The 57311-nt window shown below is 64.1% G+C and carries 51 protein-coding genes and 1 pseudogene (1 of these 52 running past the window's edge); 35 read left to right on the top strand and 17 right to left on the bottom strand.

All coding sequences use genetic code 11. The annotated features are described in order from the left end of the window. Positions 1-321: 321 nt before the first annotated feature. Positions 322-660 carry a hypothetical protein gene (locus DCG74_RS31255; protein ID WP_210268281.1) on the top strand — a complete coding sequence of 113 codons (339 nt, stop codon included), beginning with the start codon at positions 322-324 and terminating at the stop codon, positions 658-660. A gap of 99 nt (positions 661-759) precedes the next feature. Here DCG74_RS31255 and DCG74_RS31250 read toward each other — a convergent pair whose 3' ends face one another. Next, on the bottom strand, positions 760-1620 hold the full coding sequence (locus DCG74_RS31250; RefSeq protein ID WP_172785447.1) for a hypothetical protein: 861 nt from the start codon (positions 1618-1620) through the stop codon (positions 760-762). Positions 1621-2202: 582 nt separating this feature from the next. Here DCG74_RS31250 and DCG74_RS38870 point away from each other — a divergent pair. From DCG74_RS38870 to DCG74_RS31225, 5 genes and pseudogenes are all read left to right on the top strand, one after another. Further along, positions 2203-2811, top strand: a pseudogene (locus DCG74_RS38870) (PBSX family phage terminase large subunit); the annotation flags it as partial. Positions 2812-3231: 420 nt separating this feature from the next. After that, positions 3232-3660, top strand: a complete 429-nt coding sequence (locus tag DCG74_RS31240; RefSeq protein WP_172785669.1) for a GNAT family N-acetyltransferase — start codon at positions 3232-3234, stop codon at positions 3658-3660. A gap of 214 nt (positions 3661-3874) precedes the next feature. After that, positions 3875-5143: a CaiB/BaiF CoA-transferase family protein gene (locus tag DCG74_RS31235; RefSeq protein WP_172785445.1), complete on the top strand. Its 1269-nt coding sequence runs from the start codon at positions 3875-3877 to the stop codon at positions 5141-5143. Positions 5144-5231: 88 nt separating this feature from the next. Continuing rightward, complete coding sequence (locus tag DCG74_RS31230) at positions 5232-6437, top strand: acyl-CoA dehydrogenase family protein (protein WP_172785444.1); 1206 nt, start codon at positions 5232-5234, stop codon at positions 6435-6437. A gap of 9 nt (positions 6438-6446) precedes the next feature. Beyond that, a complete protein-coding gene (locus DCG74_RS31225; protein ID WP_172785443.1) occupies positions 6447-7007 on the top strand; it encodes a flavin reductase family protein in 561 nt (186 codons plus the stop codon). A 6-nt stretch (positions 7008-7013) separates the two neighbouring features. Here the strand turns inward: DCG74_RS31225 and DCG74_RS31220 are convergent, their stop codons facing one another. Further along, complete coding sequence (locus DCG74_RS31220; RefSeq protein WP_172785442.1) at positions 7014-7931, bottom strand: NAD(P)-dependent oxidoreductase; 918 nt, start codon at positions 7929-7931, stop codon at positions 7014-7016. Positions 7932-8091: 160 nt separating this feature from the next. On the opposite strand from DCG74_RS31220, the gene DCG74_RS31215 reads away from it, so the two are divergent. The 6 genes from DCG74_RS31215 (at position 8092) to DCG74_RS31190 (ending at position 14410) form a co-directional block, all read left to right on the top strand. Next, the gene (locus DCG74_RS31215) at positions 8092-9075 is read left to right on the top strand and encodes an ABC transporter substrate-binding protein (protein WP_172785441.1); all 984 of its coding nucleotides are present in this window, start codon (positions 8092-8094) and stop codon (positions 9073-9075) included. A gap of 75 nt (positions 9076-9150) precedes the next feature. Continuing rightward, the gene (gene ilvD / locus DCG74_RS31210; protein WP_172785440.1) at positions 9151-10845 is read left to right on the top strand and encodes a dihydroxy-acid dehydratase; all 1695 of its coding nucleotides are present in this window, start codon (positions 9151-9153) and stop codon (positions 10843-10845) included. A gap of 94 nt (positions 10846-10939) precedes the next feature. Further along, positions 10940-11785 (top strand): ABC transporter ATP-binding protein, encoded by an 846-nt coding sequence (locus tag DCG74_RS31205; RefSeq protein ID WP_172785668.1) that lies wholly within the window; start codon positions 10940-10942, stop codon positions 11783-11785. Next, a complete protein-coding gene (locus DCG74_RS31200) occupies positions 11782-12567 on the top strand; it encodes an ABC transporter permease (RefSeq protein ID WP_172785439.1) in 786 nt (261 codons plus the stop codon). Before DCG74_RS31205 ends, DCG74_RS31200 begins: the two co-directional genes overlap by 4 nt. Continuing rightward, complete coding sequence (locus DCG74_RS31195; protein ID WP_172785438.1) at positions 12564-13331, top strand: ABC transporter permease; 768 nt, start codon at positions 12564-12566, stop codon at positions 13329-13331. Before DCG74_RS31200 ends, DCG74_RS31195 begins: the two co-directional genes overlap by 4 nt. Positions 13332-13363: 32 nt before the next feature. Then, the gene (locus DCG74_RS31190; RefSeq protein ID WP_172785437.1) at positions 13364-14410 is read left to right on the top strand and encodes a peptidase M29; all 1047 of its coding nucleotides are present in this window, start codon (positions 13364-13366) and stop codon (positions 14408-14410) included. On the opposite strand, the gene DCG74_RS31185 is transcribed toward DCG74_RS31190, so the two are convergent. Genes DCG74_RS31185 through DCG74_RS31165 form a run of 5 tightly spaced genes read right to left on the bottom strand, consistent with a single transcriptional unit; the run spans position 14407 to position 20143 of the window. Next, positions 14407-15399: a 3-hydroxybutyryl-CoA dehydrogenase gene (locus DCG74_RS31185; protein ID WP_172785436.1), complete on the bottom strand. Its 993-nt coding sequence runs from the start codon at positions 15397-15399 to the stop codon at positions 14407-14409. The genes DCG74_RS31190 and DCG74_RS31185 overlap by 4 nt on opposite strands. A 3-nt stretch (positions 15400-15402) precedes the next feature. Beyond that, entirely contained in the window at positions 15403-16491 is a 1089-nt protein-coding gene (locus DCG74_RS31180) for an NAD/NADP-dependent octopine/nopaline dehydrogenase family protein (RefSeq protein ID WP_172785435.1), read from the bottom strand. After that, positions 16488-18023, bottom strand: coding sequence for a class I adenylate-forming enzyme family protein (locus tag DCG74_RS31175; RefSeq protein WP_172785434.1), 1536 nt, complete (start codon positions 18021-18023; stop codon positions 16488-16490). Before DCG74_RS31175 ends, DCG74_RS31180 begins: the two co-directional genes overlap by 4 nt. 2 nt (positions 18024-18025) lie before the next feature. Further along, positions 18026-19315 (bottom strand): acyl-CoA dehydrogenase family protein, encoded by a 1290-nt coding sequence (locus DCG74_RS31170; RefSeq protein ID WP_172785433.1) that lies wholly within the window; start codon positions 19313-19315, stop codon positions 18026-18028. A gap of 12 nt (positions 19316-19327) precedes the next feature. Continuing rightward, the gene (locus tag DCG74_RS31165) at positions 19328-20143 is read right to left on the bottom strand and encodes an alpha/beta fold hydrolase (RefSeq protein ID WP_172785667.1); all 816 of its coding nucleotides are present in this window, start codon (positions 20141-20143) and stop codon (positions 19328-19330) included. 193 nt (positions 20144-20336) lie between these two features. Here DCG74_RS31165 and DCG74_RS31160 point away from each other — a divergent pair, with 193 nt between their 5' ends. From DCG74_RS31160 to DCG74_RS31145, 4 genes are all read left to right on the top strand, one after another. Next, positions 20337-21098: an SDR family NAD(P)-dependent oxidoreductase gene (locus DCG74_RS31160; protein WP_172785432.1), complete on the top strand. Its 762-nt coding sequence runs from the start codon at positions 20337-20339 to the stop codon at positions 21096-21098. A gap of 42 nt (positions 21099-21140) precedes the next feature. Beyond that, positions 21141-21977, top strand: a complete 837-nt coding sequence (locus DCG74_RS31155) for an enoyl-CoA hydratase family protein (protein WP_172785431.1) — start codon at positions 21141-21143, stop codon at positions 21975-21977. Positions 21978-22079: 102 nt separating this feature from the next. Then, the gene (locus DCG74_RS31150) at positions 22080-24431 is read left to right on the top strand and encodes a bifunctional salicylyl-CoA 5-hydroxylase/oxidoreductase (RefSeq protein ID WP_172785430.1); all 2352 of its coding nucleotides are present in this window, start codon (positions 22080-22082) and stop codon (positions 24429-24431) included. Between the two features lie 51 nt (positions 24432-24482). Further along, the gene (locus tag DCG74_RS31145) at positions 24483-25733 is read left to right on the top strand and encodes a flavin-dependent oxidoreductase (protein ID WP_172785429.1); all 1251 of its coding nucleotides are present in this window, start codon (positions 24483-24485) and stop codon (positions 25731-25733) included. Positions 25734-25742: 9 nt separating this feature from the next. On the opposite strand, the gene DCG74_RS31140 is transcribed toward DCG74_RS31145, so the two are convergent. Next, positions 25743-26198, bottom strand: a complete 456-nt coding sequence (locus DCG74_RS31140) for a cupin domain-containing protein (RefSeq protein ID WP_018643141.1) — start codon at positions 26196-26198, stop codon at positions 25743-25745. A gap of 105 nt (positions 26199-26303) precedes the next feature. Then, a complete protein-coding gene (locus tag DCG74_RS31135) occupies positions 26304-27479 on the bottom strand; it encodes an ABC transporter substrate-binding protein (RefSeq protein ID WP_172785428.1) in 1176 nt (391 codons plus the stop codon). Positions 27480-27730: 251 nt separating this feature from the next. On the opposite strand from DCG74_RS31135, the gene DCG74_RS31130 reads away from it, so the two are divergent. From DCG74_RS31130 to DCG74_RS31120, 3 genes are all read left to right on the top strand, one after another. Next, positions 27731-28249: a MarR family winged helix-turn-helix transcriptional regulator gene (locus tag DCG74_RS31130; RefSeq protein ID WP_172785427.1), complete on the top strand. Its 519-nt coding sequence runs from the start codon at positions 27731-27733 to the stop codon at positions 28247-28249. A 148-nt stretch (positions 28250-28397) separates the two neighbouring features. After that, the gene (locus DCG74_RS31125) at positions 28398-30089 is read left to right on the top strand and encodes a benzoate-CoA ligase family protein (RefSeq protein WP_172785426.1); all 1692 of its coding nucleotides are present in this window, start codon (positions 28398-28400) and stop codon (positions 30087-30089) included. A 21-nt stretch (positions 30090-30110) separates the two neighbouring features. Continuing rightward, positions 30111-30569, top strand: coding sequence for a RidA family protein (locus DCG74_RS31120; protein ID WP_373569536.1), 459 nt, complete (start codon positions 30111-30113; stop codon positions 30567-30569). A 26-nt stretch (positions 30570-30595) separates the two neighbouring features. On the opposite strand, the gene DCG74_RS31115 is transcribed toward DCG74_RS31120, so the two are convergent. Continuing rightward, positions 30596-31324: a CBS domain-containing protein gene (locus DCG74_RS31115; RefSeq protein WP_172785424.1), complete on the bottom strand. Its 729-nt coding sequence runs from the start codon at positions 31322-31324 to the stop codon at positions 30596-30598. A gap of 205 nt (positions 31325-31529) precedes the next feature. Between DCG74_RS31115 and DCG74_RS31110 the strand changes: the two genes are divergently transcribed. Beyond that, positions 31530-33356 carry an alpha/beta hydrolase gene (locus DCG74_RS31110; RefSeq protein WP_172785423.1) on the top strand — a complete coding sequence of 609 codons (1827 nt, stop codon included), beginning with the start codon at positions 31530-31532 and terminating at the stop codon, positions 33354-33356. Here the strand turns inward: DCG74_RS31110 and DCG74_RS31105 are convergent. The 3 genes from DCG74_RS31105 to DCG74_RS31095 are packed head-to-tail and all read right to left on the bottom strand — an operon-like array spanning position 33353 to position 36881. After that, a complete protein-coding gene (locus DCG74_RS31105) occupies positions 33353-34336 on the bottom strand; it encodes a CHAD domain-containing protein (protein ID WP_172785422.1) in 984 nt (327 codons plus the stop codon). The two genes, DCG74_RS31110 and DCG74_RS31105, sit on opposite strands and share 4 nt — an antisense overlap. Next, complete coding sequence (locus tag DCG74_RS31100) at positions 34336-35874, bottom strand: bifunctional aminoglycoside phosphotransferase/ATP-binding protein (RefSeq protein WP_172785666.1); 1539 nt, start codon at positions 35872-35874, stop codon at positions 34336-34338. The genes DCG74_RS31105 and DCG74_RS31100 overlap by 1 nt, the downstream gene beginning before the upstream one ends. 23 nt (positions 35875-35897) lie before the next feature. Then, positions 35898-36881, bottom strand: a complete 984-nt coding sequence (locus DCG74_RS31095) for a zinc-dependent alcohol dehydrogenase family protein (protein ID WP_172785421.1) — start codon at positions 36879-36881, stop codon at positions 35898-35900. 178 nt (positions 36882-37059) lie between these two features. Between DCG74_RS31095 and DCG74_RS31090 the strand changes: the two genes are divergently transcribed. Continuing rightward, positions 37060-37893 (top strand): universal stress protein, encoded by an 834-nt coding sequence (locus DCG74_RS31090; RefSeq protein WP_172785420.1) that lies wholly within the window; start codon positions 37060-37062, stop codon positions 37891-37893. Between the two features lie 63 nt (positions 37894-37956). Continuing rightward, positions 37957-40650 (top strand): bifunctional acetate--CoA ligase family protein/GNAT family N-acetyltransferase, encoded by a 2694-nt coding sequence (locus DCG74_RS31085; protein ID WP_172785419.1) that lies wholly within the window; start codon positions 37957-37959, stop codon positions 40648-40650. A 9-nt stretch (positions 40651-40659) separates the two neighbouring features. Here DCG74_RS31085 and DCG74_RS31080 read toward each other — a convergent pair whose 3' ends face one another. Further along, a complete protein-coding gene (locus tag DCG74_RS31080; protein WP_172785418.1) occupies positions 40660-41148 on the bottom strand; it encodes a phage holin family protein in 489 nt (162 codons plus the stop codon). Further along, positions 41149-41424, bottom strand: a complete 276-nt coding sequence (locus DCG74_RS31075) for a hypothetical protein (RefSeq protein WP_172785417.1) — start codon at positions 41422-41424, stop codon at positions 41149-41151. It abuts the gene before it with no gap. 176 nt (positions 41425-41600) lie between these two features. Here DCG74_RS31075 and DCG74_RS31070 point away from each other — a divergent pair, with 176 nt between their 5' ends. Genes DCG74_RS31070 through DCG74_RS31060 form a run of 3 tightly spaced genes read left to right on the top strand, consistent with a single transcriptional unit; the run spans position 41601 to position 44614 of the window. Next, the gene (locus DCG74_RS31070) at positions 41601-42737 is read left to right on the top strand and encodes an ABC transporter permease (protein ID WP_172785416.1); all 1137 of its coding nucleotides are present in this window, start codon (positions 41601-41603) and stop codon (positions 42735-42737) included. 2 nt (positions 42738-42739) lie between these two features. Next, positions 42740-43507 (top strand): ABC transporter ATP-binding protein, encoded by a 768-nt coding sequence (locus DCG74_RS31065; protein ID WP_172785415.1) that lies wholly within the window; start codon positions 42740-42742, stop codon positions 43505-43507. A gap of 3 nt (positions 43508-43510) precedes the next feature. Further along, positions 43511-44614 (top strand): ABC-type transport auxiliary lipoprotein family protein, encoded by a 1104-nt coding sequence (locus DCG74_RS31060; protein WP_172785414.1) that lies wholly within the window; start codon positions 43511-43513, stop codon positions 44612-44614. 6 nt (positions 44615-44620) lie between these two features. Here the strand turns inward: DCG74_RS31060 and DCG74_RS31055 are convergent, their stop codons facing one another. Beyond that, on the bottom strand, positions 44621-44938 hold the full coding sequence (locus DCG74_RS31055) for a cytochrome c (protein WP_172785413.1): 318 nt from the start codon (positions 44936-44938) through the stop codon (positions 44621-44623). Between the two features lie 155 nt (positions 44939-45093). Here DCG74_RS31055 and DCG74_RS31050 point away from each other — a divergent pair, with 155 nt between their 5' ends. From DCG74_RS31050 to DCG74_RS31015, 8 genes are all read left to right on the top strand, one after another. Beyond that, complete coding sequence (locus tag DCG74_RS31050; RefSeq protein WP_172785412.1) at positions 45094-45807, top strand: helix-turn-helix domain-containing protein; 714 nt, start codon at positions 45094-45096, stop codon at positions 45805-45807. A gap of 92 nt (positions 45808-45899) precedes the next feature. Further along, positions 45900-46028, top strand: a complete 129-nt coding sequence (locus DCG74_RS31045) for a hypothetical protein (RefSeq protein ID WP_257187611.1) — start codon at positions 45900-45902, stop codon at positions 46026-46028. Between the two features lie 278 nt (positions 46029-46306). Further along, positions 46307-47035: a Crp/Fnr family transcriptional regulator gene (locus tag DCG74_RS31040; protein WP_172785411.1), complete on the top strand. Its 729-nt coding sequence runs from the start codon at positions 46307-46309 to the stop codon at positions 47033-47035. 292 nt (positions 47036-47327) lie between these two features. Further along, positions 47328-48299 carry a TRAP transporter substrate-binding protein gene (locus DCG74_RS31035; RefSeq protein WP_172785410.1) on the top strand — a complete coding sequence of 324 codons (972 nt, stop codon included), beginning with the start codon at positions 47328-47330 and terminating at the stop codon, positions 48297-48299. 67 nt (positions 48300-48366) lie between these two features. Then, complete coding sequence (locus DCG74_RS31030; protein ID WP_172785409.1) at positions 48367-48918, top strand: TRAP transporter small permease; 552 nt, start codon at positions 48367-48369, stop codon at positions 48916-48918. Continuing rightward, positions 48909-50201 carry a TRAP transporter large permease gene (locus DCG74_RS31025; RefSeq protein ID WP_172785408.1) on the top strand — a complete coding sequence of 431 codons (1293 nt, stop codon included), beginning with the start codon at positions 48909-48911 and terminating at the stop codon, positions 50199-50201. Before DCG74_RS31030 ends, DCG74_RS31025 begins: the two co-directional genes overlap by 10 nt. 22 nt (positions 50202-50223) lie before the next feature. Further along, positions 50224-51030 (top strand): SDR family NAD(P)-dependent oxidoreductase, encoded by an 807-nt coding sequence (locus DCG74_RS31020; protein WP_172785407.1) that lies wholly within the window; start codon positions 50224-50226, stop codon positions 51028-51030. Positions 51031-51187: 157 nt separating this feature from the next. Next, positions 51188-53314, top strand: coding sequence for a molybdopterin oxidoreductase family protein (locus DCG74_RS31015; RefSeq protein ID WP_172785406.1), 2127 nt, complete (start codon positions 51188-51190; stop codon positions 53312-53314). On the opposite strand, the gene DCG74_RS31010 is transcribed toward DCG74_RS31015, so the two are convergent. Beyond that, on the bottom strand, positions 53287-54660 hold the full coding sequence (locus DCG74_RS31010; RefSeq protein WP_246708807.1) for a caspase family protein: 1374 nt from the start codon (positions 54658-54660) through the stop codon (positions 53287-53289). The two genes, DCG74_RS31015 and DCG74_RS31010, sit on opposite strands and share 28 nt — an antisense overlap. 178 nt (positions 54661-54838) lie before the next feature. Here DCG74_RS31010 and DCG74_RS31005 point away from each other — a divergent pair, with 178 nt between their 5' ends. Further along, complete coding sequence (locus tag DCG74_RS31005) at positions 54839-55621, top strand: enoyl-CoA hydratase/isomerase family protein (RefSeq protein ID WP_172785404.1); 783 nt, start codon at positions 54839-54841, stop codon at positions 55619-55621. Positions 55622-56819: 1198 nt separating this feature from the next. Beyond that, positions 56820-57311, top strand: the 5' portion of a protein-coding gene (locus DCG74_RS31000) for an outer membrane protein (RefSeq protein WP_172785403.1). 285 nt of this gene lie beyond the right edge of the window; the window shows 492 of its 777 coding nt (coding positions 1-492); the start codon lies at positions 56820-56822; its stop codon lies off the right edge, out of view.

The raw sequence follows: 57311 nt of genomic DNA, 5'->3' as shown, positions 1-57311 counted from the left end.
CGCTTGGATAACGCGTTAGGGAGCGCCGATCGGCGCGCCGTCGTCCGAACCATTGCTGGCCGTGCACGCGCGAACGTGCCGGCCCGCGGCGCCGGGCGCGGTTAGCCCCGCGCCGCTGCGGTCTCCGGGACCGGAGATAGGGTTCGCGCCCGAAACGATCGCGCCTCATCGCGCGATCTGCCGCGCATATTGTTTTCGAGGAGAGACGATGACCGCCTATCTGATATCGCTGGCCCTCGGGGGCCTCGTTGCCATCGTGCTGTGGGAGACGTTCTCGTGAGCGAAGAGATCGAATGCGAGCTTGAGCGTGTACCCGTCCGCTTGCCCACGCGAGGGAAGACGTCGAGGGCGCGCACGCTGACCGAGATCCGCTCGCTTGCGCGCAGCCACACCAGAACGGCCATCAGGGTACTCGTCGGCATCATGCGCAGCGAGGACGCATCTCCGGCCGCCCGCGTCTCGGCCGCCAATGCGATCCTCGATCGCGGCTGGGGCAAGGTTGCCCAGCCGGTGGAGAGCGGCGAAGACGGCATGCTGGAATTGATCCATCGGATCGAACGCATCATCGTGCATCCGCCGAGTTCGAGTGGCGGTGATGCCGTCACGACGCTCGAGATGACGGAGATCCCGATCTGCAATCGCGCCTCGATTGCCCGTTGACCCGTCGGGCAAAACACTGGCAGAATGGCATCATCGACAGAACTTGGTGTTGCCCGCGCGGATGCAATCCGGCGCGGGCTTTGCGTTTGATGCCTTCGACTAATTCCTGGTCTGCTTGCCAGCCCGGCGCTGCACGGCATAGGCGCGCTGCACTTGGTCGCTGCAATAGGACAGCTTTCGGCCGTCGCCGGTGAAGTGCCCGTTGTAGATGATCCAGAGGATGACGCTCTTGTCGTCGGTCTTCTTGAACATCAGATTCTCGCGATCCGGGGTGGTGGCCTTGTCTTGCACGCTGAAAGCCTCCGAGCCCGAAGCAGGCTGCATCGTGCACGTCGCTCCGATTCTAACGGTGTCGGGCAGCTGAATTCGTGTGTTCTCGATCTTGCAGATGTTGGAGGCCGTCGTAATCGATTTGCCGGCGAACGCAACGATGGTGTCGTTGAACTTCGCGCAGCGCTCCTCGAAATCGGCGCCTGCCGCTGCGTAGACGCCGTCCCGCGGATGGGCTTCCTTGAGGGCTCGCTCCTGGTCGGCCTTCTGTTTTGCTTCCACCTTGGCTCTCAGTGTGGCCTCGGCGAGCGCGCGCTGTGTCGCCAGAGGGCAGTAGGCCGCACGCCAGGGTGGATCCTTGAGCTTTCCATTCAAGCTCTCCTGAACGGAGATTGTCGCATCATCGATCCGCTTGACGAACATGACTTCGTTGAATTGCCTGTTCTCCCAATTGGGATCGCGAGGGTTGAGGTTCTGCGCCAGATTGTAGTCGTCACAGACCATTCCAACCTTCAGCGAGCCTGGCGCGAGATCGATGACTTTTTTGACTTTGCAGCCCCATTCGTAACCGCTGACCGATTTCTCGCCAAGATCGATGGTAAGATTGCCGCTTTCATCGCAAGACGACTGGAAATTCTTGCCGAGCTCCGCATAGACGCCGGACTTCGGGCGCCATTTGTCGGCGGTCATCGGAGATGCTTCTTGAGCAACAGCCGACAGATCGGTTGCCGACGTCAGAAGAACGATGATCGCCACGAACGACGCGCCACGTCTCATCTCATCAGGACCCGCGAATTGCTCCCGCGCTTGGGATGTCGAGCCGTTCGCCGACATGTTGCAGCTTTGCGTTCAGAATAGTGGAACAGCCACAAGTTGAGCAAGAGGGCTCGATCGTGCGGGGTATCGCGCTTCGGTCTTAAGACTTTGCTTCGAAACATTGGAGAGTGGAATGTCTTGGCATGATGCCTTGCGGCGAATGTTACCCCCAATTGCGGGTTTCGAGCCCCACACAACAAGTCCATATAATGCGATACGGGACCGTGGCACTTCACCCCATCAGGGCCCTACAGCGGCGTCAATTCTCCCCGTCCATCCGCTATCGAAGACCATTTCAGGAGGCTCCTTGGACTTTGGCCGCCTTTCTCGGAGCACGACGCCTCTCCCGACTTGACCAGAACCCAACAAGGCCAATCCGACACCTTCGACAACGAAGACTGGTCCGCGATGTGGCGCAGGCGCACTGGCCTGCCCTAGGGCGAGCGAGCGTATCGAGTGTCCATCCTGAAAATTCCGACCGCCAAGATCTTCGAGCCGCTGCTGAAGCCTGCGCGCTACAAGGGTGTCTATGGTGGACGCGGCTCGGGCAAATCGCATTTCTTCGGCGAGCTCCTGGTCGAGACCTGTCAGGCCGAGCGCGGCACGCTCGCGGTCTGCATTCGCGAGGCGCAGCGCACGTTGGCGCAATCGTCGAAGCGCTTGATCGAAGGCAAGATCGCGAGCCTTCGCCTCGGCCATGGCTTCAAGCTGTTCAGCGACAAGATCGAGACGCCCGGGGACGGGCTGATCATCTTCCGCGGACTCCAGGATCACACGGCCGACTCGATCAAATCCCTGGAAGGGTTTCGCATCGCCTGGATCGACGAGGCGCAATCCCTCAGCGCGCGCAGCCTCGCGCTGCTGCGGCCGACGATCCGCGCCAAGGATTCCGAGCTATGGGCGAGCTGGAATCCGCGACGCAAGAGCGATGCGATCGACGATTTTCTGCGTGGGCGACAACCGGATGGTGCCGTGGTGGTGAAAGCCAATTGGCGCGACAATCCCTGGTTCCCTGATGTGCTCGAGGAGGAGCGATTGCTCGACCAGAAGCTTTATCCGGAGCGCTACGATCACATCTGGGAGGGCGCGTATGCCGGCGCCTTCGCGGGCGCTTATTTTGCCTCGCTGCTCTCGGAAGCGCGCGGGCAGGGTCGGATCGGGAAGGTTGCCGCGGATCCGCTGCTGCCGCTCCGTGCCTTCATCGACATCGGCGGCGCCGGCGCCGCGGCGGATGCCTTCACGATCTGGATCGTGCAATGGGTCGGCAGCGAGCTGCGAGCCGATTTTCAGCACCTGCGGCGATGGCGAAAGAGCGTGGAGCAGGCCCAGACCTACACCTTTAAAGCGGTGATCACGGTCATTGCCACCGGTCTCATGGGTGCCGTCTGGCTTGGTGTCAAGGTCGTGCTGGGCAAATGAGCCTTCATGGCGGCGGTGACGTCGCTCCGCGCGCCCGATCATGATCTGCTGCCCAACGAGTCGCTCATGTACAGAATCCGTATCGTCGATGCGTTCGATGACGACGTTGCCGAGACCCTGGCCGATCTCCATCGGCTCACGTTCTTCGATGCTGCGGCGATGCCCACGTTCGACGTTGGCGCCTGGTGGCTGGCTTATCACCACGAGGACGCCGTTGCCTTCGCCGGGGTTGTTCCCTCGACGCACGTTCGAAACGGCGGCTATTTCTCCAGAGTTGGGGTGTTGCAACGGTATCGGGGACGCGGCCTTCAGCGCAGATTGATGGCTGTAGTCGAAGCCAGGGGGCGGCGTATCGGATGGGACAGCATCGTCTCTGACACGACGGACAACCCGGTATCGGCGAACAACTTCATCCAGGCGGGCTATCGGCTGTTCGAGCCCGAGACCCCTTGGGCCTGGACGCATTCGCTCTATTGGCGGAAGTTTCTGCACTGAGCATTTGCCACCGCACGGAACGCGCCGTTTATCGGTCGAACGGCGAGCGCGTGTCGGGAATGTCCGAGGACCCGGCAGCCTGGGGCTGCCGGGTCCTTTTTGCGTATTGAAGCGATGCCGGCGTGGCACTTGCGAAGTCGGTGGCGCCGGGCTTTAAGTTTGCTCTTGCAGGAAATTCGGCGATCATAAGCCGATGTAAGGGAGAGCGCGATCGATGCCCACCAAGCCTCAATTGCCGGTACGTGCCTCGCAAGAGACGGGAGGCCCGACCGCGCTCGATGGTCTATTGGTCGTCGATTTCACACGCGTGGTGGCCGGTCCGGCCTGCACCCAGACGCTCGCCGATTACGGTGCGCACGTCATCAAGATCGAGAATCCCGATGGCGGCGACGACACGCGTGCCTATGAGCACGCGGAGATTGGAGGCGAGAGCGCCGCCTTTCTCAGCCTGAACCGCAACAAGCGCGGCATCGCACTCGATCTTGCCGTGCCGGAGGCGCGCGAGATCGCGCTGGATCTGATCCGCAAGGCAGATGTGGTCGTGGAGAATTTTTCGAGCGGGGTCATGAAGAAATTCGGACTCGACTATGAGTCGGTTGCGCCGCTCAACCCGCGGCTGGTCTATTGCTCGATCTCCGCCTACGGGCGCAGCGGACGGTTTGCCTCGCGGCCAGGCTTCGATCCGATCACGCAGGCGGAAAGCGGCTTCATGTCGCTCAACGGATTTGCCGACGGCCCGGCGGTTCGCACCGGCCCGCCCATCGTCGACATGGCGACGGGGATGTCGGCCTGCAATGCCATCCTGCTGGCGCTGCTGGCGCGGGAGCGGCTCGGTCGTGGCCAACGTGTCGAAGTCGCGCTGTTCGATGTCGCGATGGGGATGACCGGATTTTATGGCATGGCCTACCTCATCAACGGCGAAAATCCCGGCCGGTTCGGCAATTCGCCGAGCGGGTCTCCCACCGTCGGCGTCTACGAGGCCTCAGACGGACCGCTCTACATGGCCTGCGCCAACGACCGGCTCTACCGCCGGCTCGTGGTCGAGGTGCTGAATCGGCCCGATCTTATCACCGATCCGCAGTTTGCGACGCGCAAAGCCCGTTCGGAGAACAAGGAGCGCCTGCGGACAGCCATTGCGGAAGTCTTCGCCAGCGATACGCTCGAAAACTGGATGGCGAAGATGAAGCTGGCCAATATCCCGGTCGGCTATCTCCGGACGGTCGAGGAGGGCTTCAACGCCCCCGAGGCTCGCGAGCGTCATCGCGTGAACCGGATCCCGCACCCGACAGCGGAATGGGTGCCCAACATCGAGCCGCCGATCACAATGAGTTTGACGGGCGCGGTCGATCCCGTCGCGGCACCTCTGTTGGGTCAACATACGATGCAGGTCCTGCAGGATGCGCTCGGCTACGACGAGCGTCGGATCGCGGATTTTGCCGAAAAGGGCGCCTTTGGCGCGGTCAAGCCTCCGAAGTCGACTTGAGGCACTGGTCGGCTTGATTTGGCAAAGGTACCGCCGCATAAATGTGTGAAAGCGAGGGACACGAATGGCGCCTGGCCAGGAGCCGAGCATGACGCAGCCCGCAGGCCTGCAAGCCGGCGGAGAGGTCTATGCGTCAATGATCGCGAAGGCTCGGGCGCTCCTGCCGCAATTGCGTGAGCGAGCGGCGCGGACCGAGGAGCTGCGGCATCTTCCTCCGGAAACCGAAAAGGATCTCCACGACGCCGGCCTGTTCCGGATGCTCCAGCCGGCCCGGATTGGCGGCGCTGAGCTCGACTATGTCGCTCTGGTCGATTGCGCCGAGCTGCTCGGGCAGGCGGATGCGTCGGTCGCCTGGAATCTCGCCAACCTGGCAAGCCATCACTGGATGCTCGGCATGTTCGAGCAAAGGGCGCAGGATCTGGTCTGGGGCCGCAATCCGGATACTTTGATCGCATCCTCGTTCATCTTTCCCGCCGGACGCGCGACGCGGGTCAAAGGCGGATACCAGTTGCACGGTAGCTGGCCATTCTCCTCGGGCGTTGCCTCCTGCGACTGGAATATGCTTGCGAGCGTGGTCTATTCCGACGACGATGCCGACGGCATCGAGTATCGAATCTTTCTGCTACCGAGCGGCGATTACAAGGTGCTGGACACCTGGAACGTCGCCGGACTGCGCGGGACAGGATCTTGCGACGTCGAGGTCAGGGATACCTTCGTGGCTGACCATATGACGGTCGCCGTAGGGGACCTCTCAGGTGGCCCGACGCCGGGAAGCGCGGTCAATCCGAATCCCTTGTATGCGCTGCCGGTCTTCTCACTTTTTCCTTACGTCCTCTCCGGTGTCGCGCTGGGGAATGCACAGGCGTGCCTCGACGATTACACGGAGGTCGCGCGTCATCGCGTTTCGACCTACAACCGCGCCAAGCTGAGCGATTTTCAAAGCACGCAGATCAAGATCGCGGAGGCCTCGGCCAAGATCGACGCTGCGCGCCTGATCATGCGATCGGCCTGTCTCGATGCCATGGAGGACGCACGAGGCGGCCGGATCCCTGACATGGCGACCAAGACCAGATATCGCCGCGACGGATCGTTTTCCGTCAACTTGTGTACGGACGCGGTCTCGATGCTGTTTGCCGCCAGCGGCGCGCGTGGTCTGTTCACGAGCGGCGTGTTACAGCGGCAGTTCCGCGATGCGCACGCGATCAACTCACATCTCGCATTCAACTTCGATGCGGCCGGGACCAACTACGGACGGGTGGCGCTCGGCCTGCCCTCCGAGAATCTCACGCTGTGAGGCCGGCCGATGAATGATCTGCCGAAGCATCCCCGCGCTCCAGATCCCGCCAACGAGTTCGCGAGCGACAGCTCGCAGATCGATCCTCGCGACTTTCGCAACGCGCTCGGAACTTATGCAACGGGCGTGACGATCATCACGGCGGCGGCGGCTGACGGCAAGCCGTACGGGTTGACCTGCAATTCGTTCGCCTCGGTCTCGCTGAATCCGCCGCTGGTTCTGTGGAGCCTCGTCGTCTATTCCTCCAGCCTGACCATCTTCCAGAACGCCAGCCATTTCAGCGTCAACGTTCTCGGCGCTTCGCAACAGGCGCTTGCGAACAAATTCGCAAAATCGTCGGACGACAAGTTCACCGGCGTCGACTGGACCCCCGGCCTCGGCAACGCGCCAGTGCTCGCCGAGAGCGTCGCCAACTTTCAATGCCGCTCCGTGAATCGCTATTATGGCGGTGACCACGTGATCTTTCTCGGCGCGGTCGAGGCATACACCTACAATGCGAAGGAGCCGCTGCTCTTTGCGCGAGGGGCATTCGGCCGCTTCATGGCCGACGATAAGAAGAACGTGCCGTAACGCCCCCTAGACAGCTTTGCGCTCTGCCGCCGAAAGCTTGTAGATCTCCAGCGCGTCCGCGTCGGCACCTCGCGCGGCCTTCGCCAGCCTGAAAAGCTGTCCGGCAAGCGCGGCCATCGGTACCGGCGTCGATGTCGCCTGTGCAACATCGGCCACCGTATCAAGGTCCTTGAGCATCGTGGCGATGTGGCCGAGCGGCGGGGTGTGAATGCCCTTGACCATCCGCGGCACGAACAGCTGGAGCGGGATGGAATCCGCAAAGCCGCCGGCGAGCGCCTCGGGCAATCGGTTGGCGTCAATTCCGGCGTTCACGGCAAGGCGTGTTGCTTCCGCGAGCACGGCCATTGCGCATCCGACGATCACCTGGTTGCACAGCTTTGTGGTCTGGCCGGCGCCGAGCGGGCCCATGTGCGTGAACCTGCGCGCCATGGCCATCATATAGGGGCGCACCCTCTCGATGTCGCCCGCTTCTCCGCCCGCCATGATGGCGAGCGTGCCTTCCTCGGCGCCCTTCGTGCCCCCGGACACCGGCGCATCGATCCAGCCCGCACCGTTCGCGTCCTTCAATCGCGTTGCGAGGTCGCGCGCCGCGTCCGGATGGATTGACGAGAAGTCGACCACAAGCTTGCCCGCGCCAGGGGCTGCTGCCAGACCTTCGGGCCCGAAGATCACCTCCTCGACCGCCGCCGCATCCGTCACGCACATGAAAACGATATCCGAGCTCGCCAGGAGATCTCGGGGCGTGACCATACGCTTGGCGCCGGACTCGACGAGCGGCGCCACCTTGCCCTCCGAGCGGTTCCAGACAGCGACCGGATAGCCGGCCTTGAGCAGGCGTCGGGTCATGGGCGTTCCCATGAGTCCCAGGCCGAGATAGCCGAGCTTCTCGATGCCTTGCGGGTTTGCCTTGCTCTCATCAGCCATAGGTTGCCTCCTTCTGTCCCAGACGCCGCTTTACCATATATCGCGCATCGGCCGGCAAGACCGTCCGCTTCGCATGGCTTGCCTGATTGTTTGAACCATGAAACATTTGAGGCGGTCGGGTTGGGGGCGCCAGCGGGCGCCGGAGCAGCGGAGTGGCACGATGCGAACCGTTTCGAAGTGGATCCTGGCTTTGGGGGCGGCAGCAGCCGTGAGCGTGGGCGCAAGCCCATCATGGGGGCAGCAGACGATCCGCGTCGGCTGGACCATCCCTGCGGAGGAGTCCAAGTACTGGATGATGCGCAGGCCGGCCGAATTTCCCAATCTCGGCAAGACCTACAACATCGAATGGACCCAATTCCAGGGCACCGCGCCGATGACGCAGGCTTTGGCAGCCGGTGCACTGGACTGCGCGACCCAGGCGCCGCTCTCGCTCTCCAACGGTGTCGTCGGCGGCAATCTCAAAGCCTACATCGTGGCGCAACACGTTTTCGAAATGCCCGGCGGTTTTTCGGTCTATTGGGCCGTCATGGATGACTCGCCCATCAAGACGATCGCGGATCTCAAGGGCAAGACGGTCGGCATTTCCGTGATCGGTGGCGGCACGCAAGGACCGTTCAACCTGCTCTTGAAGCAGAATGGCATCGATCCGGCCAAGGACATCAAGCTGGTCGAGGTCGGCTTTGCCGTCTCCGAGGACGCGCTGCGCCAAGGCCGCGTCGACGCGGTCAACATGAACCAGCCGTTTGCTGCGCGCGCGGAGGCAAAGGGCGGCACAAGGAAGCTGTTCTCGCTCTCCCAGGCCATGCCGAACATCGTGCACATCCTGGAAGCCTGCCGTGCCGATTTCGTCGACAAGAACCCCGAGCTGGTCAAGGCCTATGTTCGAGATATTACCTCGGGCATGAAGAAGGCACTGGCGAACCGCGAGGAGACTCTCAAGGTCGTCAATGAAGTGCTGAAAGCCCCCATCCCGGTGCTCGAGACCTACCTGCTCAAGGACAATGATTTCGGCCGTGATCCGGGCGCGGCGCCGAACTTCCCGGCGATCCAGAAGATGCTGGATATCTATGCAGAGACCGGAATGCTGCCGAAGCTGGACGTTGCACAGTTCAAGCATCCGTCGATCGTCGCGCCGCTGCAATAGAAGCCGGGCGCGTTACCGAACCTAACATCGTGGCGTTCCGGATCATCCGGGACGCTGCATGAAGAAGATGCATATATGAAGAAGTTGCGATCACGGGTCACTACGGACGGGCTCGACCGCGCGCCGCATCGTGCATTCATGCGCGCCATGGGGCTCGACGACGCCGCGATTGCGAAGCCAATGGTGGGCATCGTCAGCATGAAGGGCGAGCAGACGCCCTGCAACATGACTCACGACTTCCAGGTAGCTGCAGCCAAGACTGGAATCGAGGAGGCCGGCGGTACACCGCGTGAGTTCTCGACCGTTTCGGTGTCCGACGGCATCAGCATGAATCATGAGGGGATGAAGTTCTCCCTGTTCTCGCGGGAGCTGATCGCCGATTCGATCGAAGCCGTGGTCCATGGGCTGGCCTACGATGCGCTGATCGGATACGGTGGATGCGACAAGACGCTTCCTGGCGTGATGATGGGCATGGTCCGCTGCAACGTGCCCTCAATTTTCATCTATGGCGGCAGCTCGCTGCCGGGCCGCGTAGATGGACGTACGCTGACGGTGCTCGATTCCTATGAGGCGGTCGGCAGCTTCATGACTGGCGAGATCGACGGCGCCACCCTCGAACGGATCGAGCGCGCGTGTCTGCCCACGATCGGTGCGTGCGCCGGCCAATTCACCGCGAACACCATGGGCATGGTTTCGGAGGCGATGGGGCTGACCATTCCCAACGTCTCCATGGTGCCCGGCGTCTATGCCGAGCGAGCGCAGATTTCGCGACGCGCCGGCCGACTGATCATGGAGATGCTGGACCGCGGCGGGCCGCTTCCGCGCGACATCGTGACGCGCAAATCCCTGGAGAACGGAGCGGCGATCGTGGCAGCCACGGGCGGCTCGACCAATGCCGCGCTGCATCTGCCGGCGATCGCGAATGAGGCCGGGATTGCATTTGGCATCGATGATGTGGGTGAGGTCTTTGCCAGGACGCCGTTGATCGGCAATCTGCGCCCAGGAGGCAAGCATACCGCGAAGGATGTCTACGATATTGGCGGCGCTGCGGTCATCATTCGCGAGCTGATCCAGAGCGGTCATATCGATGGCGGCTGCTTGTCCATCACCGGCCGCACACTTGCCGAAGAGTACGGTGCGGCCAACGCGCCCGACGGAGAGGTGGTGTACGCATCTCGCGCACCGATCATGCCTGACGGCGGCGTCGCGGTGCTGAAGGGTAACCTCTGTCCCGATGGGGCGGTGATCAAGGTCGCGGGCTTGAAGAGCCAGTTCTTCGAAGGCGTGGCGCGTGTGTTCGAGGATGAAGAAGCCTGCGTCGCAGCTGTTCGCGACCGCAGCTACAAGGCCGGCGAGGTTCTCGTGATCCGCAATGAGGGGCCGGTCGGCGGACCCGGCATGCGTGAGATGCTCGGCGTCACCGCCCTGATCTATGGGCAGGGCATGGGTGAAAAAGTGGCGTTGATCACCGATGGCCGGTTCTCAGGCGCGACCCGCGGGATGTGCATCGGCTACGTATCCCCCGAGGCATTTGTTGGCGGTCCGCTGGCGCTCGTCCGGCATGGTGACCGGATCCGGATTGATGCTGCAAATCGGCGGATGGATGTCCTGCTCGAGGAACAGGAGCTCGCCGCGCGGCGACGCGATTGGAAGCCGCGCCCGCCACGCCACCGTGCAGGTGCGCTGGCAAAATATGCGCGGCTGGTCGGGCAGGCGCCGGGCGGAGCCGTGACGCATGAAGGCCCGGCAGAATGGGCGTGGTTCGAATGACGCACCGCACGGGTGTGAAAATGACAGCCTGTCTGGCAGGCTTCTTGCTAAGCTCGTGCCGCTGAATCCTCGTGCAAGTGGGACGGAAGGCGGGATGACGGTAGTATCTGCGAGATCGAGCGAATGGGTGAGACCGGTGACGCAACAAGACCCGGCTTCCGCAATCATCGAGATCGACCGCGTCTCGCAGGTCTTTCAGACCTCCGCGCGCAAGGATCATGTTGCGCTTTCGGAGATCTCGCTGACGATCGAGGAGGGAGCTTTCGTCTCCATCCTTGGCCCGTCCGGCTGCGGCAAGTCGACACTGCTCTACATTGTCGGCGGCTTCGTCAGTCCGACCAGCGGCGCGGCGAAGATGAAGGGGCAGGCGATCACGGGGCCCGGTCCGGATCGCGGACCGGTATTCCAGGAGTTTGCGCTGTTTCCCTGGAAGACCGTGCTCGGCAACGTGATGTATGGGCCGCGTCAGCAAGGGATTCGCGCCACCGAAGCTGAAGCGCAGAGCCGGGCCTTGATCGAGATGGTCGGCCTCAAGGGCTACGAGAACTTCTATCCCAAGGAGTTGTCGGGCGGCATGAAACAGCGCGTGGCGCTGGCGCGGACGCTTGCCTACCATCCCGAAGTGCTGCTGATGGACGAGCCGTTCGGGGCACTCGACGCTCACACCAGGACGCGCCTGCAGAACGATCTTCTGAACATCTGGGAGCGTGATCGCAAGACGGTGCTGTTCGTCACCCATTCGGTCGACGAAGCCGTCTTCCTCTCGGACAAGGTCGTCATGATGTCGAAATCGCCTGGGCGAATCCGGCAGGTCATCGACATCGACCTGCCGCGGCCGCGCCGCCGCAACGAGCTGTTGCTCGATCCGCGTTACCAGAAGTACGTCGTCGATATCGAGCGCATGTTCGACGAGAGCGACGAAGCCGGGGCGCCCGCATGATGTCCCCAGCCGGCATGACCAAGCGCGCTGCCCCGGTGCTCGCCTGCATCGGATTGCTGGTGGTGTGGCAGGTCGCGTCACTGGCGCTGAAGAATGACAGCTTTCCGACTGCGATCGGAGCGATCAGAGCGATTCCGGACATCCTCGGTGACAAGGAATCGCTGGTCAATATTCTGGCCTCGCTCCGGCGCATGGCGATGGGATTTGGCGCGGCCGTGCTGGTGTCTATACCACTTGGCCTCTTGATGGGACGTAGCCGTGCAGTTGCGGCCTTCTTCAATCCGCTCCTGATGGTGATCTACCCGGTGCCGAAGGCGGCTTTGATGCCGATCATCATGCTGTGGCTGGGCGTCGGCGACATCACGAAGACGCTCGTGATCTTCCTCGGCGTCAGCCTGCCCGTGATTTATCACAGCTTCGAAGGCGCAAAGGCGGTCGAAGAGAAGATGCTGTGGTCGGGCGCTGCGATGGGGCTCGCGCCGGTGCAACGCCTGGTGCGTATCGTGCTGCCGGCGGCGCTGCCGGAAATCCTCACGGGGTGTCGTACGGGATTGGTGCTGGCGCTGATCACGATGATCACCAGCGAGATGATTGCCCGTCAGTCCGGTGCCGGGAACATCCTGTTCAACGCGCTCGACATGGGCCAATACGACACCGTCTTTGCGATGATCATCATCGTGGGGGCGATGGGAATCTGCCTCGATGCGATTTTCGAGAGGGTTCGTGCCAGGCTCGTGCGCTGGTCCGAGCCGCAGTTCGACATGCCGCTGAGCTTCTCATGATGTCGCGGTTTCTCTCCCCAAATATGGCTCTTGGGATCGCCCCGATCGTACTGGTGATCGCGCTGTGGCAAGGCTTGGTGTCTTTCGGCTTCGCGCCGGCAGTTCTGCTGCCGCCGCCAGGCTTCGTCTTCGGCCGGCTGCTCCAGCAACTCGTGACTTCGACGTTCCAGCACGAGATCGCGGCGACTCTGATCAGGCTGTTTGCCGGCTTCGCGATTGCTGTCGTGCTCGGTGTCACCATCGGCATCGCCGCCGCCGCCAATCCGGCGATCAACGCCGTGGTTCGGCCGATCGTGCGCGTTCTGGCGCCTTTGCCCAAGGTCGCGCTCTATCCGGCACTGCTGCTGCTGCTCGGATTTGGCCACGGATCGAAGATTACGTTGGTGGCTGCCGATGCTCTTTTCCCGATCCTGCTCTCGACCTATTACGGTGCATCGACCGTCGAGCAGAAGCTGATCTGGTCGGCCATGGCGGCGGGAACGCCGCGCCTTGAAATTCTCTTCAAGGTGGTGCTGCCGGCGGCGATGCCGTCCATCCTGACCGGGTGCCGGATCGGCCTTGTCATTTCCTGCATCGTAGTGTTTCTGGCCGAGATGATCACGTCGACGGACGGATTGGGGCACGCGCTGGTGACTGCGGCCCGCACCTTCCAGGCGGTCGACATGTTCGTGCCGCTGATCACGATCTCGCTGCTGGGCTTGATCCTGAACGGGCTGCTGGGGGTCGTGCGCTCGTACTTGCTCCGGGGCTTCCCCGAAGCGTAACAAACAAGAATCCAGAAGACCGGGAGTGGACCATGCTGGCTGACCGCATCGAAGCAAAATGGATCGACGCGTTTTGCGAGATCTTCGAGCGTTGCGCCGTGAAAGCCGGCGATACCGCCGCGATCCTCTCGGAAACCCAGTCGCGTGCGTTGAACGTGCATCTTGCGGAACTGGCCCTGCTGCGCATGGGGGCGCGTCCGTTTCATGTGGTGATGCCGACACCGCGTAACCGGAATATCGTCCCGGTACGCTCGACCGGGGCGAGTGAGGCAATCCAGCGGCTTGGCCCGGTCATCACCGCGCTTCAGCAGGCGGGCTTCGTGGTGGATTGCACGATCGAAGGCTTGATGCACGCGGTCGAGACGCCGGAGATCCTTAAAGCCGGCGCGCGGATCCTGGTGATTTCCAACGAGCATCCCGAAGCGCTGGAGCGCATGATACCGGATTCCGCGCTCGAAAAGCGTGTTCGTGCCGCGGCCAAGATGCTGCGCGGAACCAAGCGCATGCGTGTCACCTCGAAGGCAGGCACCGCTCTCGACGTCGACATGGTCGGCGCTTCCACGGTCGGTGTGTGGGGCTGGACCGACAAGCCCGGCACGCTGGCGCATTGGCCGGGTGGCATCGTCGTCAGCTTTCCCAAGAGCGGGACCATCAACGGCACGCTGGTGATGGCGCCGGGCGACATCAACCTGACCTTCAAGCGATACCTGACGTCTCCGGTGAAGATGACTCTAAAGGACGATTATGTCGTCGAGCTGGAGGGCGAAGGCACGGATGCCGCGATGATGCGTGCTTATCTCGCCGCCTGGGGCGATCGCGAGGCCTATGCCGTCTCGCATGTCGGCTTCGGCATGAACCCCGGTGCGCGCTATGAGGCGCTGTCCATGTACGACCAGCGCGACACCAACGGCACCGAAATCCGGGCCGTCTCAGGCAACTTCCTGTTCTCGACCGGCGCGAATGAATTCGCAGGGCGCTACACGGCGGGGCATTTCGACCTGCCGATGATGGGAACGACCATCGAGCTCGACGGCATTGCGGTCGTCCGCGAAGGCGTGCTCCAGGACGTGTTTGGTTAGTTGCGGTCGAGCACCGGGGGGCGCGCCAGGCCGAAGTGCCGGAGCAGGTCGACCATCGCCTGGAGCCGTTTCGCGCGATAGGCGTCGACATCGAGCCCGGAATAATCGAGAAAGCCTGCGCCCGTGCGCAGGCCGATCCGGCCTTCGTGCATGTTGCGTGAAATGACGTCCGGCGCCCGGTAGCGCTCGCTGCCGAGCGCGCCTTCCAGATACCTGCTCGCGTAGTAGAGAATGTCGCCGCCGCCCCAGTCGATGAATTCGAGCAGGCCGAGCACGGCGTAGCGGAAGCCGAAGCCGTAGCGGATCGCCTTGTCGATCTCTTCGGCGCTGGCAACGCCCTCTTCGACCATGCGCGCAGCTTCGTTCATCGCCAGCGCCTGGATGCGGGGGACGATGAAGCCCGGTGTGGCGGCACAGACCACCGGCACCTTCCCGATGCCTTCGAGCAGCGTCTTGACCTCGTCGATGACGGCCGGGTCGGTCGCCTTGCCGGGCGAAACCTCGACCAGCGGGATCAGATAGGCCGGGTTGAGCCAATGCACATTGAGAAATCGGCGCGGGTTCACGATCGCGCCGGAGAGATCATCGGCGAGGATGGTCGAGGTGGTCGACGCGATGATCGTATCCGGACCGACCTGCCTCGAGGCGGCCGCCAGCACTTCGCGCTTGAGCTCGACGATTTCAGGAACGCCTTCGAAGACCATGCCGGCTTCGGCCAACACTACGCCACTCTCGCTCGCCTGCACCACCGAGACCCGCGCAATCAGCGGATCAACATCTGCCTCGGTCAGCAGCCCCAGCTTTGACAGGCTGGCGAAGATCTTCCTGACTTCGTCGAGTGCGTCCGCCTCGAGCTTAGCAAAGTCCTCCGTGGACCGAGCCTTGATGTCGATCATCGTGACGCTGTGCCCTGCATAAGCGAAGGCAACGGCGATGCCGCGGCCCATGCGGCCAGCGCCGAGACAGGCGATATCGGCGCGATTCGTCATCGATCAGAATCCATTGCGGAGTAGGGTCTGCAATTCAGTCTTGCTGAGATCGCCGAGCCCGAGCGTCTGGAGCGTTCGGCCACCGCGCGCAAAATCTTCGCCGCAGACCGCTCCGCCGATCGAGAGAAATGCTTTGGCTAGCGGCGTACCCACGCCGGCGAGGCCGGCGACAGACACCAGCAAAGACAGCCCGAGCCGCAGATCCTCCCGCATGTAGCGGTGCTCGGTCAGCACGATCCGCTCGCGCCAATCACCGGAATCGGTCAGTCGGTCGTGCGAGCCGCGGCCATACATCCCGATCTCGCCTTCCTTCGCGTAATGATGAGCGAGCGGAAAATGTGGCGCGCCGTAGCCGAGTGCCTCGCGCACTGCGATGCGTTCGGCGTCGAGCGCGTCGGTAACCCGGCGGATCGCGGCTTGCGTGCCTTCCTTGTGAATGTCCCAGCGCTCGAAATGTTCGATCGGCCCTGCGTTCATTACGATCAATGGCGGATGAATAATCGGGCCTGCGTTCATCAGTGCGCCCGATAGCGCGTCTCCGCACGCCTCGATCGCGTCTGGGAAAGCGCGTCTGATCACTTCGAGCGCGTGGGGCGCCCGGTCAAACGGGAACACGCCGACCGGGAGCCGCTTGGCGCGGATGGTGATTGCGACCTCGAACGGTCCGTGCTTGCGGGTCAGCCACGGAAGCGTGCCCGTTTCGGCAAAGCTGGCCTTGGCGTGGTTGCCGGCATCTCGCGCCGCCTGGGCGAAGATCATCGAGCCGAATGTCGCCGGTGGCAGAAAGATGACCTGACCGTTCCGCAGATATGGCGCGAGCCGGCGAGCGATATCTGCTTGCGCGAAGGCAGGAGCCGGGCACAGGATCAACTCCGTGCCGTCGACGGCGGCCGCCATGTCGGTCGTGACCAGCGCCAGCTTCACGTCGTGGCGGCCGTTGTGATCCTTGACCAGGATGCGCGAGCCGGCGGCGCGATGCGCCGCGACCTGATCGGTATCGCGGCGCCAGAGCCGCACCTCATGGCCCGACAGCGCAAAATCGCCCGCGGCCGCGAAAGAGCCGTTTCCACCACCCAGAACCGCGATCTTCAAGACGTTTCTCCTTGGGCGCGCGATTGCGTATCAAGCTGCTTCAGAAGGAAATGCTGGACCTTGCCCAGCGCCGTGCGCGGCAGGTCGGTGACGAAGACGATCTCGCGCGGAACCTTGTAGCGTGCGAGCTGCGCCTGAAGATGTGTCTTCAATTCGTCCGCTTCGAGCCGGCAGCCGGGTCTCGCAATGACATAGGCGATCGGCACCTCGTCCCAGCGCGGGTCCGGCCGGCCGATCACGGCGCATTCGCTGACATCGGGGTGTTCGAGCAGGACGCGCTCGATCTCGGCCGGGTAGATGTTTTCTCCGCCCGAAATGATCATGTTCTTCTTCCGGTCGCGGACCCAGAAGTAGCCGTCGGCGTCGCATAGGCCGATATCGCCGGTGCGATACCAGCCGTCGTGCAGCGCCTCGCGCGTCGCGGCCTCGTTGCCCCAATATTCGAAGAATACGTTGGGACCACGCACCGCGATCTCGCCCGGCGTGCCCGCGGGAAGCTCGTTGCCGACCTGGTCGATCACCTTTGCCTCGCAGCACAGGCCGGCAAGGCCGGTCGATCCCTCGCGCAAAAGATCGCCGCCAAGCCGCGTGTAGACGGCGATCGGGCAGGTTTCGGTCGAGCCATAGACCTGAAGCACCGGGACATCGCGCGCGACGAAGCGCTCGATCAGGTGCGGCGGCACGATGGTTGAGCCCGTGGCAACGGCCCTGAGTGAGGAAAGATCAGCCGTCGCCCAGGCAGGATGCTCGCTTACCGCCTGGAGGATCGCAGGAACCATCACCGTGAGTGTCGGCCGTTCTCCTCCGATGGCCGCGAGTGCGGCGTCCGGCGTGAAGCGCGCATGCACCGTGACCGTCGCGCCCAATTGGAGCGCGGGCGTGGTCTGGATGTTGAGGCCTCCGACGTGGAAGAACGGCAGCACGGTCAGGACGTGATCGTCGGATGTCATGTTGTGCATGTGCTGGCTCATGACGCCGTTCCAGAACAGCGCCTCCTGACGCAGCACCGCGCCCTTTGGCCGTCCCGTCGTGCCTGACGTGTAGACGATGAGCAGCGGGCAGGAGAGGTCGGTGTGCGGATTTCGGCTCGTGCCGTCACCGCGGGCCAGCAAATCTTCGAAGGTCGTGCCGCGGGGCGGCGTGAAATCGAGGCCGACGACGGATGTGCCCACCGCGGTCTGCCCCAGCTCGGCAAGCACTCCGGAAAACGCCTGCTCGAGCACCAGGACCTTGGCGCCGGCATCTCCGAGAATGAATAGCTGCTCGGCGACGGCCAGCCGCCAGTTCAGCGGCACCAGGATCGCGCCGAGCCGCGCACAGGCGTAGAGCAGAACCAGATATTCCGGCCGGTTCAGACTTAGAATCGCGACGCGATCGCCTCGGCCGATGCCGAGCTCCCGCTTCAAGGCCGTCGCGGTCCGTTCGATCCGTGCGGCGAATGCCGCGTAACTCAGCCGCTTGCCTTCGAAGGCGATGGCCGTCTTGTCTGGCGCGAACGCCGCGTTGCGGTCGATCAGGCTACAGAGGTCCACGGTCAGTCGTCCGTTTCACCGGCCTCGTACAGCGCTTCGCGCCCGATCCGGTCGAGGCAGAGCTCGGCGGTCCAGGGCAGCATCAACGAGCCGCAGCGGCTGTCCCGATAGATCCGCTCCAGCGGCAGCGAGCGAAGCATGGCCTGACCGCCGCAGGTGCGGATCGCGAGCGCGGCGAGCTCATTGGCGCCCTCCATTACCGAATATTGCGCGGCATAGGCGCGCAGCACCTGCTCCTTGGTCGGATTGGCGCGCGCCTCGGTCACGGCCTGGAACCAGATTGCCTTGATCTGCTCCAGCTTGATCTGCATCTGCGCCACCGCGATCTGCTTGGTCGGGTACATCCGCCGCTTCACCGGCGGCATGCCCGGGACTTCGCCGCGCAAGTAACGCACGGTAAAGTCGTAAGCGGCTTGCGCCAGGCCCATATAGGTCGGCGACAGCGTCAGGAACATGTGCGGCCAGCGCATTGCGGCCTGGAAATAGACGCCGCGCGGCATCAGCGCTGAATCTTCCGGCACGAACACGTCCTTGAACAGCAGGGTCCGCGAAACCGTGCCGCGCATGCCGAGCGGATCCCAGTCGCCGACGACGGAGACGCCTTCTGATTTGGCTGATATCGCGAGGTAGAGCGTGTTGCGGCGCGAGGCCTTCTCACCTTCCTCGATCTCGGTGCAAAGCACGCCGTAATAATCGGCGTGGCCCGAGAGCGAGGCAAAGATCTTCTTTCCGTTGACGATCCAACCGCCTGCGACCGGCCTCGCTTCAGTGCCAAAAGCAACGCCGCCCGCAGCGGCAGCTCCACCTTCGGAGAAGGGCTGCGAATAGATCGCACCATCCTCGACGATGCGCTTGTAGTGGACCGCGCGCCGTCGCTCATGCTCCGCACGGGTCTCCGCATCCATGTCGAGATCGTCGGCGAGGGGACCCGACCACAGGGTCGAGCAGACATGCATGTTCCAGGTCAGCGCGGTGGCGCCGCAATAACGGCCGATCTCGGCTGCCGCCATGGCATAGGTCTGGTAATTGGCGCCGAGGCCGCCGTGCTTCTTGGGCACGGCGATGCCGAGCAGGCCGACGCGATGCAAATCGCGGTAATTTTCCTTTGGGAAGGTCGCCTCGCGATCGTAAGTGGCGGCGCGACCGGCAAACACGGTCTGGCCGATCTCCCTCGCGCGGGTGATGATGCCGGCCTGCTCGTCGTTCAAGCGGAATGCAGCGGGATCGAAGATCGGCGCATCCAGCGCGACCTTGTTGGTCGTCCCGATTGTCTTGCTGACTTGCATGGTCATCGCGCGGTCACCTTACGCCTTGGTCGCGAGAGAGTTCAGGAACCGGCCGAGAGCTTCGTCGAAGGCGTCGGGGCGTTCGAGATTGGCGAGATGGCCCACGCCGGCGAGCTCGACATATTCAGCCCCTGGAATAAAGGTCGCCGTCTTTGCCATCATCGGCGCCGGCGCGTTATTGTCCTTGGAGCCCGACAGCAGCAGTGTCGGGACGGAAATGTCTCCGAGCGTGCTGCGCTGATCGAAGCCGATCAGGGCCAGCATCATGGCGCGATAGCTCGCTTCGGGCACGCTCCCCATGCATTCGCGGGCAACCTCCATCCCGTTCGGATCGGGATCGTCGCCGACAAGCTCCCTCACCAGCGAAGGCGCCAGCGACTTCATCGTCTCTCCGCGATCGAGCGGTCCCAGCCGCGCTGCGATAAACGATTTCTGCCAGTCGCCGTCCGCCTTGCCGAACGCAGGGCTGGTCTGCGCCAGCACGACCGCGCGTGCCAGTTTGGGGGACTGAACCAGCCACTTCTGAACGATCATGCCGCCGATGGAATGGCCGACCAGAACAGGCCTGCTGACGCCGAGTTGCTCGATGAATTGCTGCAGCGCCTCCGCCAGGGCAGCGATACTGACGCTCGCAAGCGGCGTCGATCCGCCATAACCGGGCATGTCCCATGCGATCGCGCGGAAGCGGCCGCCGAATGTGGCAAGCTGCCGCCGCCAGGCTCGCGCCGCGCCGCCGATGCCGTGCAGGAAGATCAGCGGTATCGCGCCAGGATCGCCCGCGGCTTCGTAGGCGAAGCGTCCATCCTTTGTTATCATTGGCACAGGCTGTGACACGCGACATCCTTCTGCTGGCACTTCGATGCTAACAGGCCTTTCAGGGATGGGAAGCGATAATTTTATACTTAAAGCAATTTTCGGGCCGTCTCTCATGCGGCGGCATTCGCCGGCCACGCGCCGCTTTCGTTGCAAAAACTTGAAGGTTAAAATATATCGGAAGCACGATCACGAGATCTGAGGGAGCCAGCGCATGTCCGGATTGCCGCATTCGCCGCACGCGCTGGTCACCGGTGGCGGGCGCGGCATCGGCCGAGCGATCGCTTCCTCTCTCGTCGGCGCTGGTGCGACCGTAACGGTGCTTGGCCGGAACGCGGCGGTTCTCGACGAGGCGGTCAATGCAGGTGCCGCGCACTTTGCGGCTGTCGCTGATGTCGCGAACGAAGCATCACTGAAAGCCGCGATCGCCGGGGCAAGTGCGCGCAAGCCGATCGACATCCTGGTTGCCAATGCGGGCAGCGCTGAATCGGCGCCGTTCGCGAAATCGGACGGCGCGCTCTTCAGCCGGATGATGGATGTCAATTTCATGGGCGTCGTACATGCCATCCAGGCCGTGCTGCCGGGCATGAAGGATCGTCCCTACGGTCGCATCGTCGCGGTGGCGTCCACGGCCGGCCTCAAGGGCTACGCCTATGTCAGCGCGTATGCGGCGGCCAAGCACGCGGTTGTCGGCCTGGTGCGTTCGCTCGCCCTCGAGATGGCTGGTAGCAGCGTCACCGTGAATGCGGTGTGTCCCGGCTTTACGGACACCGATCTGGTCGCCGGCAGTATCGACAATATCATGAAGAAGACCGGCCGAACCCGCGAGCAGGCGATCGCCGAGCTCTCGAAACACAATCCGCAAGGAAGACTCATCACACCGCAGGAGGTGGCTGACGCGGTGCTCTGGCTCTGCGGCGAGGGCGCCGGTGCGATCACCGGGCAGGCGATCGCCGTTGCCGGCGGTGAAATCTAGCGTGGCGAAGCAGGGCCGGAACATAAAAGCCAAGGAGATCCCATGAGCAGACCAGCCAATCCCGTCACCGTGCCGCTTGCGGATTACTCGCCGCAGCACTTCCTGCTCGCCGTGGTTGACGGCGTTGCGACGGTCACGCTCAATCGCCCCGAACGAAAGAATCCGCTGACGTTCGAGAGCTATCGGGAACTGACCGATTTCTTCCGCGCCTGCGCCTTCGACGACGCGGTCAAGTCCATCGTCGTCACGGGTGCCGGCGGCAATTTCTCGTCCGGCGGCGACGTGTTCGAGATCATCGGCCCGCTGGTGAAGATGGACACCAAGGGGCTGACCGCCTTCACGCGTATGACCGGCGATCTCGTCAAGGCGATGCGGGCGTGTCCGCAGCCGATCGTGGCGGCGGTCGAGGGCATCTGCGCCGGCGCCGGGGCGATCATCGCCATGGCGTCGGACATGCGCCTTGCGGCGAGCGGGGCGAAGGTGGCGTTCCTGTTCAACAAGGTGGGGCTGGCCGGTTGCGACATGGGCGCTTGCGCCATCCTGCCGCGGATCATCGGGCAGTCCCGCGCCTCCGAGCTGCTCTACACCGGCCGGTTCATGACGGCGGAAGAGGGCGAGCGCTGGGGCTTCTTCAGCCGCATCGTCACCGCGGAGCAGGTGCTGCCCCAGGCGCAGGTTCTGGCCAGGCAGGTCGCGGAAGGCCCGACCTTCGCCAACACCATGACCAAGCGGATGCTGGCGATGGAATGGGCGATGTCGGTGGAGGAGGCGATCGAGGCGGAGGCCATCGCCCAAGCGCTGTGCATGACCACCGCGGATTTCGAGCGTGCCTTCGAGGCTTTCGCCAACAAGGTCAAGCCGGTATTCAGGGGCGACTGAGCCGGTCGCAATTATCTGCAGCAAATCCAGCGAGGGGGACTTGCGGGAAATTATTTTAGGCTTAAAATAGTTTTCATGGCCGGGTGAAGTGGCGAGGCTCCCATGAAAGTCGCGATCATCGGTGGCGGACCTGCGGGTCTCTATGCTGCGATCCTGCTCAAGAAGCAGCGTCCCGGCGCGGACATTGCGGTCTATGAGCGCAATCGGGCCGATGACACCTTCGGCTTCGGCGTGGTGTTCTCGGATGCGACGCTCGACAATTTCGAGAAGCACGATCTGCCGAGTTATCGCCGCATCACCCAGGAGTTCGCTTACTGGGATGACATCGCCGTGCACTTCCGCGGCACCGTGCACCGCGTCGGCGGCAACGGCTTCTGCGGCTGCTCGCGGCAGAAGCTGCTTCTGATCCTCCAGGAACGTGCACGCGAGCTGGGTGTCACCTTGCACTTCGAGGTCGATATCGACAACGAAACGCGCTTCGCCGATGCCGATCTCATCCTGCTCGCCGACGGCATCAACAGCCGTTTCCGCGAGAAATACGTCGAGCATTTCCAGCCGGAGGTCGACCTGCGCGCCAACAAGTTCGCCTGGATGGGTTCGACCAGGCCGCTTGATGCCTTCACCTTCATCTTCCAGGAGACGGAGTGGGGGCCGTTCATCGCCCATGCCTATCAGTACGAGGCCGGGCACTCGACCTGGATTTTCGAGACCGACCCTGAAACGTTCGAACGCGCCGGGCTGACGGGTCTCGACGAGGCTCAATCCGCCGCGCGGATGGCCGACATCTTCGGCTGGTTCCTCGATGGGCACAAGCTGCTGACGAACCGCTCGATGTGGCGCAACTTCCCGATGATCCGCAGCAAGCGCTGGGTCAAGGACAACATGGTGCTGCTCGGCGACGCCAAGGCGAGCGCACATTTCTCCATCGGCTCAGGCACCAAGCTCGCGATGGAAGACGCCATCGCGCTGGCCGAAGCCATGGAGAAGGCGCCCAGCATCAAGGCCGCCCTGGAGGTCTATGAGCACGGCCGCCGCGAGGAGGTCGAGAAGACGCAGCATGCCGCCGACGTTTCGCTGGTCTGGTTCGAGCATGTCGACCGCTTCTGGGATTTCGATCCGGTTCAGTTCGCCTTCGGCGTGATGACGCGCTCGAAGGCGATCACCTATGACAATCTCAAGCTCCGCGCGCCGGATTTCGTGGCGGAGGTCGACAAGTCGTTTGCGAGGCAGGTGCGCAGCAGCGGCTTCGATGTCGACACCAACCGGCCGATGGTGCCGCTGTTTCAGCCGTTCCGCCTGCGTGAGATGAAGCTTGCCAATCGCGCCGTGATGTCGCCGATGTGCATGTACTCGGCGAAGGAAGGTGTGCCGACTGATTTCCACCTGGTGCATTACGGCTCGCGCGCGATCGGCGGCGCCGGCCTCATCTTCACCGAGATGACCTGCGTTAGCCGTGAGGCCCGGATCACGCCCGGCTGCACTGGTCTGTGGAACGACGAGCAGGAGGCCGCCTGGCGTCGCATCGTGGATTTCGTCCACGGCAACTCGGCCGCAAAGATCTGCCTGCAACTGGGCCACGCCGGCCGCAAGGGCGCGACCAAATTGATGTGGGACGGCATGGACCGTCCTTTGGAGGAGGGCGGCTGGGAGATCATTTCGGCATCGCCGCTGCCCTATTTCCCCGACAGCCAGGTGCCGCGCGAGCTCGACCGCGCCGGCATGAATGCGGTGAGGGACGCTTTCGTCGCGGCGGCCGAGCGCGGCGAGCGCTGCGGCTTCGACATGCTCGAATTGCACAGCGCCCACGGCTATCTGCTCGCGAGCTTTATCTCCCCTCTGATTAACACCCGGACGGACGAATATGGCGGCTCGCTCGCCAACCGTCTGCGGTTCCCGCTCGAGATCTTCGAGGCTTTACGCGCGGTCTGGCCGTCGCACAAGCCGATGTCGGTGCGCATCTCGGCGACCGATTGGGCGGACGGCGGCATCACCGGCGATGATGCGGTCGCCATCGCACGCGCTTTTGCCGAGGCCGGCGTCGATCTCGTCGACGTCTCGACCGGCCAGACCGTGCGCCATTCGCAGCCGGTCTACGGACGCATGTTCCAAACGCCCTTCTCCGACCAGGTCCGCAACGAGGCGCGGGTCGCCACGATGTGCGTCGGCAACATCACCACGGCGGACCAGGCCAACACCATTCTGGCCGCCGGCCGGGCCGATCTCGTTGCCCTCGGCCGTCCCCATCTCGTCGACCCCTTCTTCACCATGAAGGCGGCGGCCTGGTACGGGGCAAACGACGCCTTCTGTCCCCCGCAATATCTGCCCGGAAAAGATCAGATTTTCCGCAACAGCGTGCGCGACCGGCAGGATCTCGAGGAGCTGAGAATTAAGGCTAAGCCTAAGACCCGGGCCGAGCTCAAGGCGGAGGCGACAAAGCCGCTTGCGGCGGAGTGACTGCCCGTGCGACGTTAACTCATTGCCTGTGTTTCGAGTGGAGTTAGGGCGATGAAGGCGATTATCGTCGGTGGCGGTATCGGTGGTCTCACCACGGCATTGATGTTCCGCTCGCGCGGCCTGGATTGCGAGATCTTCGAGCAGGCCGACACCATTCGCGAGCTCGGCGTCGGCATCAACACGCTGCCGCATGCCATGCGGGAGTTGGCCGGCCTCGGCCTGTTGCAGAAGCTCGACGACGTCGCTGTTCGCACCGACCAGCTCTACTATCTCAATCGCCACGGCCAGGAGGTCTGGCGCGAAGCCCGCGGCATCGACGCCGGCCACGACGTGCCGCAATTCTCGATCCATCGCGGCCGCCTTCAGGCCGTCATCCATCGCGCCGTCGAGGAGCGGTTGGGCCGCGAGGCGATCCACACCGGCTGCCGGCTCGGCGCCTTCACGCAGGACGAGGGCGGCGTCACCGCTTACTTCTTCGATCGCTCCGGCGCCCATGTCCACACCGCGCGAGGCGATATCCTGATCGGTGCCGACGGCATTCACTCGCGCGTCCGCGAGACGCTGTTTCCGAACGAAGGGCCGCCGTGCTGGAATGGCCTCATGCTGTGGCGCGGTGCGCGTGACTGGCCGCTGTTCCTGACCGGCAAATCGATGATCGTGGCCGGCGGTCTCAACGCCAAGGTGGTGATCTATCCGATCGCGGAAGGATCGAGCCCGGCGAGCCGCCTGACCAATTGGGCGGTGCTGGTGAAAGTGGGCGAGGGCAACGCGCCGCCGCCGCGGAAGGAAGACTGGTCGCGGCCGGGCCGCCGCGAAGAGCTGATGCCGCATGTGGCGCGCTTCTCGGTGCCCTATATCGACGTGAAGAGCCTGATCTCGGCAACGCCCGAATTCTACGAATATCCGACCTGCGATCGCGATCCCTTGCCATATTGGTCATCGGGCAGGGTCACGCTGCTCGGCGACGCCGCGCATCCGATGTATCCGGTGGGGTCGAACGGCGCCTCGCAGGCCATTCTCGACGCGCGCTGCCTTGCGGATGCGCTGGTGCGCGCCGAACACCCGCGTCAGGCCTTGCTCGAGTACGAGAAGAAGCGCCTGCCGATGACGGCCGAGATCGTCCGCTCCAACCGGCGCGGGGGCCCCGAGGGCGTCATCGACGCCGTCGAGCAGCTCGCGCCCGACGGTTTCGACAATGTCGACAACGTCCTGAGCTATTCCCAGCGCGAGGCCATCGTGCGCGGCTATGCCACCAAGGCAGGCTTCGCCGCGGTGCCGGGTCTTGCGGCGGTGCGCGCCTGACGCGCGCCGCTAGCCGCCGGGCGGCGGCGGAAGGAAGTGGATGTTGAACTCGGCGGCCATCGCCACGACGTCCTCCGGCTTCTGCTCCTTCATGTTGTGAAGACCCCAGAACAGGTCGAACAGCTTGCGGCTCGGCGAGACCCAGAACAGCACCTTGGCGGTCTGCTCCGACTTGTTGAAGATGCCGTGCGGCACGCCCATGCCGAGGCGGATCAGGTCGCCCGCGGTTGCCTGCGCCTCTGAATTGCCCAGCACGAAATCCAGCTTTCCCTCCAGCATGTAGAGATATTCATCCTGGTCGGGATGAATGTGCGGCGGCACGAAGGTGCCCGGCGGCAGCGTCGCGTGCCAGGAGAAGCTGTTCTCGGCGTAGCTCTTCGGCACGTAGGTCTGGCCGAGGATGTTCCAGGAAATGCCCTGGATTCCCTCATTGGCCCGCGTGATGCCGGTGATTTCGCTCTTCATTGCAGTCCTCCCGTAACGCGCTGCGCGGCTCTTGTTAGAGCATGATCATGTTCGGAAAACCGCTGCGCATCTTGCGCTACCGCGGCCCTTCGGGTCCGATCATGCTCAGTTCGTCGCCTTGCAGTCCTTGGCATAGCGGTCGCCGTAATTCTCGAACACCTTCTGCACGATCTCGGTCTGGAACTTGCCGTCCGGACGCTTGGCGACCTTGGTCAGGTAGAAATCCTGGATCGGATAATTGTTGTGGTTGAACTTGAAGGCCCCGCGCAGCGAGGTGAAGTCGGCCTTCTTCAACGCGGCGCCAACGGCGTCCTTGTTGGAAAGGTCGCCCTTCACGGCCTTGACGGCGCTGTCGATCAGCATCGCGGTGTCGTAGGCCTGGGAGGCGTAAGTGCCGGGAACGCTATTGTAGGCGGCCTCGTAGGCGGCAACGAACTTCTTGTTCTGGGGATTGTCGAGGTTGGGTGCCCAGTTCGCGCCGCCGAACATGCCGACCGCCGCATCCTGCTGCGCCGGCAGGGTCGATTCATCGACCGTGAAGGCCGACAGCACTGGAATGGTGTCGGCGAGCCCGGCCTGCCGGTACTGCTTGACGAGATTGACGCCGAGGCCGCCCGGCATGAACGTGAACAGTGCATCGGGCTTCTGTGAGGAGATCTTGGAGAGCTCCGGCTGGAAATCCAGCGTGTTCAGCGGCATGTAGGATTCCTCGACGATCTCGCCCTTGTAGTCGAGCTTGAAGCCCGCCACCGAATCCTTGCCGGCCTGATAGTTCGGCACCATCAGGTACATGCGCTTGTAGCCGCGATCCTGCGCGACCTTGCCGAGGATCTCGTGCACCTGATCGTTCTGATAAGACGTCACATAGAAGAACGGGTTGCAGTCCTTGCCGGCGAATGTCGAGGGGCCGGCATTGGGGCTGATCAGGAAGGTTTTCGATTCCGTGATGGGCCGGTGGATGGCCTGGAGGATGTTGGAGAAGATCGGCCCGACCACGAAGTCGACCTTCTCGCGCTCCAGAAGACCCTTCACCTTGGTCACCGCTGCATCCGGCTTCAGCTCGTCGTCGACGACGACGAGCTCGACGTCGCGGCCGCCCATCTTGCTGCCGAGATCCTTCACGGCGAGCGCGAAGCCGTCGCGAACCTGCTGGCCCAGCGCTGCGGCGGGTCCCGACAGGGTCACGATCACACCGAGCTTGATTTTTTCCTGGGCGAGGGCAGGGGTGGCCACGGTGCCGAGCAGCATCGCGGCTGCGGCCAAGGTCATTTGCGTCTTCATGATCTGTCCCTCGTGACGACTGGCTTGCGCTGCAAGCCACGTACTCCAATCCAAAGCTTATGCCGATGACGGCCGCCGCGGCAAGCCGAGCGCGAGGCGTCGCATCCTGCGGGCAGGGTTGCATGCAAGCGGCGCGCCAAATATTTGAAGCCTAAAGAAATCGGCGTGCGGTCGATTGTTGCAGCTTTGGACTTGCAGCCGGCCCGGATTTATTTGAAGCTCAAAATGTTGGGGAATCCGTGCCGGCGCCAATGCCGGCCGTGAGTGGCTGCATCGACATGCTCGATTCCGAGACCAAGGCCGTCGAAACACCGGAGGACCATGCCGAAGAGCTTCGGCTGTGGCTGCGGCTCTTGACCTGCACGACGCTGATCGAGGGCGAGGTGCGCGGCCGGCTGCGGCAGCGGTTCGACGTCACGCTGCCGCGCTTCGACCTGATGGCGCAGCTCGACAAGGCGCCTGACGGCATGACGCTCTCCGATGTCTCCAAGCGCATGATGGTGTCGAACGGCAATGTGACCGGGCTCGTTGAGCGTCTGGTGGAATCAGGCCATCTCGACCGGCGGACCTCGGAGACCGACCGCCGCGTCCAGGTGATCCGGCTGACCAAGCTCGGGCGTGCCGAGTTCCGCAGGATGGCCGCCGAGCACGAGGCCTGGATCGCCGATCTGTTCGCCGACCTCTCGCCGAAGGACGTGCGCGAACTGATGCGCCTCCTCGCCAAGACCAAGGCGTCCGCGCAGAAATCGGCCGCCCGCCGCCGGCCCTGACCGTGCGGGCGCGACAGGCCGCCCACCCCTTTGCCGCATGAAAAAGCACGGGATGCCCAAAATCCCCTATTGCGCGAAATTGTTTTAAGCCTAAAATGTTTTCCCAGATCGTGCTGCCGGGTGCAATCCATGCTGAAAGGAGCGTGCGATGGCCAACGCCGCCAAGATTCAAGTAACGGGCTCGTCTGACGGCAGCGTCGCGACGGCCCATGTCGATACGTTCGCGCGGCAACACCTGCCGCCGCGCGAGCTCTGGCCCGAATTCATCTTCACGCGGCCGGAGCTGCACTATCCACCGCGACTGAACTGCGTCAGCTATTTCCTCGATCGCTGGGTCGAGCAGGGCCAGGGCGATGCCCCTTGCGTCATCAGCCCAGCCGTCAGCTACACCTATCGCGAGCTGCAGGCGCTGGTGAACCGCATCGCCAATGTGCTGGTTGGCAAGCTCGGTCTCGTCACCGGCGGGCGCGTGCTGCTGCGTTCGGCCAACAACCCGATGATGGTTGCGACTTATCTCGCGGTGATCAAGGCCGGCGGTATTTGCGTCGCGACGATGCCGCTGTTGCGCGCCAAGGAGCTGTCCTATCCGATCCAGAAGGCGGAGATCACGCTGGCGCTGTGCGACGGAAAGCTCGCCGACGAGATGGAGAAGGCGAAAGCCGCAGCGCCCGGCCTCAAACACGTGGTCTATTGGGGCAACGGCGCGGCGGATTCGCTCGAAGCGCTGATCGCCGATGCCAGCCCTGACTTCAAGGCCGTCGATACCGCCGCCGACGATATCTGTCTGATCGCCTTCACCTCGGGCACGACCGGCGATCCCAAGGGCACCATGCATTTCCACCGCGACATGCTCGCGGTCTGTGACGGTTACGCACGCAACATCCTGCGCGCCGAGCAAAAGGATCGCTTCGTCGGCTCGGCGCCGCTCGCCTTCACCTTCGGCTTCGGCGGCGTGCTGTTTCCGATGCATATCGGCGCCTCCTTCGTCGTGCTGGAGAAGACGACGCCGGACGACATTCTGAATGCGATCGAGCAGTACAAGACCACGGTCTGCTTCACGGCGCCGACCGCATACCGCGCCATGCTCGGCAAGCTCGCGGGCCGCGACATTTCTTCGCTCCGCAAATGCGTCTCCGCGGGCGAGACCCTTCCCAAGCCGACATTCGATGCCTGGCTCAAGGCGACCGGGATCAAGCTGATGGACGGCATCGGTTCGACCGAGATGCTGCACATCTTCATCAGCGCGACCGAGGACGAGATCCGCCCCGGCGCCACCGGCAAGCCCGTGCCGGGCTATGAAGCCAAGATCGTCGATGATGAGGGCCGCGATGTGCCGCCGGGAACGATGGGCCGTCTCGCCGTGCGCGGGCCGACCGGCTGCCGCTATCTGGCCGACGAGCGGCAGCGGAAATACGTCCAGAACGGCTGGAACATCACCGGCGACACCTATTTGATGGATAGCGACGGCTATTTCTGGTACCAGTCGCGCTCCGACGACATGATCGTGTCGGCCGGCTACAACATCGCGGGGACTGACGTCGAAGCGGCGCTGCTCACGCATCCGGCGGTCGCCGAATGCGGTGTGGTCGGTGCGCCCGACGAGGCCCGCGGCATGATCGTGAAGGCCTATGTCATTGCCGCGCCCGGCGTGACGCCTGACGCTCAGCTGGTGGCCGAGTTGCAGGAGCATGTCAAACGCGAGATCGCGCCGTACAAATATCCACGCGCCATCGAGTTCGTGGCGCAATTGCCGAAGACCGAGACCGGCAAGCTGAAGCGCTTTGCCCTGCGGCAGCTGGCGCAGGCCGCAGTGACGTCCTCGGGCGTCGCCGCGGAATGAGAGAAGGATAGAGAATTGTCAGTGACGACCCCGAAAAGCCCGCAACTCGCGGTGCTGCCAACCGCAGCCGAGGATGGAACGCGCATCAAGGCGCAGATCCTGCAGCCGTCAGGCTGGCCGCTGCCGAAGGGCTATGCCAACGGCATCGCTGCCGAGGGACGCATCGTCGTCACCGGCGGGGTGATCGGCTGGGACGCTGAGGAGCGTCTTGCGGACGGCTTCGTCGCGCAGGTGCGCCAGACCCTCGACAACATCGCCGCGATCCTGGCCGAGGCCGGTGCCCGGCCCGAGCACCTCGTGCGGCTGACCTGGTACGTCGTCGACATGGACGAGTACCTGGCCAATCTGAAGGAGCTCGGCAAGGTCTACCGCGACGTCTTCGGAGCGCACTATCCGGCGATGGCCCTGGTTCAGGTCGTCCGCCTCGTCGAGAAGGCGGCGCGCGTCGAGATCGAAGCCACCGCCGTCATTCCGAGCTGAATTCTGCTGCGATCAGCTTGCCTTGATCAGCTCGCTTTGGCGAGTTCGTCGTCTTCGGGCGAGTTGAGATAGATGCCGGACAGGGTGTCGACCCAGCACAGATGGTCGTGCACCTTCTTCACGCCCTCGACGTTCTCCGCGGCGACGACCGCGGCCTGACGTGTGCGCTCTTCGGTGATGACGCCGCTGAGATGAACGATCCCGTCACGCACGATGACGTTCAGCCCGAACGGGCACCAATCGTTCCTCTCCATGGTCTCGATGATGCGGCTGCGAATGTGATCGTCATCGGCGGTCGGATCCGGCACGTCGCGGGCCAGCCCCGCCACCGCCTGCAACAGATTGGCGCGGGACACGATCCCGACGACCTTGTCGCCGCGCACGACCGGCAGCCGCTTGACGTTGTTCCGCTCCATGAGATCGACGATCTCCGCGAGCGCGGTGTCCTCCGTGATGGTCACGGGCGAGTCGGTCATCACTTCCGAGACCTTGCGGCCGTGCTCGTGGACGAAGTCGCTGGCGGATTTGCCCGGACCCAGGATGAACCGCAGCCACCGCCCGCGCTTGCGCCCGGTGCCGATTTCGCTGCGGCGGATGAAATCTCCCTCCGACACCACGCCGATCAGCTTGCCGGTATCGTCGACTACGGTGAGGCCGCTGACATGTCGCTTCAGCATGATGTTGGCCGCTTCGACGATGCTGGTGTCGGGGGTGACCGAGATGACCGATCGGGTCATGATCTGGTGGGCGCGCATGGACAACTCCGCTGGCATGTCAACTTCAATGCGCAAAGCCTAGTGAATCCGTCGGGGTGTGGTTTGACCCAGGTCAAGCGGACGAAGCTTGCCCTGACTGACCGATTGTGATCCGCGCAGCGATTTGATGCAGCTCAACGCGCGGCGGCAGCGTCGCCATATCCTGCCGCAGGCCTAGAACGGAAGCCCGCAGGAACAATCAGCCATGAGCGTCGTGAAGATATTTCCACGGGCCGAAGCGCCGCTGCAAGCTCCCGCGGCCAGGCCAGCTGCCGAGATTCCCGAAAGGGTCGCAGGGACGCCGGCTGACTGCACTTGCCCGCAAGCAACGGATACCTATCCGCTTGATCGCGCGTTCCATGCCATGCTGGCGCGGTTCACGGGCGGGATCTCGCCCGTGGCCTTGTCGCTCGCCTGGCTCGATTGGGGCGCGCATCTTGCGGCGGCGCCTCAGCATCAGATGGAGCTCTCCCGCAACATCTTCCGCGATTCCGGCCGCCTCCTGGAGGCCGCCGCGCGCGCGCCATCGCAGGAGCCGTGGTCCGTCATTCGGCCGCAGGGGCGGGATCGCCGCTTTAAGGACCGGCAATGGGAAGCCGCGCCGTTCAATCTGCTTGCGCAGGCGTTTCTGCTCACCGAACGTTGGTGGCACGATGCCACGACCGGCATACGCGGCGTGTCCCACGCAAACGAAGCCATCGTCGAGTTCTCGATGCGCCAGATGCTCGACATGCTGGCACCCTCGAACTTCGCGGCCACCAATCCGCAGGTTCTGGAAAAAGCGTTCCAGAGCGGCGGCGAGAATTTCGTGTTCGGCTGGCAAAACTGGTGCAGCGACCTGATGCGCCTGCTCTCCGGCTCGAAGCTGGCCGACGAGGATCAGTTCGTCGTCGGCAAGACGGTGGCGGCTTCGCCCGGCAAGGTCGTCTACCGCAACAGCCTGATCGAGCTGATCCAGTATCATCCGACGACTGCGCAGGTGCGGCCGGAGCCGATTCTGATCGTGCCGGCTTGGATCATGAAGTACTACATCCTCGACCTGTCGCCGCAGAATTCCCTGGTCAAATACCTGACCGCTCAGGGCTTCACCGTCTTCGTAATCTCCTGGCGCAATCCGGACGCGAACGATCGGGATGTTGCCTTCGACGACTACCGCAAGCTGGGCGTGATGGCCGCACTGGACATGATCGGCCAGATCGTGCCGGGCCGGAAGATCCATGCACTCGGCTATTGTCTTGGCGGCACGTTGCTGTCGATCGCCGCGGCGGCCATGGGGCGCGACGGCGACAGCCGTCTCGGCACCGTCACGCTTCTCGCCGCGCAAACCGATTTCACCGAGGCCGGAGAATTGACGCTGTTCATTAACGAGAGCCAGGTTGCCTTCCTCGAAGACATGATGTGGCAGCGCGGCTATCTCGACACGACACAGATGGCCGGCGCATTCCAGCTGCTGCGCTCCAACGAGCTGATCTGGTCGCGGCTCTCGCGTGACTATCTGATGGGCGACGGTTCGCCACCGAGCGACCTGATGGCCTGGAATGCCGACGCCACGCGGCTGCCCTATCGCATGCACTCGGAGTATCTGCGCCAGCTGTTCCTGAACGACGATCTGGCGGAAGGTCGCTATCGGGTCGAATGCAGGAGCGTCTCGCTGTCCGACATTCACACGCCCATGTTCGTGGTCGGCACGCTCGCCGATCACGTCGCGCCGTGGCGATCCGTCTACAAGATCCATTATCAGGTCGATGCCGACGTGACGTTCCTGTTGACCAGCGGCGGCCACAATGCCGGCGTCGTCGCGCCTCCGCAGGAGGAGGGCCACTTTTATCAGGTGCTGACCAAGGCTGCTGACGCGCCCTATGTCGGTGCGGACGAATGGCTGAAGCTCGCCCCGCGCGTCGAAGGCTCGTGGTGGCCTGAATGGGCCACTTGGCTGTCAGCGCGCTCCGGTGCGCCCTGCGATCCCCCGCAGATCGGGCTTGGCGGTGCTCTCGGCCTGCCCGATGCGCCGGGAGACTACGTCCACACCTAAGCTTCCGGCTCCGAACTCGGCGCGAGATCCGAAGAGCCGAACGGTTTGGTCTTGTCCAATTTGCGGTAGGCCTCCGAGGCCTTCCGCAACAGCTTCTTTTCCCGCTTGCGATCGAGGAATCGATTGCTGGCCTCGAGGCCGGCGCCATTCAACGATGCCGCCAACGCCTGTCCGCGTGCATCGTCGTTCAATTGTCCGAGCGACCGTTGTGCCTTGCGCAATTGCTTGAGGATGGACTTCTGTTTCGCCGCGCCATCGGCGAACAGATCCGCAAGCGACTCGACCGAATAGGTCATCCGCTTGTTGAGGAGGCGCAGCTTGTGACGTTTCTCGACATCGAGCTTTTTCAGCTTCCGGGCCTTCTTGAGCAGCGTCGTCTCCCACTCGGTCAGCCGCTCCGTCGCGTGGTCGGCGAGGGTGCGGCGGCGCAGCCGGATGGCGTCCTTGCTGCGGCGGGTCGACCAGGGGCCGGTTTCGATCCACGTTGAGGTTTGCTCGACCAGGCGGCGATACCGCGCCGATTGCAGCGCGCGCGCCAGCAGCCGGTGACTCTCCGCGCGCTTCTCGTCCCAGCGCTGAAGCTCGGCGACCACGGCGAGCTCGGTGCCACTCTCCGCGACGATCCGCTCGATGGCCACGTCGAGGTCCCGCACCATGCCGAGCTGACCGTTCAGCCATTTCAGTTCGGCCCAGACATCCGGCCGCAGCGCATCGTCGACCATCGGCGAGAAGAAGCGGATGGCAGTCCGCAGATGCGTCAGTGCGATCCGGATCTGGTGCAGCGCATCGGGATCGCCGCGGCAGGTGCCGTCGTGCTGAGCGATCACAGCGTCGAGGTGACGGCGGGCGATGATCCGGAAGGCCGTGTCGCAGGCCATGCCGGGGCTGAGTCGGGCCGGCAGCGCGTTACGCCGCGTGGCCGGCTTGGCATGCGCGTTTGCCGTCGAGCGCGTGGTCGGTCGCGACTTACTTGCCCGCATCAGTCTGATTGCCTTGTTTGCCCCTCAGCGATGGCGCTTCGGCAGTTCTGAAGCGTCTGCTCTTGTGTCCCGGAAGCATCGATGATCGCCCAGCCGACATGGCCGATATTATAGTGCTCTTGCAGCGCGGCAACCTCCGGCGTGGCATCCGATGCGTCTTCCCGACGGTTGCCGATGCGCGCCTGCCGGGTCGCAAGGTCCGCGACCAGGAACAGCCCGTTCAACGCCACGTTGCGCTCGCGCGCCAGCACGGCGATTGCGTCGCGTTCGTCCTCGCGAGCGAAGACGCCGTCGATGATCGCCGAATGGCCCTGCGCCAGCACCCGCCGGGCATGCTGCACCAGCGTGTCGTAGACGCGGGCCGTGACCTCCGGCGTGTAGGCCCAAGGCGGCAGGCGGTGGGTGTCCTCGACCCCGAACATCTGCTTGCGGACGAGATCACTACGCAGCACGACGGCGCCCGACTCCGGTGCGACGACCGGCGCGAGCGCGTGCGCCAAGGCGGACTTTCCGGTGCCGGACAGTCCGCCCACCGCAATCAGGCGCGGCGCAGAAGGACGGATCAGCATCCCTGCGAGCTCGAAATAGCGTCGTGCCTGGTCGAGAATGCCGGGACCGTCGGAATGCGTCCGCTTGAGCCGCGCCAAGCTAACCTGCGCGCGGATCGCCGCCCGGATCGACATGAACAGCGGCAGGGTCGAGAGCGCGTCGAGATTGTCGGCCGGCGTCACGGCGAGATAGCGGTTCAGCACCATGTTTGCCGCGCCCGGCTGATGATGCTGCAACAGGTCCATCAGCGTGAATGCGAGATCGTAGAGCACGTCGACCGTCGCCATCTGCGCGTCGAACTCGATCGCGTCGAACAGCACGGGCCGATCATTGATCATGACGATGTTTGCCAGATGCAGATCGCCATGGCAGCGGCGCACGAAGCCCCGGCGGCCGCGCTCTGCGAGCAGGGCGCGAATACGCAGATAGGCCGTGTGCGAGGCCTTGCAGAGTTGCTCGACCTCCTCTGCGCCGAAATGTCCGCCGGCCCGCAGACCATCCGTGTTGCCGTCGATCAGGGCCGGGATGGAGGAGACCCACGCTTTCCCGTCGGCCTGTATCGCCGCCACGTGCGAAGCCGCGATCGCGTCGGCGGCGGCCGCGGCAAGCTTCGCATCAAGCGGGCCGGCCTTGGCCAGATGATCCAGCGTTCTGCTTTCGTCGAAGCGCGACATCTCGACAGCATACTCGATCGGCCGTCCGACGCCGTCGACCTTCACCGATCCATCCGGCTCTTCCGTGATCGCCACGACGCCATGATAGATCTGCGGCGCCAGGGGCCGATTGATGCGGATCTCCTCCTCGCAGGCCGCCTTGCGCTTTTCGAGCGTCGAATAGTCGAGGAAGGGAAACCGGACGGCGCGCTTGATCTTCAGTGCGCGTTTTGCGTCCAGGAACACCGAGGCGGCATGCGTGTCGATGCGCCTCACGCCGGGATGATCGATCAGCATCCGAAAGATGCGCTCCTGAGCCGCCGTGTCATCCTTCATCGAAGCGGACATGGGAAGCACCATCAGGGCGTCAGCACGGCCGCGCCGAGGATCTGGCCATTCCGCAGCATGGCCAGGACCTCGTTGGCCTGATCGAGCGGAAACGCCGTCGTCTCGGTGCGCACGCCGGCTTGCGGCGCGACCTTGAGAAAATCGAGGCCATCCTGCCGGGTCAAATTGGCGACCGAGACAAGCTGCCGCTCCTGCCACAGCAAATCATACGGAAAGCTCGGAATGTCGCTCATGTGGATGCCAGCGCAGACAACGCGACCGCCTTTGCGCACGGCACGCAACGCCGCCGGGACCAACTCGCCGGCTGGTGCGAAGATGATCGCGGCGTCAAGCGGCTCGTCGGGCATCTGGTCCGATGACCCCGCCCAGACAGCGCCGAGACGGCGTGCAAGGTCTTGTGCAGCGGCATCGCTTGCCCGCGTGAATGCATGGACGGAGCGTCCCTGCCAAACCGCGACTTGCGCAATGATGTGGCCGGCGGCGCCGAAGCCATAGAGGCCGAGCCTCTCGGCGGGGCCGGCCAGGACCAGCGAGCGCCAGCCGATCAGCCCCGCGCACAGCAGAGGCGCAATCTCCACGTCGCTGCCGGCCTCGCCGAGCGGAAAAGCGTAACGTGCGTCGGCGATAGTGTGGGTCGCGTAGCCGCCGTCACGCGTGTAGCCGGTGAACAGCGGCGCGTCACAGAGGTTTTCCATGCCCTCCCGGCAGAAGCGGCATGTTCCGCAGGTGAAGCCGAGCCAGGGAATGCCGACCCGATCACCAGGCGCATGTGTCGTCACACTCGCACCGATGAGGTCGACCCGGCCGACGATCTCGTGGCCAGGCACGATCGGATAGCGGATGCCGGGCAGCTCGGCGTCGACGAGATGAAGATCGGTCCGGCATACACCGCAGGCGCTAATCTTCACCCGGATCTGACCCTCGCCCGGCAGGGGGTCAGCCCGCTCCTCCATCTGGAGCCGCGCTCGTGGGGCCGGCAACACCATCGCACGCATGTCTGTCTCCGGGGCGAACCGCTCCGATTGAACTATCCATAGAACGACCGAGTGGCCAGTCCTTGACGTCGGTCAACGCCGGTTCGCCCGGTTGATCGGACGGAGTTTCCCCCGGTCTTGACGCGGATCAAGGGTCTCGACGACAGCCGGCCTATGATGGTGGCTCAGGAGAATTCCGATGCCCATCAAGGATGTGTTTCTGCCCCTTGTCGGCCAGCCGCGCGGGCCAGCCCTGGTTGCGATCGAGAAATGCGTTGCTGTGGCCGCCGATCTCGGCGCCAGGATCACCGCGCTTGCGCTCGAGGAAGATGTCTTCGAGCGGCCGAAAGTGATGTTGCCTGACGATCGCGCTTCCGCGCAGGCCAGCCTCGAGGCCAGCGACATGCAGCAGCTGCTGAATGCCTTCACCAATGCGGCTTCCCGCGCCAACATCCGCGCCCAGAGCCGGTCGGGCAAGGTGCCCGCGGATCAGATCGGAGCGATCCTGGCCGAGCACGCTCGCTTCAGCGACCTCACGCTGGTTCCCGTGAAGCCGCACGACAGTCGAACGGAGGCCATCATCGAAGCGTTGTTGTTCGAATCCGGACGGCCGCTTCTGCTCTGTCCCGAACATCGCGCCGACGAGCTCCGGCCCGAATTCGAGAACGTCGTGATTGCCTGGGATCATTCCGCACGGGCCGCGCGTGCGGCGGGAGATGCGTTGCCCATTCTTCAGGCTGCCACCTCGGTTCGTGTGCTGACCGTAGCGGAGGACAAGACTGACGCGGTCCTGCAATCCGGAGCGGCACTCGTCGACCATTTGCGGGAACACGGCGTCTTTGCCTCGTTCGAAACCACGAAGGGGGGTGGCAGCTCGACCGGCAAAGTACTGGGAAGCTGGGCGAATTCCCATGGTATCGATGCCATCGTGATGGGCGCCTATCATCATTCGCGCCTGAACGAGATCGTGTGGGGCGGTGTGACAAAGACCGTCATTGGCCAGCCACCGTGCTGGGTTATGATCTCGCACTAGGCCTCTTCTTCCAGCCGGATCGTCAATCATCGGAACCGCCGCCGAGGCGGTGCATTTGTTTTCATGTCGACTTATCGTCTGAACAACCTGCTGTCGCCGCGCTCGGTCGCGCTCGTCGGCGCGAGCGCGCGTCCAGCGTCGGTGGGACGCGCGGTCCTGGAGAACATTGGCAAGGGCGGATTCAAGGGGAGGTTTGGCCTCGTCAATCCACGTCATGCCGAGATCGGCGGCATCGCGGCGGTGAAGAGCCTGGACAGGCTGGACTTCGTGCCCGAGCTCGTCGTCATCACCGCGCCCGCGGGTGAGATACCAGGCATCGTCGACCAGGCCGGGCGCCGCGGGTCTGCGGGGGCGCTGATCGTCTCGGCGGGTCTCGGCCAGGGACCGGGATCGCTGCACGAGGCGACCAGCGCTGCCGCGCGCAAACACGGAATGCGGCTGATCGGACCGAACTGCCTCGGCATCATGATGCCGGGCGTCAGCCTGAATGCCAGTTTCGCCGCGCACATGCCGCGGGCCGGCAACCTCGCGCTGATCTCGCAATCGGGCGCCATTGCCGCCGGCATGGTGGATTGGGCCGCGCAGCGCGGCGTCGGCTTCTCCGGCGTCGTCTCGATCGGCGATCAGATCGACGTCGACATTGCCGATCTGCTCGATCATTTCGCGATGGATCACAAGACCCGCGCGATCCTGCTCTACATCGAGGCGATCAAGGACGCGCGCAAATTCATGTCGGCGGCGCGCGCGGCCGCACGCGTGAAGCCGGTCGTCGTGGTGAAGTCCGGCCGGATGGCTCAGGGTGCGAAGGCCGCCGCCACGCATACCGGGGCGCTCGCCGGTGCCGACGCCGTCTATGATGCGGCGTTCCGCCGCGCGGGTGTGCTGCGGGTGTCCGATCTGCGCGAGTTGTTCGATTGTGCCGAGACACTCGGCCGCGTCGAATCGCCGACCGGGAAGCGTCTCGCCATCCTGACCAATGGTGGCGGCATCGGGGTCCTTGCGGTCGATCGATTGGTCGAGCTCGGAGGTATTCCGGCAACCATCTCGACCGATACGCGCAGGAAGCTCGATGCGGCGCTGCCGCCGACCTGGTCGGGTGCAAACCCCGTCGACATCGTGGGCGACGCCGACGCCTCGCGCTACGCGGCGGCGCTGGAGGAACTGCTGGCCGACCGCGACAACGACGCAGTTCTCGTCCTCAACGTGCAGACGGCAATCGCATCGGCCGCCGAGATCGCCAAGACCGTGACGGAGCTCGTGGCTAAGTATCGCGAGCAGCACCGCCGATGGGCAAAGCCCGTGCTGGCGGCCTGGGTCGGCGCCGATCAGCACATCGTCCAGGCACTCTCGAGCGCCGGCGTGCCGAACTATCCGACCGAGGACGATGCCGTGCGCGGCTTCATGCATCTGGTCCGGCACCGCGAAGTGGTGGAGGAGCTGAGCCAGGTCCCTCCCGCGATGCCCGATACGTTCGTTCCGGATGCCAGGGGGGCAAGAGAGATCGTCACGGCCGCGATCGCGGACGGCCGCCAGTGGCTCGAGCCTGTCGAGATCAAGCACCTGCTCGAAGCCTACGACATCGCGATGGTGCCGACCTATGCGGCAGCCGATGTCGAGCGGGCGGTGACCTATGCAAAGGACATCTTCGCGCAAGGTGGCACCGTCGTCCTGAAGATCCTGTCGCGGGACATCACCCACAAATCCGACGTCGGCGGCGTCGTGCTCAATCTGACGACCCCGGAGGCCGTGCGTGCGGCGGCCACGGACATTCTTGCGCGAGCCAGAAAGCTGCGGCCCGAGGCCCGCATCGGCGGCGTCATCGTCCAGGCGATGGTCGTCAAGGCAAAGGCGCGTGAGCTGATCCTTGGTCTCGCCGACGATCCGACCTTCGGCACGGTGGTCGTTTTCGGCCGCGGCGGCACGGCGGTGGAGATCATCAACGACAAGGCGCTGGCGCTGCCGCCGCTCGACCTGCAACTGGCTCGCGATCTGATCGACCGCACGCGTGTGTCGCGGCTGCTAAAGGCCTATCGCGACGTGCCGGCGGTCAAGCAGGATGCCGTCGCCATGGTGCTGGTCAAGCTGGCGCAGATGGCGGCCGACATTCCCGAGATCCGCGAATTCGACATCAATCCGTTGCTGGCGGACGAAACCGGCGTGACCGCGGTAGATGCGCGCGTCGCGGTCGCGCCGCCGCAGCGGAAGTTCGCCGGCTCTGGCCCTGCCAATTTCGCCGTTCGCGCCTATCCGTCGCAATGGGAGCGGCGCCTCAAGCTCAAGGACGATTGGCGCATCTTGGTCCGGCCCCTGCGTCCCGAGGACGAGCCGACCATCCACGAATTCCTGCGTCACGTCACGGCGCACGACCTTCGCCTGCGCTTCTTCGCCCCGATGAAGGAGTTCACCCACGAATTCATCGCACGCCTGACCCAGCTCGACTATGCGCGTGCGATGGCCTTCATCGCGTTCGACGAGGCCACCGGCGAAATGGTCGGCGTGGTCCGGCTCCATTCCGACTCGATCTACGAGACCGGCGAATACGCGATCCTGCTGCGATCCGACCTCAAGGGCAGGGGGCTCGGCTGGGCCCTGATGCAGCTGATCATCGACTACGCGCGGTCGGAGGGCTTGAAGACCATATCGGGCGACGTGCTGCAGGAGAACACCGTGATGCTCGACATGTGCCGGCAGCTCGGCTTCGAGGTCAAGCCGGACCCGGCCGAGCCTGAAATCTGCGACGTCAGGCTGAAGCTCTGAGCGCGTCAGCTACGATTGCGCTTCGGCCGAACTTGCGTCGTTTGGCGTCCTGGCCGTCGTCCGCAGAGTCTTGATGATGACCGCGATCAGCGGCAGCAGCACCGGCACGATGGTGCTGAGCGGATGATGCACCGCGCCTGACACCTGGGCCTGGAGCGCTCGTGCCTCGAGCTGGAGGGCTTCGATGGACGTGTCATGAATTTCGCTGGCGAGCTCGATGTCGCGTCCCGACGGGGCGCGGCCAGCGATCAGGAAGAGAGCGGCCGCGATGACGAAATTGACGGCGCCGAGGATGGCGGCCGCGGCAATCGCGCTCCAGATCTGCACCAGCGCGAAATAGGCGGACAGCTCCAGCATCAGGAGCCCGAACGCGGCGATCAGCGCCGCGAAGGCGCGCAGGCCGAGGCCGATCAGCAAATGGCGCAGCCTGATGTCCGCGATGATCCTGTCGGTGCGCCACAGCACGCGCAGATGTTTGATGACATTCTCGGTATTCACCTAGTGTCTCCTCAGCATGAAGCCGACGACCACGCCCAGCGCGAAAGCGGAGGCGAGCGAGGTGATCGGGCGCTCCGCAACGAGGCCCTGGAGCTGCTCCCCCTCTTGTTCGACGGTCTCGCCGAGCTCGGCGAGCGCGGCCCTGATCTGATCGGCGAGCGCTTCGGTGCGAGCTTTCGAGCTCTCGAACATCTCCTCGCCGGCGGTGCTCAACAGGCGCGTGACGTCGACCTTCAGCGCCCGTAATTCCTCGCTCATCCTGTCACTGTCGAACATGGATTGGTGTCCTCATTGCATCCGAGCGAGCCTAAGACCCGCCCGCGCGATCGCGCTTGATTTGCGTCAAGAGGCGGAGCCCGTTCGGGGTCTTGAGACAGGTCAATCCGGCCGCCACATGCCGGCCTAGAAATGCCGGCTGAATGGGGACCAATTGTCCCGACGAGGTGGAAAGCGTGAACCACGAACCGCTGCTGCACGCGACGCCGTCCGGCGACGTGCTGAAATTGCGCCCCGAGGGGCCATGGACCGCCGCGAACGTGGTGACGCTCGAGACGCTGTCGCGGTCGGTCGGGGCCGACGTCGATCGCTCGCGCGTCGTAACGCTGGACATGTCGGGGATCAGCGCGCTCGATACGCTCGGCGCCTGGGTCCTGGAGAAGCTGTCGCGCAGGGCCGCATCGTCAGGCAGGTTGGCCGAGTTCGTCGGCGTCGCCGATCATTTCAGCGGGCTGATGGACGAGGTGCGCCAGGTCAACCGTCGCACGCCGGCTCCAAGCGCTGCGCCCAATCCGGTTCTGGCGAGGCTGGGCGAACTCGGCAAGTCCACGGTCGGGGCGCGGGAAGACATCACGATCTTCCTTCAGATGCTCGGCGCCTTGTTCATGGCCGTCGTCGGCGTGCTGCGCCGGCCGCGTTCGCTGCGGCTGACCTCGCTGGTGTATCAGCTCTATCGCATCGGCTGGCAGGCGATCCCCATCGTCACGCTGATCACCTTCCTGATCGGCGCCATTATCGCGCAGCAGGGCTTCTTCCACTTCCGCAGATTCGGCGCGGAGTCGTATACGGTCGACATGGTCGGCATCCTGGTGCTGCGCGAGCTCGGCGTGCTGATCGTCGCCATCATGGTCGCCGGCAGGTCAGGCAGCGCCTACACAGCAGAGCTCGGCTCGATGAAGATGCGCGAGGAGATCGACGCACTCTCGACCATGGGGCTCGATCCCATCGACGTCCTGATCCTGCCGCGCGTCGCGGCCCTGGTCATTGCGCTGCCCATCCTGACCTTCATCGGATCGATTGCTGCGCTCTATGGCGGCGGGCTGGTCGCGCAATTCTACGGCGACATGGGGCCGGCGATCTACATCGCGCGGCTGCACGAGGCCGTTTCCGTCGCGCATTTCGAGGTGGGCATCCTGAAGGCGCCGTTCATGGCGCTGGTGATCGGGATCGTGGCCTGCAGCGAGGGATTGCGCGTCAAGGGCAGCGCGGAGTCGCTGGGGCGGCAGACCACGACGTCGGTGGTGAAATCGATCTTCCTGGTGATCGTGCTCGACGGCCTGTTCGCTATCTTCTTTGCCTCGATCGGAATGTGACGATGGAAGAATCGCAAGATCAGTTCGCGATCCGCGTCCGCGATCTCGTGGTCGGCTTCGGTCGTCAGACCGTGCTCGACCATCTGTCGCTCGACGTCCGCCGCGGCGAGATTCTCGGGCTGGTGGGCGCATCCGGCGGCGGCAAGTCGGTCTTGATGCGGACCATCATCGGCCTCATCCCGCGCCGGAGCGGGACCATCGAGGTCATGGGACAACCCACCGGCGGCCACGGCCGAGGCGCGGCGATGGCCTGGGGCATCCTGTTCCAGCAGGGCGCGCTGTTCTCCTCGCTGACGGTGCGTCAGAACGTCCAGTTTCCCTTGCGCGAAAATCTCGTCCTGTCGCAGGAGCTGATGGACGAGATCGCGATCGCCAAGCTCGAAATGGTCGGTCTGCGTGCCGAGGACGCCGACAAATATCCGGCGGAGCTGTCCGGCGGCATGACCAAGCGCGTGGCGCTGGCGCGCGCGCTCGCACTCGATCCGCCGATCCTGTTCCTGGACGAGCCGACCTCGGGCCTCGACCCGATCGCCGCCGGCGAGTTCGACGCGCTGATCAAGACGCTGCAAAAGACCCTGGAGCTCACCGTGTTCATGGTGACCCATGACCTCGCGAGCCTGACCACGGTCTGCGACCGCGTCGCCGCGCTCGCCGACGGCAAGATCGTGGCGATCGGCCCGATGCGCGAATTGCTGCAATCCGAGCATCCCTGGGTGCGCGCCTATTTCCACGGCAAGCGCTCGCAGATGCTGCAACACGAGATGAGATGAGAGATGGAAACCCGCGCTCCCTATGTGCTGATCGGCAGTTTCGTGCTGGCCTCGATCGTCGCGGTGTTCGGCTTCGTCTATTGGCTGAACAACACTGGCGGCATCGGTCCGCGCACGAACTATCACGTGCAATTCCAGGGGCCGGTGCCCGGCCTCCTGGTCGGCGCCGGCGTGCTGTTCAACGGCATTCGGGTCGGGGAGGTCACCCAGCTCGGGCTCGCGCCCGATAACCCGCGCTTCGTCAATGCCACGATCTCGGTTGCAACGGCGACGCCGGTGCGTGCCGACACCAAGGTCGGGCTCGAATTCCAGGGCCTGACCGGCGTTCCCGTGGTGACGTTGGAGGGCGGCGTGATCGTCGCCAGGTCCGGCGAGCTGCCGACCTTGATCGCGGAGGCCGGAGCCGGCCAGAGCATGACGCAAGCGGCGCGGGATGCGCTGCGGCGGGTCGACACGGTGCTTCAGGACAATTCCGGCCCGCTGAAGGACACCATCGCCAATTTCAAGACCTTCTCCGACGGCCTCGCGCGCAACACCGGCAAGATCGACGGCATCCTGGCGGGCCTCGACAAGATGACCGGAGGCGGCACGCCCGCGCAGAAGGTCACCTACGACCTGCGCACGCCGCAGAATCTCGGGCCAGCCGGCAAGACGCTGTCCGCCTCACTGGCAATTCCCGAGCCGACGGCGGTGGCGATGCTGCAGACCCAGCGCATGCTGTTCGCGCCCAGCGGGGACAGGCCGGGCTTTGCGGACTTCCTCTGGGCTGACAGCATTCCGAAGCTGGTGCAGGCACGCCTGATCGACAGTTTCGAGAACTACGACATCGCCCACGCCCCGCTGCGCACGACGGATCTCGGGCCGGCGGATTACCAGCTCCTGATCGACATCCGGCGCTTTCGGATCGCGACGGATGGGGAGGCTCGGGCCGAGATCGGATTGTCGGCGCGGATCGTCGACAAGAACGGCAAGGTGATCGCATCGCGGCTCATCGAGACCAGCGAAAAGCTCGACAAGGTCGATCCGGCCGCTTCAGTCGCCGCATTCGATGCGGCCTTCGCACGCATCGCGAAGGAACTGATCGGGTGGACCGTGAAGGCGGTGTGAGGCCGACTATTCCAGCGTCTTCAGGTAGGACAGCAGGTCGTGGATCTGGTCCGGGCTGAGCTCGAAGGTCGGCATGTCGGAATGTCCGGTGGAGATCCCCTCGGCCAGCGCTTCGCCAAGGCTGTTGATCGGATAGCGCCGATGCAGGTTGCGTAGCGGAGGTGCGATCTCGAGTGGGCTCTTGGAGGCACGGTCGATCGCGTGACAGCGTGCGCAATTGGCTCGGGCAAAAGCCTTGCCGCGTTGTTCGGCGGTCGGGGCCGCTAGCGCAGGCGTGATCAGAAGCAGCCCAATCAGGCCGTGGCGCAGTGCGCTTTGCAGCATGGAAACATGATCCCGTCGAACCGTGGAAGCAGAATATGACGGCGATGCCGCTCAAATTTGATCTGGGTCAATCGGCTGCGGCTCGGTGCAGTAAAATGCAGCCGCGCGGTGGACTCGGCCTGACGTCGGGAGCGGCCGATGCGGGGGAGCGGTGGATGAAGCCTTCCGTGGTCACGAGTGAGCCGAACGGGCATTTTTGCGACGATTGTGCCGTGCGCGGAGCGGCGGTCTGCTCGTCGCTCGATGCAGCCGAACTCCGGGAGTTCGAGCATCTCGGCCGCCGCGTCCATTTTGATTCGGGCGAGACCGTGTTTTCCGAGGAGGACATCACGACCTCGTTCTACAACGTCCTCGAAGGCGTCATGCGGCTTTACAAGCTGCTGCCCGACGGCCGGCGGCAAATCGTCGGCTTTGCCTTGCCCGGTGATTTCCTGGGGATGAATCTGTCCGGCCGGCACAATTTTTCGGCCGATGCGATCGGCGGGGTGAACGTGTGCCAATTCCCAAAAGGGCCATTCGGCCGCTTCACCGAAGAGCGGCCGCAATTGCTCAGGCGCATCAACGAGCTGGCCATTCGCGAGTTGAGTCAGGCGCGCGACCATATGGTTCTGCTCGGCCGCCGCTCGGCCGACGAGAAGGTCGCGACTTTTTTGCTCGGCTGGCGTGAGCGGCTGGTCGCGCTCAAGGGTCCGTCCGACATCGTCGCGCTTCCGATGAGCCGCCAGGACATTGCCGATTATCTCGGCCTGACCATCGAGACCGTCAGCCGCACCTTTACCAAGCTGGAGCGTCTCGGCTTGATCGAGATCATTCACGGCGGCATCAGCCTGCTCGATCCCGCTCGCGTCGAGGCCATCGCCGCAGCCTGACCTCCTGTCCGCGACGCTCGCGGCAATTTGATCCCGATCAATGACGGCGGCCATGCCCCGCAAAATAATGCCGGAGACAAATCCGGGAGGGGATGATGCCTGCTGACGCGTTGCTGGTGACCGTTATCGTCGTCGCGATCTTCGTCGCGTTCGCCGTAGCTTTGGCTTGGGCCGACCGGCAAACCGGCGCGGGCCGGCTCGATCCGGATTCCAGGCTCTGAAGCTTCTTCAGGTCTAGGTCCGAGTCCAGCGCGCCAGGGCCGATACTTGCCCAGGCGGCCGCTGGCCCTCGGCAGCGTCTCGACGCAATCGCGGTTTGCGTAATCCGCAACTCTGCGTCGAAGAAGACGCATCGCCGCAGCTTTCGGCTGCTGACTTCCGACGTTACTTGGCCTTTTCGTGGCATTTGGCTCAAATCGAGCGCGTGCTTTCCGGTTGAAATGCCTGGTAACGTTGACTACGCAGGAACTCGATGCCTCGTAGTCTTAGGAGCTCCGGCGTGCCTCAGGACAAGACCGGCGACCCCCGACAACAGGCGGGCAACAAACTATCGGTCCTGCGCAAGCACCCGATCTTCGCGGATCTGGAGCCGGAGGCGCTCGATCAGCTTTGCCGCTACGCCAAGCACACCAACGTCAAGCGAGGCGCGACGATCGCCGCCAAGGGCGATCCCGGCAACAATCTGTTCGCGGTGATTTCTGGCACGGTGAAGATTTCCTCCTCCTCGCCTGACGGACGGAACGCGATCCTCAATCTGATCGGTCCGGGAGAGATCTTTGGCGAGATCGCCGTGCTCGACGGCGCGCCCAGGTCGGCGGATGCGACCGCCAATACCAATTGCGAGCTCTACGTCATCGATCGCCGGGACTTCCTGCCGTTCGTGAAGAGCCAGCCGGCGCTGGCGATGAAATTCATCGAGCTGCTGTGCGCGCGTCTGCGCTGGACCAGTCAGCAGGTCGAGCAGGTGATCCTGCAGAATTTGCCGGGCCGGCTTGCCAGTGCGCTGCTAGGTCTCACCGAAGAGCGCAAGCTCGATTCCGGCAGCGGCACGCTCGCCATCACGCAGCAGGAGATCAGCGAGATGGTCGGGATGACGCGCGAGAGCATCAACAAGCAATTGCGCGCCTGGGCCGGCCGCAACTGGGTCCGCCTCGAGCATGGCGCCATCGTCGTGCTGGATACCGACGCGCTGCGCGAGCTCGCCGAGAGCGGCCTCGACGGCGAGTGATCCCTCGGGCCTAAATGTCGATGATGGCGACCGGGCAGGTCCAGCCCTCGGAGGCCCGGGCCAGCGACGTCGAGCCAGCCCGCCGTACCCACCATAGTGCGAATTGCGCCAGAAATCGATCGATGCAAGTCTTGCATCGATCGATGCCGGATTTGGCTTGGACAGAGAATGCCGCCCGCCCTAGGGACGACATTGGCGCTTGACTTCACACCTGAAGCGGAGCGACCCAAGGCGGCCTGCAGCCGGGCCGACAACGATATAATTAATTCATCAACCCAGGAGGAAAGCCCAAATGAAGACGCTCACCGGTATCATCACAGCCGTTGCACTGGCGGTCTCAGCACCCCTGGCCACCGCGCGCGATTTCCGCTCCGCCGACGTTCACCCCGCCGATTATCCGACCGTCGAGGCGGTCAAGTTCATGGGCCAGCAGCTCGCGGCGGCGAGCGGCGGCAAGCTCGGCGTGAAGGTGTTTCCGAACGGCGCCCTGGGCTCGGAGAAGGACACGATCGAGCAACTCAAGATCGGCGCGCTCGACATGATGCGGATCAACGCATCGCCGCTGAACAATTTCGTGCCCGAGACCATCGCCTTGTGCCTGCCCTTCGTCTTCCGGGATACGCAGCACATGCGCACCGTGCTCGACGGTCCGATCGGCGATGAGATCCTGGCAGCCATGGAGCCCGCGGGTCTGGTCGGCCTTGCCTATTACGACAGCGGCGCGCGCTCGATCTACACCGTCAAGGGGCCGGTCAAATCGCTGGCCGACCTGAAGGGCCTGAAGATCCGTGTCCAGCAATCCGACCTGTGGGTCGGCATGATCCAGAGCCTCGGGGCCAACCCGACGCCGATGCCCTATGGCGAGGTCTATACCGCGCTCAAGACCGGCCTCGTGGACGCCGCCGAGAACAACTGGCCGTCCTACGAATCCTCCCGTCACTTCGAAGCCGCCAAGTTCTACAACATCACCGAGCACTCCCTCGCGCCCGAAGTTCTCGTGATCTCGAAAAAGGTCTGGGACACGCTGAGCAAGGAGGACCAGGCGATGGTCCGCAAGGCCGCCAAGGAATCGGTGCCCGTGATGCGCAAGCTCTGGGACGCGCGCGAGCAGGCCGCCCGCAAGACCGTCGAGGCCGCCGGCGTCCAGGTGATCACGATCGGCAACAAGGCGGAGTTCGTCGATGCGATGAAGCCGGTCTACCAGAAGTTCGCCGGCGACGAGAAGCTGCAGAGCCTCGTCAAGCGCATCCAGGACACGAAGTAAGACAAGTCAGGGGATCGGGTCCGGCGTCGCCGCGAGGCGGCACCGGACCCCCGGAAGGAGGCGCGGGATGACAGACCCACACGTCGCAAGTCACGAGCAGGGGGCCGTAGCGGCACGCCCGTCCACCGGCTTGCTGTCGCGGATCAATGCCCCCATCGCGCGCCTTGGCATGTACCTGTCGGTGACCGGCCTGCTCGTCATCGTCGCCATCGTCTTCTACCAGGTGTTCGGACGTTACGTGCTCAACTCCAGCCCGACCTGGACCGAGAATTTGGCACTGGTCCTGATCCTCTACGTCACGCTGATCGGCGCCGCCGTCGGCGTACGCGATGCCGGGCATATCGGCATGGACAGCCTGCTGGTCATGCTCTCGGATCACGTACGGGAGAAGATCGAGATCGTGATCCACGTTCTGGTCGCCGTGTTCGGCCTTGCCATGGCCTATAACGGCTGGATCCTCGGTGCGTCGGTCGGCACCGTGAAGATCCCCAATCTCGGTCTGCCCGAGGTGATCCGCTATGTGCCGCTGATCGCCTCCGGCATCCTGATCGTCTCATTTTCCATCGAGCACATCATTGCGCTCCTGCGCGGCGAAGAGGTCGTCCCGTCATGGAACTGATCATCCTCGGCGCCACCTTCTTCGGCTTCCTCATCCTCGGCGTGCCGGTCGCCTTCGCGATCGGCCTGTCGGCCATCTGCACCATCCTCTACGAGGGGCTGCCGGTCGCCGTCATCTTCCAGCAGATGATGTCGGGGATGAACATCTTCTCCTTCCTCGCCATTCCGTTCTTCGTCTTCAGCGGTGAGCTGATGCTGCACGGCGGCGTTGCCGACAAGATCGTGCAGCTCGCCAAGAACCTCGTCGGGCACATCCGCGGCGGTCTCGGCATGTCGAACGTGGTCGCCTGCACGCTGTTCGGCGGCGTCTCGGGCTCCCCCGTGGCCGACGTGTCGGCGATGGGCGCGGTGATGATCCCGATGATGAAGAAGGAAGGCTTCGACACCGACTACGCCGTCAACGTCACCACCCACGCCTCGCTCGTGGGCGCCTTGATGCCGACCAGCCACAACATGATCATCTATGCCCTGGCGGCTGGCGGCAAAGTCTCGATCGGCGCGCTGATCGCCGCCGGTCTCCTGCCGGCGCTGGTGCTGATGGTCTGCATGCTGGTCGCCGCCTACGCGGTCGCGGTGAGGCGCGGCTATCCGGCCGGCAAGTTCCCGGGCTGGGCCGAGGTCGTCCGCTCGCTGGCGGCTGCGCTGCCGGGGCTCTTGATCGTCGGCATCATCCTGGCCGGGATCCTGTCCGGCGTCTTCACGGCAACCGAATCGGCGGCCATCGCCGTCACCTACACGATCCTGCTGACCTTCTTCATCTACCGCACCATGACCTGGGGCAACTTCCTGCGCGCCGCCGCCAAGGCGGTGAAGACGACGGGAGTGGTGCTGCTGCTGATCGGCGTCTCCACCATGTTCCAGTACCTGATGGGACTTTACGAGGTGGCGGATCTCGCCGGCGCGATGATGAGCAAGGTGTCGACGCAGCCCTGGGTGATCTTCCTGCTCATCAACGTCATCCTGTTCGTGCTCGGCACGTTCATGGACATGGCGGCGACCATCCTGATCTGCACCCCGATCTTCCTGCCGATCGCTATGAAGGCGGGCATGGACCCGGTGCAGTTCGGCATGCTGATGCTGATCAATTGCGCGCTCGGGCTCAACACGCCGCCGGTCGGCACCACGCAATTCGTCGGCTGCGCCATCGGCGGCATCTCGGTCGGCGCGGTGATGCGCACCATCCTGCCGTTCTATGCCGCGCTCATCGCAGCACTGATGTTCGTGACCTACGTCCCTGCATTCTCGCTGTGGCTGCCGCGCCTCTTGATGGGCTACAAGGGCTAGCCGCACCAGGGAGACATTGTCAGTGACGGACTATCGCAAGCTCTTCGATCTCACCGGCAAGACCGCGCTCGTTCTCGGCGCCGCATCCGGCATCGGCAAGTCGTCGGCCGAAGCGCTTGCGGATCTCGGTGCCCGCGTCGTCTGCGCCGATCGCGCGCTCGACGCAGCGGAGGCGACCGCCGCCGGCATTCGCGACAAGGGCGGCTGGGCGGCGGCGGCGGCTTGCAACGCCGCGAGCGCCGCGGACGTCGACGCACTCGCGAAAACCGCGATGCAGAAATTTCCGCGGCTCGACATCGCCGTGACGACGCCGGGGCTCAACATCCGCAAGACCATCCTCGACTACACCGAGGAGGATCTCGACCGCGTTCTCAACCTCAACGTCAAGGGCACGGTCTTTTTCTTCCAGGCCTTCGGCCGCATCATGGTCGCGCAGAAGGGTGGCAGCATCATCGCCTGCTCCTCGGTCCGCGCGGTGACCATCGAGCCGGGCCTCGGCGTCTACGGCTCCACCAAGGCGGCGATCGGCCTCCTGGTGAAGGGCTTTGCCTCCGAGGTCGGGCACGCCGGCGTGCGCGTCAACGCGATCGCCCCGAGCATCGCCGAGACCGCGCTGACCGGCCCGTTCAAGCAGCGCCCGGACATCTACAATCTCTACGCCGGCCACACCGTGTTCAACCGCTGGAGCAGCGCCGACGAGGTCGCGACCGCCGTCGCCTATCTCGCCTCGGACGCCGCGAGCTATGTCAGCGGCAGCACGCTGTTCGTCGACGGCGGCTGGACCGCTGTCGACGGTCCGCCGACCGGTCTCACCCAGTTGCACAAGTAGGTCAGCCGCAGCTCGGGTTGTACGTAGCGCGGCCAACTGGCTGGGCTTCCTTCGCAACCGCAGCAGGAAGCTCCGGCGCGCGCCTTGATCAAATCGCATGGGGCTTGCCGGATAAATGCGCTCGGCTGGCCGGTATTTTGGTGTTACGAACTGGGACATGAACCAGCACGCCAAGATCGACACCAAGATCGAGATCCGCCATTCGACCTGCCCGCATGATTGCCCCTCGGCCTGCGCCCTCGATGTCGAGGTGGTCGACGGCCGCAGCATCGGCCGCGTCCGCGGTTCGAAAAAGCAGACCTATACCGCCGGCGTCGTCTGCGCCAAGGTCGCCCGTTATGCCGAGCGCATCCATCACCCCGAGCGGCTGATCTATCCGCTGCGCCGCACCGGCCCCAAAGGCTCAGGTCAGTTCGCACGCATCTCCTGGGACGAGGCGCTGGACGAGATCGGGGACCGCTTCAACCAGGCCGAGCGCGAGTTCGGCGCGGAATCGATCTGGCCCTATTACTACGCCGGCACGATGGGCCTCGTGATGCGCGACGGGCTCAACCGTCTCACGCACGTGAAGAAATATTCGCGCTTCTATCAGACCATCTGCGCCAATGTCGCGCGCATCGGCTTTGCGATCGGCACCGGAAAGATCGCCGGCGTCGATCCGCGCGAGATGGCGCTGTCCGATCTCGTCGTGATCTGGGGCACCAATCCCGTCAACACCCAGGTCAACGTGATGACGCACGCCTCGCGCGCCCGCAAGGAGCGCGGCGCGAAGATCGCGGCGGTCGACATCTACGACAACGAGACCATGAAGCAGGCTGACATCAAGATCATCCTGCGGCCCGGCACCGACGGCGCCTTCGCCTGCGGCGTCATGCATGTCCTGTTCCGCGACGGCTATGCCGACCGCGCCTACATGGACAAGTACACCGATTGCCCGGCCGAGCTCGAGGCGCATCTCAAGACGCGCACGCCGGAATGGGCCTCGGCCATTTGCGGCGTCCCGGTGTCGGAGATCGAGGCGTTTGCCAAGGCCGTCGGCGAGACCAAGCGGACCTTCCTGCGCCTCGGCTACGGCTTCACCCGCTCGCGCAACGGCGCCACGCAGATGCATGCGGCGCTCTGCATTCCCGCGGTGACCGGCGCCTGGCAATATGAAGGCGGCGGCGCCTTCTTCAACAATTACGCGCTGTGGCACTTCAACGAATCCATCATCGAGGGCCACGACGCCATCGACAAGTCGACGCGCGCGCTCGACCAGTCGCAGATCGGACGCATCCTTACCGGCGATGCCGAAGCTCTGCAGGGCAAGGGTCCGGTCAAGGCGATGCTGATCCAGAACACCAACCCGATGACGGTGGCGCCGGAGCAGGCGCTGGTCCGGCAGGGCTTTGCGCGCGAGGATCTGTTCGTCGCGGTGCACGAGCAGTTCATGACCGAGACGGCGCAGATGGCCGACATCGTGCTGCCGGCGACCATGTTCATGGAGCATGACGACCTCTATTACGGCGGCGGCCACCAGCACATCTCGGTCGGGCCGAAGCTGATCGACCCACCCGGCGAATGCCGCTCCAACCACGAGGTGCTGCAGGCGCTGGCGCCGCGGCTCGGCGCCAGGCATCCCGGCTTCGAGATGAGCCCGCGCGAGCTGATCGACGCCACGCTGCAGCTGAGCAATCACGGCGACATCGCCGGCCTCGAAGCCGACCTCTGGCGCGATCTGCAGCCGGATTTCCGCACCTCGCATTATCTCGACGGCTTCGCTCACGCCGACGGCAAATTCCATTTCAAAGCCGACTGGGCGCATCCGCCGTTCGGCCAGCTCATGGGCGATGTCGACAAGATGCCCGATCTGCCGGATCATTGGGCGGTGATCGAGCACACCGACCAGGCCCATCCGTTCCGGCTCGCGACCAGCCCGTCGCGCAGCTTCCTCAACACCACCTTCAACGAGACGCCGTCCTCGCAGGCACGCGAGGGCAGGGCCAGCGTGATGATCCACCCGCTCGACGCGGCCGCGCTCGGCATCGCCGATGGTGATGCGGTGACGCTCGGCAACGGCCGCGGCGAGACCACGCTGATGGCGACGCTGTTCGAGGGCGTGCGGCGCGGCGTCCTGATCGCCGAATCCGTTCATCCCAACAGTAATCACATCGGCGGGCGCGGCATCAACATGCTGACGGGCGCGGACACCATCGCGCCGATCGGCGGCGCGGCGTTCCACGACAACAAGGTCTGGATCAGGAAGGCGGCCTCAGCTCAGGGCGCGCATTCCGTCACGCCGTAGCCTGCGAATTCCTTCGCGATGTTCGGGTTCATCGACTTCGCCTGCGCGATGTCGGTGGCACCGTCGCCGCCGCTTCTGCGCGCGGCGATGCCGCGGCCGTACAGCGATGATGAGGAGCGCGGGTTGCGCTGGATCGCGTCGGTATAATCCTTGATCGCCTCGGCATTGCGTCCGAGCTTGAGGTTGACGAGCCCGCGGCTGTCGAGTGCATCGCTCAAGCCCGGGTTGATCTGGAGCGCCAGATTGCAGTCGGCGAGCGCGCCTTGCAGGTCACCGGTCGCAGCCCGGGTCCAGCAGCGATTGTTCAAGGCTTCCGCGTCCTTGGGCGCGCGGCGGAGCACCGCGTCGAAATCCGGCATCGCAAGCGCATAGGCGCGCTTGATCGCGTAGACCTGGCCGCGCTTGTAGCGCGCGATGGCATCGTTGGCGTTGGCGGTGATCTTGCGACTGAGATCGGCGATGACGGGATCTCGTGCCAGCTCGTCCGCATTCGGAGCGGGCTCCGCCTGGGTCACCTCGCAGACCGGCTTCTGCGGCTCGATTGTCTGCGCCTCCGGCTTGGTCGGGGCCGTGTCGTCCCGCGGCCGCGTCGCCGCGCTTGCGAACGAGAAGTCCGTCGTCAGCGAGGAGGCCAGCCAGGGCACTTGCTCGCGGTTGGTGGCGGCAACGACGCCGTTCTTGGTGTTGGTCAGGGCCTGCTCGGCGCTGATGTTCGGCGCGCGCATTTCGCGCAGCAGCTCGGCGATGAACAGGCTGCGATCGGTCTTGCCGCTCGCCGTGACGGCGCCGAGCGCGGCGGAGTAGAGCACCAGCGAATTGCTCGGTGCGATCGCCGGTGCCAGGCCGGCCGAATAGCGGCGGAAGCGCCGCTCGAACGGGTTGCGGCGGGAGGCGTCGATCAGCGCGATCTTGATCGCGGCACCACGCGTGTTCATCTCGGCGAGGATGGTGTCGAGGCTGAAGCCGTCGCGCGAGACGTCCGGCTCGGTCCAGATCTGGGCGTCGACCGGCAGCAGATAGGTCTGACGATTGGACTGGATGGCAAAGCCGTCGAAAAAGATCAGCGCCACCGCGCCGCGCTCGATGCGGTCATAGAAGCGGCCCAGCACCTGCCGCATGGCATCGCCGGTGATATTGCTCTGCCTGTCGACGACAAAGCCGCTGCGCTTCAACTCCTCGGCGACGTCCTGGGCATCGTTGGCGACGTCGCTGAGGACGAACTCATTGTCGGGATATTTCGCGTTGCCGATCACCAGCGCGATCTTCGCGGCGTCGGCCGCAGGGCATGCGGCACCGCCGCTCAGCACGACCAGTCCTGCCAGCAACAACATGAATGCGGCACGCATGAAATGGCTCATCGGTGATCAAATCTCCGGTCAGGATAGCGCGCGCAAGCCCCAATTCAATCGCGAAGCGAAGTTGCGCCCACACGCTATGGTGACGCGACCTTGCAGATTGCCCTTGCGCGCGCGGCCCGACCTGCCGCAAATGGCTGCAAAACGGGACCAAGCAAGCGAGCATGCCATGACCGACCCCACAGCTGTCATTACCGAGAAGCGCGGGCAGGCGTTCTGGATCACCATCAACCGGCCGGAGAAACGCAACGCGCTGAACGGCGAGGTCATCGCCGGCATCACAAGAGCCTATCGCGATGCGCATGACGACAAGGACGTCCGCGTCATCGTGCTGACGGGCGCGGGCGACAAGGCGTTCTGCGCGGGCGCCGACTTGCAGAATTCCGGCGCGGCTTTCGCGATGGATCATTCTAAACCAAATGTCGACTATGCCGATCTGTTACGTTTGTCACAGAACGCCACCAAGCCCGCCATCGCGCGGGTCGCCGGCGTCTGCATGGCCGGCGGCATGGGTCTGTTGTGCATGACCGACATGGCGGTTGCGGCCGATCACGTCGTCTTCGGCCTGCCGGAGGTGAAGGTCGGCGTGTTCCCGATGCAGGTGCTGAGCCTGCTCCAGCGCATCGCGCCGCCCCGTCTCGTCAACGAATGGGCGCTCACGGGCGAGCCGTTCGACGCCAAGGCCGCGCAGGCGGCGGGGCTGCTCAACTATGTCGTGCCTGCCGCCGAGCTCGATGCCAAGGTCGACTGGCTGATCGGCCGCATCGTCGACAAATCCCCGACCGCGATCCGCCGTGGCAAGTACGCCATGCGCGCGATCGCCTCGATGTCGTTCGACGAGAGCATCGCCTACACCGAAAGCCAGATCGCGCTGCTCGCGATGACCGAGGACGCCAAGGAAGGGTTGAAAGCGTTCAGCGAGAAGCGGAAGCCGGTCTGGACGGGGAAGTAGGGGGAAGCTGCCTAGGAACGGCGCACGCACCCTCGCCACGACTGTCATGCCCCGCGACGTGGCCGGCTGAAGCATGTGAGCTGTGTTTGCGGCTCATGAGTTCTTGGGTGACCATGCGGGCTGTCGGCTGCTCCTTCGCGATGAGCGCGCGCAGATCACGACGGAAGTGGCGAACCAGCAGGCGGCGCTCGCAAATGACCTAACGCACGCAATCCGGAAGACGGCTTCGGCTCGTGCTCAAGGATTGAGACCCAGACCGAGCCATGGTGAACCGAGAGCATCGTAAGGACCGTGAGACGGTACAGCCCTGCGGATTGTTGAATTGAGCGTCCTACGGCATCTATTGACGCAGCCAGGTGCGGCGCGCTGCGTGAAGCTCATGTCAGCCAACCTCCCAAAGACCAGGTCGAAGTCGAACGTCAGATAACTCTGCGCTCAAATGACAATCAGGTAGCGGCCCCGTATAATGGCCCGAAAGCTAAGTTAGTTCGTGAGCCGGGGGATTCATGGAGCTGCAGCGGTTTCAAAGCATGTCAGTGGAGGAGCTGTGGCAACTGCACAGGCTAATCAATGACATTCTCAGCGTAAGACTCATGATCAAGAAAGAGGAATTAGAACGTCGACTTGGGCTGCTTAGCCCCGGCGACAATAATTCGGTAACCGGTCTCAAATCGGGGGAGTGAGGTCGCCGAGCAGTGCCGCTTCCTAAACTGAACGTACGCCATTCCCTCTATCTCGGGCATGGCGGACAGGTGGAATCTGGAGACTGCAAGATAATCGGAACGGTCTCAAAGCATAGCCGCTCCATCAGCGCATCGACAAATGTCGATCCACTCCGAACAGCAATCCTTAGGAAGACACGAAGCACTTGGAAGACACTCCCGACCGCGACCGCATGCACTCGCGGCAACGCTAAGTAGCTGGCGCTTGATGTGCTCCGGACTGTGAGCTTCTTGCCCGAGATATCGCAACCGCGAAATGAAAAGACCCCTCGGGGGCCGAACATGCGGTTCCCGTGGCTCTCAGAGACCGGCCTATGCACGCTAACGAGCACAAGGTTCCGGTTGTGCGAGCTCATCTTTGCAACGACTGTTGCAAGCTCGTTACAGCGACATACAGGCGAGAGGGCTAAGATAACTTGGCAGGTGGGCGAACGACACTGATTCATTGAACTCGTTATTGTTGGGGAGACACTCGAATGAGAAAACTTTTCGCGGCTGCGGCCGGTGCTCTGGCACTCGGTCTAGCGGCTCCTGCCAGTGCGGCGGACCTGGCGGCTCGGCCGTACACCAAGGCTCCGCCGATGGTGGCTGCGATCTATGACTGGAGCGGCTTCTACATCGGCATCAACGGTGGCTGGGGCTCCTCCCATACTTGCGCCGACATCGTGGCGGTGGGGGTTGTACCGGTCGTGCCGGCTGTGGCTGAGGGTTGCCACGACGCAACCGGCGGCACGGTTGGTGGCCAGATCGGATACCGCTGGCAATCGGCAAACTGGGTCTTCGGCGTTGAGGGTCAGGGCAACTGGGCCGATTTTCACGGCAGCAACATTGGCCTTTTCACCGGTGCCGATAATCGCACCCGCATCGACTCGTTTGGTCTGATCACCGGCCAGGTGGGCTACGCCTGGAACAATGTCCTCCTCTACGTCAAGGGCGGTGCCGGGGTGGTTGGTAATCGCTTCGACAGC

The sequence above is a fragment of the Bradyrhizobium sp. WBAH42 genome, from assembly GCF_024585265.1.
Lineage (GTDB): Bacteria > Pseudomonadota > Alphaproteobacteria > Rhizobiales > Xanthobacteraceae > Bradyrhizobium.
Note: the sequence above shows the minus strand (reverse complement) of the source record. Positions and strands in the feature narration are given on the sequence as shown.

Coding starts and splice junctions, on each gene's coding strand:
- DCG74_RS31250 (WP_172785447.1), bottom strand. CDS start 1,620: ATGACCGCCGACAAATGGCGCCCGAAGTCCGGCGTCTATGCGGAGCTC.
- DCG74_RS31240 (WP_172785669.1), top strand. CDS start 3,232: ATGTACAGAATCCGTATCGTCGATGCGTTCGATGACGACGTTGCCGAG.
- DCG74_RS31235 (WP_172785445.1), top strand. CDS start 3,875: ATGCCCACCAAGCCTCAATTGCCGGTACGTGCCTCGCAAGAGACGGGA.
- DCG74_RS31230 (WP_172785444.1), top strand. CDS start 5,232: ATGACGCAGCCCGCAGGCCTGCAAGCCGGCGGAGAGGTCTATGCGTCA.
- DCG74_RS31225 (WP_172785443.1), top strand. CDS start 6,447: ATGAATGATCTGCCGAAGCATCCCCGCGCTCCAGATCCCGCCAACGAG.
- DCG74_RS31220 (WP_172785442.1), bottom strand. CDS start 7,931: ATGGCTGATGAGAGCAAGGCAAACCCGCAAGGCATCGAGAAGCTCGGC.
- DCG74_RS31215 (WP_172785441.1), top strand. CDS start 8,092: ATGCGAACCGTTTCGAAGTGGATCCTGGCTTTGGGGGCGGCAGCAGCC.
- ilvD (WP_172785440.1), top strand. CDS start 9,151: ATGAAGAAGTTGCGATCACGGGTCACTACGGACGGGCTCGACCGCGCG.
- DCG74_RS31205 (WP_172785668.1), top strand. CDS start 10,940: ATGACGGTAGTATCTGCGAGATCGAGCGAATGGGTGAGACCGGTGACG.
- DCG74_RS31200 (WP_172785439.1), top strand. CDS start 11,782: ATGATGTCCCCAGCCGGCATGACCAAGCGCGCTGCCCCGGTGCTCGCC.
- DCG74_RS31195 (WP_172785438.1), top strand. CDS start 12,564: ATGATGTCGCGGTTTCTCTCCCCAAATATGGCTCTTGGGATCGCCCCG.
- DCG74_RS31190 (WP_172785437.1), top strand. CDS start 13,364: ATGCTGGCTGACCGCATCGAAGCAAAATGGATCGACGCGTTTTGCGAG.
- DCG74_RS31185 (WP_172785436.1), bottom strand. CDS start 15,399: ATGACGAATCGCGCCGATATCGCCTGTCTCGGCGCTGGCCGCATGGGC.
- DCG74_RS31170 (WP_172785433.1), bottom strand. CDS start 19,315: ATGACCATGCAAGTCAGCAAGACAATCGGGACGACCAACAAGGTCGCG.
- DCG74_RS31160 (WP_172785432.1), top strand. CDS start 20,337: ATGTCCGGATTGCCGCATTCGCCGCACGCGCTGGTCACCGGTGGCGGG.
- DCG74_RS31155 (WP_172785431.1), top strand. CDS start 21,141: ATGAGCAGACCAGCCAATCCCGTCACCGTGCCGCTTGCGGATTACTCG.
- DCG74_RS31150 (WP_172785430.1), top strand. CDS start 22,080: ATGAAAGTCGCGATCATCGGTGGCGGACCTGCGGGTCTCTATGCTGCG.
- DCG74_RS31145 (WP_172785429.1), top strand. CDS start 24,483: ATGAAGGCGATTATCGTCGGTGGCGGTATCGGTGGTCTCACCACGGCA.
- DCG74_RS31140 (WP_018643141.1), bottom strand. CDS start 26,198: ATGAAGAGCGAAATCACCGGCATCACGCGGGCCAATGAGGGAATCCAG.
- DCG74_RS31135 (WP_172785428.1), bottom strand. CDS start 27,479: ATGAAGACGCAAATGACCTTGGCCGCAGCCGCGATGCTGCTCGGCACC.
- DCG74_RS31130 (WP_172785427.1), top strand. CDS start 27,731: ATGCCGGCCGTGAGTGGCTGCATCGACATGCTCGATTCCGAGACCAAG.
- DCG74_RS31125 (WP_172785426.1), top strand. CDS start 28,398: ATGGCCAACGCCGCCAAGATTCAAGTAACGGGCTCGTCTGACGGCAGC.
- DCG74_RS31115 (WP_172785424.1), bottom strand. CDS start 31,324: ATGCGCGCCCACCAGATCATGACCCGATCGGTCATCTCGGTCACCCCC.
- DCG74_RS31110 (WP_172785423.1), top strand. CDS start 31,530: ATGAGCGTCGTGAAGATATTTCCACGGGCCGAAGCGCCGCTGCAAGCT.
- DCG74_RS31105 (WP_172785422.1), bottom strand. CDS start 34,336: ATGCGGGCAAGTAAGTCGCGACCGACCACGCGCTCGACGGCAAACGCG.
- DCG74_RS31100 (WP_172785666.1), bottom strand. CDS start 35,874: ATGAAGGATGACACGGCGGCTCAGGAGCGCATCTTTCGGATGCTGATC.
- DCG74_RS31095 (WP_172785421.1), bottom strand. CDS start 36,881: ATGCGTGCGATGGTGTTGCCGGCCCCACGAGCGCGGCTCCAGATGGAG.
- DCG74_RS31090 (WP_172785420.1), top strand. CDS start 37,060: ATGCCCATCAAGGATGTGTTTCTGCCCCTTGTCGGCCAGCCGCGCGGG.
- DCG74_RS31085 (WP_172785419.1), top strand. CDS start 37,957: ATGTCGACTTATCGTCTGAACAACCTGCTGTCGCCGCGCTCGGTCGCG.
- DCG74_RS31075 (WP_172785417.1), bottom strand. CDS start 41,424: ATGTTCGACAGTGACAGGATGAGCGAGGAATTACGGGCGCTGAAGGTC.
- DCG74_RS31065 (WP_172785415.1), top strand. CDS start 42,740: ATGGAAGAATCGCAAGATCAGTTCGCGATCCGCGTCCGCGATCTCGTG.
- DCG74_RS31060 (WP_172785414.1), top strand. CDS start 43,511: ATGGAAACCCGCGCTCCCTATGTGCTGATCGGCAGTTTCGTGCTGGCC.
- DCG74_RS31055 (WP_172785413.1), bottom strand. CDS start 44,938: ATGCTGCAAAGCGCACTGCGCCACGGCCTGATTGGGCTGCTTCTGATC.
- DCG74_RS31050 (WP_172785412.1), top strand. CDS start 45,094: ATGAAGCCTTCCGTGGTCACGAGTGAGCCGAACGGGCATTTTTGCGAC.
- DCG74_RS31045 (WP_257187611.1), top strand. CDS start 45,900: ATGATGCCTGCTGACGCGTTGCTGGTGACCGTTATCGTCGTCGCGATC.
- DCG74_RS31035 (WP_172785410.1), top strand. CDS start 47,328: ATGAAGACGCTCACCGGTATCATCACAGCCGTTGCACTGGCGGTCTCA.
- DCG74_RS31030 (WP_172785409.1), top strand. CDS start 48,367: ATGACAGACCCACACGTCGCAAGTCACGAGCAGGGGGCCGTAGCGGCA.
- DCG74_RS31025 (WP_172785408.1), top strand. CDS start 48,909: ATGGAACTGATCATCCTCGGCGCCACCTTCTTCGGCTTCCTCATCCTC.
- DCG74_RS31015 (WP_172785406.1), top strand. CDS start 51,188: ATGAACCAGCACGCCAAGATCGACACCAAGATCGAGATCCGCCATTCG.
- DCG74_RS31010 (WP_246708807.1), bottom strand. CDS start 54,660: ATGCGTGCCGCATTCATGTTGTTGCTGGCAGGACTGGTCGTGCTGAGC.
- DCG74_RS31005 (WP_172785404.1), top strand. CDS start 54,839: ATGACCGACCCCACAGCTGTCATTACCGAGAAGCGCGGGCAGGCGTTC.